59 protein-coding genes (1 of these 59 running past the window's edge) are annotated in these 57070 nt (G+C 47.2%); 24 read left to right on the top strand and 35 right to left on the bottom strand.

The window, feature by feature from the left end; genetic code table 11:
• From H735_RS12900 to H735_RS12890, 3 genes are all read right to left on the bottom strand, one after another.
• Nucleotides 1-180, bottom strand: partial view of an ABC transporter substrate-binding protein gene (locus tag H735_RS12900; RefSeq protein ID WP_020195083.1) — the 5' end (the start) only. The gene continues 1068 nt to the left of window position 1, outside the view; 180 of the gene's 1248 nt are visible here — the first part of the coding sequence; the start codon lies at nucleotides 178-180; the stop codon falls past the left edge of the window.
• A 22-nt stretch (nucleotides 181-202) separates the two neighbouring features.
• On the bottom strand, nucleotides 203-1207 hold the full coding sequence (locus H735_RS12895; RefSeq protein ID WP_020195082.1) for a LacI family DNA-binding transcriptional regulator: 1005 nt from the start codon (nucleotides 1205-1207) through the stop codon (nucleotides 203-205).
• A gap of 419 nt (nucleotides 1208-1626) precedes the next feature.
• Nucleotides 1627-2952 (bottom strand): carbohydrate porin, encoded by a 1326-nt coding sequence (locus H735_RS12890; RefSeq protein ID WP_020195081.1) that lies wholly within the window; start codon nucleotides 2950-2952, stop codon nucleotides 1627-1629.
• Nucleotides 2953-3399: 447 nt separating this feature from the next.
• Here H735_RS12890 and H735_RS12885 point away from each other — a divergent pair, with 447 nt between their 5' ends.
• Entirely contained in the window at nucleotides 3400-4590 is a 1191-nt protein-coding gene (locus tag H735_RS12885; protein ID WP_020195080.1) for a GGDEF domain-containing protein, read from the top strand.
• A gap of 72 nt (nucleotides 4591-4662) precedes the next feature.
• On the opposite strand, the gene H735_RS12880 is transcribed toward H735_RS12885, so the two are convergent.
• Nucleotides 4663-4944 (bottom strand): hypothetical protein, encoded by a 282-nt coding sequence (locus H735_RS12880; RefSeq protein WP_020195079.1) that lies wholly within the window; start codon nucleotides 4942-4944, stop codon nucleotides 4663-4665.
• Between the two features lie 139 nt (nucleotides 4945-5083).
• Complete coding sequence (ppnP, locus tag H735_RS12875; RefSeq protein ID WP_005434752.1) at nucleotides 5084-5368, bottom strand: pyrimidine/purine nucleoside phosphorylase; 285 nt, start codon at nucleotides 5366-5368, stop codon at nucleotides 5084-5086.
• A 220-nt stretch (nucleotides 5369-5588) separates the two neighbouring features.
• Here ppnP and H735_RS12870 point away from each other — a divergent pair, with 220 nt between their 5' ends.
• Both H735_RS12870 and H735_RS12865 read left to right on the top strand, forming a co-directional pair.
• The gene (locus H735_RS12870) at nucleotides 5589-6092 is read left to right on the top strand and encodes a DUF2850 domain-containing protein (RefSeq protein ID WP_005434722.1); all 504 of its coding nucleotides are present in this window, start codon (nucleotides 5589-5591) and stop codon (nucleotides 6090-6092) included.
• 405 nt (nucleotides 6093-6497) lie between these two features.
• A complete protein-coding gene (locus H735_RS12865) occupies nucleotides 6498-9038 on the top strand; it encodes a glycosyl hydrolase family 18 protein (protein ID WP_020195078.1) in 2541 nt (846 codons plus the stop codon).
• 118 nt (nucleotides 9039-9156) lie between these two features.
• Here the strand turns inward: H735_RS12865 and H735_RS12860 are convergent, their stop codons facing one another.
• Together H735_RS12860 and H735_RS12855 are read right to left on the bottom strand one after the other, a co-directional pair.
• Nucleotides 9157-10011: an alpha/beta fold hydrolase gene (locus H735_RS12860; RefSeq protein ID WP_020195077.1), complete on the bottom strand. Its 855-nt coding sequence runs from the start codon at nucleotides 10009-10011 to the stop codon at nucleotides 9157-9159.
• Nucleotides 10012-10133: 122 nt separating this feature from the next.
• Complete coding sequence (locus tag H735_RS12855; protein WP_009706743.1) at nucleotides 10134-10724, bottom strand: TetR/AcrR family transcriptional regulator; 591 nt, start codon at nucleotides 10722-10724, stop codon at nucleotides 10134-10136.
• Nucleotides 10725-10979: 255 nt separating this feature from the next.
• On the opposite strand from H735_RS12855, the gene H735_RS12850 reads away from it, so the two are divergent.
• Together H735_RS12850 and nhaD are read left to right on the top strand one after the other, a co-directional pair.
• The gene (locus H735_RS12850) at nucleotides 10980-12005 is read left to right on the top strand and encodes an acyltransferase (RefSeq protein ID WP_020195076.1); all 1026 of its coding nucleotides are present in this window, start codon (nucleotides 10980-10982) and stop codon (nucleotides 12003-12005) included.
• A 420-nt stretch (nucleotides 12006-12425) separates the two neighbouring features.
• Nucleotides 12426-13856: a sodium:proton antiporter NhaD gene (nhaD, locus tag H735_RS12840; RefSeq protein WP_020195075.1), complete on the top strand. Its 1431-nt coding sequence runs from the start codon at nucleotides 12426-12428 to the stop codon at nucleotides 13854-13856.
• A 26-nt stretch (nucleotides 13857-13882) separates the two neighbouring features.
• Here nhaD and H735_RS12835 read toward each other — a convergent pair whose 3' ends face one another.
• On the bottom strand, nucleotides 13883-14278 hold the full coding sequence (locus H735_RS12835) for a GFA family protein (RefSeq protein WP_020195074.1): 396 nt from the start codon (nucleotides 14276-14278) through the stop codon (nucleotides 13883-13885).
• A 218-nt stretch (nucleotides 14279-14496) separates the two neighbouring features.
• Here H735_RS12835 and H735_RS12830 point away from each other — a divergent pair, with 218 nt between their 5' ends.
• The gene (locus tag H735_RS12830) at nucleotides 14497-15105 is read left to right on the top strand and encodes a DUF6198 family protein (protein WP_020195073.1); all 609 of its coding nucleotides are present in this window, start codon (nucleotides 14497-14499) and stop codon (nucleotides 15103-15105) included.
• Between the two features lie 83 nt (nucleotides 15106-15188).
• On the opposite strand, the gene H735_RS12825 is transcribed toward H735_RS12830, so the two are convergent.
• The 3 genes from H735_RS12825 to H735_RS12815 all read right to left on the bottom strand — a co-directional run bounded on the left by H735_RS12825 (nucleotide 15189) and on the right by H735_RS12815 (nucleotide 17965).
• Entirely contained in the window at nucleotides 15189-16010 is an 822-nt protein-coding gene (locus H735_RS12825; protein ID WP_020195072.1) for a hypothetical protein, read from the bottom strand.
• A 108-nt stretch (nucleotides 16011-16118) separates the two neighbouring features.
• On the bottom strand, nucleotides 16119-16601 hold the full coding sequence (locus H735_RS12820; RefSeq protein ID WP_005434707.1) for a methylated-DNA--[protein]-cysteine S-methyltransferase: 483 nt from the start codon (nucleotides 16599-16601) through the stop codon (nucleotides 16119-16121).
• The gene (locus H735_RS12815; protein WP_020195071.1) at nucleotides 16598-17965 is read right to left on the bottom strand and encodes a DNA-3-methyladenine glycosylase 2 family protein; all 1368 of its coding nucleotides are present in this window, start codon (nucleotides 17963-17965) and stop codon (nucleotides 16598-16600) included. Before H735_RS12815 ends, H735_RS12820 begins: the two co-directional genes overlap by 4 nt.
• A gap of 203 nt (nucleotides 17966-18168) precedes the next feature.
• Here H735_RS12815 and H735_RS12810 point away from each other — a divergent pair, with 203 nt between their 5' ends.
• The 3 genes from H735_RS12810 (at nucleotide 18169) to H735_RS12800 (ending at nucleotide 19813) form a co-directional block, all read left to right on the top strand.
• Complete coding sequence (locus H735_RS12810) at nucleotides 18169-18372, top strand: hypothetical protein (protein WP_020195070.1); 204 nt, start codon at nucleotides 18169-18171, stop codon at nucleotides 18370-18372.
• A 349-nt stretch (nucleotides 18373-18721) separates the two neighbouring features.
• Nucleotides 18722-19165, top strand: coding sequence for a DoxX family protein (locus tag H735_RS12805; protein WP_005448907.1), 444 nt, complete (start codon nucleotides 18722-18724; stop codon nucleotides 19163-19165).
• Nucleotides 19166-19189: 24 nt separating this feature from the next.
• Nucleotides 19190-19813 (top strand): pirin family protein, encoded by a 624-nt coding sequence (locus H735_RS12800; RefSeq protein ID WP_020195069.1) that lies wholly within the window; start codon nucleotides 19190-19192, stop codon nucleotides 19811-19813.
• A 126-nt stretch (nucleotides 19814-19939) separates the two neighbouring features.
• On the opposite strand, the gene H735_RS12795 is transcribed toward H735_RS12800, so the two are convergent.
• Nucleotides 19940-20833 carry a LysR family transcriptional regulator gene (locus tag H735_RS12795; RefSeq protein ID WP_009696587.1) on the bottom strand — a complete coding sequence of 298 codons (894 nt, stop codon included), beginning with the start codon at nucleotides 20831-20833 and terminating at the stop codon, nucleotides 19940-19942.
• Nucleotides 20834-20981: 148 nt separating this feature from the next.
• Between H735_RS12795 and H735_RS12790 the strand changes: the two genes are divergently transcribed.
• Nucleotides 20982-21335 carry a MaoP family protein gene (locus tag H735_RS12790; RefSeq protein WP_009696586.1) on the top strand — a complete coding sequence of 118 codons (354 nt, stop codon included), beginning with the start codon at nucleotides 20982-20984 and terminating at the stop codon, nucleotides 21333-21335.
• 147 nt (nucleotides 21336-21482) lie between these two features.
• Here H735_RS12790 and H735_RS12785 read toward each other — a convergent pair whose 3' ends face one another.
• Nucleotides 21483-21734: a DUF3081 domain-containing protein gene (locus H735_RS12785; RefSeq protein WP_009706732.1), complete on the bottom strand. Its 252-nt coding sequence runs from the start codon at nucleotides 21732-21734 to the stop codon at nucleotides 21483-21485.
• 375 nt (nucleotides 21735-22109) lie between these two features.
• Here H735_RS12785 and nagB point away from each other — a divergent pair, with 375 nt between their 5' ends.
• Nucleotides 22110-22910: a glucosamine-6-phosphate deaminase gene (gene nagB, locus H735_RS12780; protein ID WP_005448902.1), complete on the top strand. Its 801-nt coding sequence runs from the start codon at nucleotides 22110-22112 to the stop codon at nucleotides 22908-22910.
• Nucleotides 22911-23036: 126 nt separating this feature from the next.
• Here the strand turns inward: nagB and H735_RS12775 are convergent, their stop codons facing one another.
• From H735_RS12775 to H735_RS12740, 8 genes are all read right to left on the bottom strand, one after another.
• Nucleotides 23037-23903, bottom strand: coding sequence for a phage antirepressor KilAC domain protein (locus tag H735_RS12775; protein ID WP_009706731.1), 867 nt, complete (start codon nucleotides 23901-23903; stop codon nucleotides 23037-23039).
• Between the two features lie 151 nt (nucleotides 23904-24054).
• Nucleotides 24055-24483 carry a hypothetical protein gene (locus H735_RS12770; RefSeq protein WP_027726607.1) on the bottom strand — a complete coding sequence of 143 codons (429 nt, stop codon included), beginning with the start codon at nucleotides 24481-24483 and terminating at the stop codon, nucleotides 24055-24057.
• Between the two features lie 182 nt (nucleotides 24484-24665).
• Nucleotides 24666-25547, bottom strand: coding sequence for an L-ribulose-5-phosphate 3-epimerase (locus H735_RS12765; RefSeq protein WP_020195067.1), 882 nt, complete (start codon nucleotides 25545-25547; stop codon nucleotides 24666-24668).
• Nucleotides 25548-25555: 8 nt separating this feature from the next.
• Nucleotides 25556-26203: a 3-keto-L-gulonate-6-phosphate decarboxylase UlaD gene (locus H735_RS12760; protein WP_020195066.1), complete on the bottom strand. Its 648-nt coding sequence runs from the start codon at nucleotides 26201-26203 to the stop codon at nucleotides 25556-25558.
• A gap of 5 nt (nucleotides 26204-26208) precedes the next feature.
• Entirely contained in the window at nucleotides 26209-27030 is an 822-nt protein-coding gene (locus tag H735_RS12755) for a Cof-type HAD-IIB family hydrolase (protein WP_005434688.1), read from the bottom strand.
• Between the two features lie 4 nt (nucleotides 27031-27034).
• On the bottom strand, nucleotides 27035-27727 hold the full coding sequence (locus H735_RS12750) for an L-ribulose-5-phosphate 4-epimerase (protein ID WP_009696581.1): 693 nt from the start codon (nucleotides 27725-27727) through the stop codon (nucleotides 27035-27037).
• Between the two features lie 9 nt (nucleotides 27728-27736).
• Complete coding sequence (locus H735_RS12745) at nucleotides 27737-28213, bottom strand: PTS sugar transporter subunit IIA (RefSeq protein ID WP_009702554.1); 477 nt, start codon at nucleotides 28211-28213, stop codon at nucleotides 27737-27739.
• Nucleotides 28214-28334: 121 nt separating this feature from the next.
• Nucleotides 28335-30095, bottom strand: a complete 1761-nt coding sequence (locus tag H735_RS12740) for a PTS ascorbate-specific subunit IIBC (RefSeq protein WP_005434683.1) — start codon at nucleotides 30093-30095, stop codon at nucleotides 28335-28337.
• A 386-nt stretch (nucleotides 30096-30481) separates the two neighbouring features.
• Between H735_RS12740 and ulaR the strand changes: the two genes are divergently transcribed.
• Both ulaR and ulaG read left to right on the top strand, forming a co-directional pair.
• Nucleotides 30482-31237, top strand: coding sequence for an HTH-type transcriptional regulator UlaR (gene ulaR / locus H735_RS12735; RefSeq protein WP_005448893.1), 756 nt, complete (start codon nucleotides 30482-30484; stop codon nucleotides 31235-31237).
• 124 nt (nucleotides 31238-31361) lie between these two features.
• Nucleotides 31362-32429, top strand: a complete 1068-nt coding sequence (gene ulaG, locus H735_RS12730; protein ID WP_005448892.1) for an L-ascorbate 6-phosphate lactonase — start codon at nucleotides 31362-31364, stop codon at nucleotides 32427-32429.
• Nucleotides 32430-32711: 282 nt separating this feature from the next.
• Here ulaG and gltS (H735_RS12725) read toward each other — a convergent pair whose 3' ends face one another.
• Nucleotides 32712-33938, bottom strand: coding sequence for a sodium/glutamate symporter (gene gltS, locus H735_RS12725; RefSeq protein ID WP_020195065.1), 1227 nt, complete (start codon nucleotides 33936-33938; stop codon nucleotides 32712-32714).
• A gap of 447 nt (nucleotides 33939-34385) precedes the next feature.
• On the opposite strand from gltS (H735_RS12725), the gene H735_RS12720 reads away from it, so the two are divergent.
• From H735_RS12720 to H735_RS12705, 4 genes are all read left to right on the top strand, one after another.
• Nucleotides 34386-34757, top strand: a complete 372-nt coding sequence (locus H735_RS12720; protein ID WP_005428840.1) for a GntR family transcriptional regulator — start codon at nucleotides 34386-34388, stop codon at nucleotides 34755-34757.
• Nucleotides 34754-35611 (top strand): ABC transporter ATP-binding protein, encoded by an 858-nt coding sequence (locus H735_RS12715; RefSeq protein ID WP_020195064.1) that lies wholly within the window; start codon nucleotides 34754-34756, stop codon nucleotides 35609-35611. The genes H735_RS12720 and H735_RS12715 overlap by 4 nt, the downstream gene beginning before the upstream one ends.
• A complete protein-coding gene (locus H735_RS12710) occupies nucleotides 35611-36441 on the top strand; it encodes a membrane protein (RefSeq protein WP_020195063.1) in 831 nt (276 codons plus the stop codon). The genes H735_RS12715 and H735_RS12710 overlap by 1 nt, the downstream gene beginning before the upstream one ends.
• A 202-nt stretch (nucleotides 36442-36643) precedes the next feature.
• A complete protein-coding gene (locus H735_RS12705; RefSeq protein ID WP_020195062.1) occupies nucleotides 36644-37162 on the top strand; it encodes an RNA methyltransferase in 519 nt (172 codons plus the stop codon).
• 90 nt (nucleotides 37163-37252) lie between these two features.
• On the opposite strand, the gene gltS (H735_RS12700) is transcribed toward H735_RS12705, so the two are convergent.
• Nucleotides 37253-38488: a sodium/glutamate symporter gene (gene gltS, locus H735_RS12700; RefSeq protein WP_005443440.1), complete on the bottom strand. Its 1236-nt coding sequence runs from the start codon at nucleotides 38486-38488 to the stop codon at nucleotides 37253-37255.
• A 561-nt stretch (nucleotides 38489-39049) separates the two neighbouring features.
• The gene (locus H735_RS12695; RefSeq protein ID WP_020195061.1) at nucleotides 39050-39682 is read right to left on the bottom strand and encodes a CatB-related O-acetyltransferase; all 633 of its coding nucleotides are present in this window, start codon (nucleotides 39680-39682) and stop codon (nucleotides 39050-39052) included.
• 198 nt (nucleotides 39683-39880) lie between these two features.
• On the opposite strand from H735_RS12695, the gene H735_RS12690 reads away from it, so the two are divergent.
• The 4 genes from H735_RS12690 (at nucleotide 39881) to H735_RS12675 (ending at nucleotide 43535) form a co-directional block, all read left to right on the top strand.
• Nucleotides 39881-40654, top strand: coding sequence for a DUF4344 domain-containing metallopeptidase (locus H735_RS12690; RefSeq protein WP_027726606.1), 774 nt, complete (start codon nucleotides 39881-39883; stop codon nucleotides 40652-40654).
• A gap of 41 nt (nucleotides 40655-40695) precedes the next feature.
• Nucleotides 40696-41082 (top strand): thiol-disulfide oxidoreductase DCC family protein, encoded by a 387-nt coding sequence (locus H735_RS12685; protein WP_020195059.1) that lies wholly within the window; start codon nucleotides 40696-40698, stop codon nucleotides 41080-41082.
• A gap of 175 nt (nucleotides 41083-41257) precedes the next feature.
• Nucleotides 41258-42919 (top strand): methyl-accepting chemotaxis protein, encoded by a 1662-nt coding sequence (locus H735_RS12680; RefSeq protein WP_027726605.1) that lies wholly within the window; start codon nucleotides 41258-41260, stop codon nucleotides 42917-42919.
• A gap of 121 nt (nucleotides 42920-43040) precedes the next feature.
• Complete coding sequence (locus H735_RS12675) at nucleotides 43041-43535, top strand: peptidylprolyl isomerase (protein ID WP_020195057.1); 495 nt, start codon at nucleotides 43041-43043, stop codon at nucleotides 43533-43535.
• A 382-nt stretch (nucleotides 43536-43917) separates the two neighbouring features.
• Here H735_RS12675 and H735_RS12670 read toward each other — a convergent pair whose 3' ends face one another.
• The 9 genes from H735_RS12670 to H735_RS12630 form a co-directional block, all read right to left on the bottom strand.
• Nucleotides 43918-44553 (bottom strand): DUF2268 domain-containing putative Zn-dependent protease, encoded by a 636-nt coding sequence (locus H735_RS12670; RefSeq protein ID WP_020197804.1) that lies wholly within the window; start codon nucleotides 44551-44553, stop codon nucleotides 43918-43920.
• Nucleotides 44554-44621: 68 nt separating this feature from the next.
• Nucleotides 44622-45413, bottom strand: coding sequence for a LytR/AlgR family response regulator transcription factor (locus H735_RS12665; protein ID WP_020197805.1), 792 nt, complete (start codon nucleotides 45411-45413; stop codon nucleotides 44622-44624).
• Nucleotides 45414-45428: 15 nt separating this feature from the next.
• The gene (locus H735_RS12660; RefSeq protein ID WP_020197806.1) at nucleotides 45429-46451 is read right to left on the bottom strand and encodes a sensor histidine kinase; all 1023 of its coding nucleotides are present in this window, start codon (nucleotides 46449-46451) and stop codon (nucleotides 45429-45431) included.
• Complete coding sequence (locus tag H735_RS12655; protein ID WP_020197807.1) at nucleotides 46452-47798, bottom strand: hypothetical protein; 1347 nt, start codon at nucleotides 47796-47798, stop codon at nucleotides 46452-46454.
• Nucleotides 47799-47843: 45 nt separating this feature from the next.
• Nucleotides 47844-48629 (bottom strand): outer membrane lipoprotein-sorting protein, encoded by a 786-nt coding sequence (locus H735_RS12650; protein WP_020197808.1) that lies wholly within the window; start codon nucleotides 48627-48629, stop codon nucleotides 47844-47846.
• Nucleotides 48622-49890 (bottom strand): ABC transporter permease, encoded by a 1269-nt coding sequence (locus tag H735_RS12645; protein WP_020197809.1) that lies wholly within the window; start codon nucleotides 49888-49890, stop codon nucleotides 48622-48624. Before H735_RS12645 ends, H735_RS12650 begins: the two co-directional genes overlap by 8 nt.
• Nucleotides 49878-50576: an ABC transporter ATP-binding protein gene (locus tag H735_RS12640; RefSeq protein ID WP_020197810.1), complete on the bottom strand. Its 699-nt coding sequence runs from the start codon at nucleotides 50574-50576 to the stop codon at nucleotides 49878-49880. Before H735_RS12640 ends, H735_RS12645 begins: the two co-directional genes overlap by 13 nt.
• 9 nt (nucleotides 50577-50585) lie before the next feature.
• Nucleotides 50586-51254, bottom strand: coding sequence for a hypothetical protein (locus H735_RS12635; RefSeq protein ID WP_017189795.1), 669 nt, complete (start codon nucleotides 51252-51254; stop codon nucleotides 50586-50588).
• 84 nt (nucleotides 51255-51338) lie between these two features.
• Nucleotides 51339-52259: a LysR family transcriptional regulator gene (locus tag H735_RS12630; RefSeq protein ID WP_010453678.1), complete on the bottom strand. Its 921-nt coding sequence runs from the start codon at nucleotides 52257-52259 to the stop codon at nucleotides 51339-51341.
• Nucleotides 52260-52378: 119 nt separating this feature from the next.
• Here H735_RS12630 and H735_RS12625 point away from each other — a divergent pair, with 119 nt between their 5' ends.
• The 3 genes from H735_RS12625 to rodA all read left to right on the top strand — a co-directional run bounded on the left by H735_RS12625 (nucleotide 52379) and on the right by rodA (nucleotide 55848).
• Entirely contained in the window at nucleotides 52379-53428 is a 1050-nt protein-coding gene (locus tag H735_RS12625) for an HlyD family secretion protein (RefSeq protein WP_020197811.1), read from the top strand.
• 10 nt (nucleotides 53429-53438) lie between these two features.
• Nucleotides 53439-54449, top strand: coding sequence for a DUF2955 domain-containing protein (locus H735_RS12620; RefSeq protein WP_020197812.1), 1011 nt, complete (start codon nucleotides 53439-53441; stop codon nucleotides 54447-54449).
• A 316-nt stretch (nucleotides 54450-54765) separates the two neighbouring features.
• Entirely contained in the window at nucleotides 54766-55848 is a 1083-nt protein-coding gene (rodA, locus tag H735_RS12615) for a rod shape-determining protein RodA (RefSeq protein ID WP_009706701.1), read from the top strand.
• Between the two features lie 83 nt (nucleotides 55849-55931).
• Here rodA and H735_RS12610 read toward each other — a convergent pair whose 3' ends face one another.
• Nucleotides 55932-56648, bottom strand: a complete 717-nt coding sequence (locus tag H735_RS12610; protein WP_005435878.1) for a YebC/PmpR family DNA-binding transcriptional regulator — start codon at nucleotides 56646-56648, stop codon at nucleotides 55932-55934.
• Nucleotides 56649-56781: 133 nt separating this feature from the next.
• Entirely contained in the window at nucleotides 56782-56991 is a 210-nt protein-coding gene (locus tag H735_RS12605; protein ID WP_005435877.1) for a DUF3283 family protein, read from the bottom strand.
• Between the last annotated feature and the right edge of the window lie 79 nt (nucleotides 56992-57070).

Raw genomic sequence — 57070 nt, 5'->3', positions numbered from 1 at the left:
ATTCATCAGGTAATCCACTTTAATGCCGGTTTCTTTCTCGAAATCCGGTAGCAGAACTTTCAAGCTGCTATCGAAATCAGGGAAACCATCGAAGCGAATTTTGGTTTCGTCAGCCGCGTTTACCGTTGCAGCAACACCCAAGGCAGCGGTCATCGCAAGCGTCAAAGTTTTCAGTTTCATGTTGTTGTCCTTAATTATCGTTTTATAGGGTATGCAGTTCCTTGACTGAACTTCTCGGCACCAAATTCGGCGACAGTTTGAAGTTCACATCTCGTTTGTTTTTATTGAGAATTTGAATCACGAGCTGGACAGCCTCAGCACTCATTTGCTCAATAGGGAAGTTAACTGTGGTTAGGGCTGGCGTGAGGTAACGCGCAAACAAAATGTCATCGAACCCCACAAGGGAGATTTGCTCTGGAACGTCAACACCATGAGCTTTCAGCACTTCGTAAGCACCGAAAGCCATGTGATCGTTACAGGCAAATACGGCAGTAAAATGACAATCGCGCTTCAACAGCTTGCGCATTGCGCTTTCCCCAGACTCTTCGGTAAAGCCGGCCTCGGACACCAACGCTTCGTCATACTCGATTCCCGCTTCTTCAAGAGCCTTGCGGTAACCTTGTAGACGCCCCCGTGCGTCAGATTTGTCCAGAGGACCGGTGATACACGCTATGTTGCGATGCCCCATTCGCAACAAGTATTCGGTCGCCAACTGGCCACCAAATTCGTTATCGATCTCAATACAGCTTTGCGCCATTTCAGGGATGAAGCGGTTAACTAACACCACTGGAATGCCCTTCTCTTTTAGATCGATGAGATAATCATCAGTCAGGTTTTGTGCGTGCAAAATCATGGCATCGACACGACGTCCAAGCAGGAACTCCACAGATTCACGCTGGCTTTGCTCCGAGTTAGAACCTGCCGTCACCACAACGTGATAACCAAAACGACGCAAACGTTCTTCCATGCTGTGCAAAATGCCAGAGTAAAAAGGACCACCAAGCTCTGGCACGATGATGCCAATGCTGCCGGTGCGGCTAGACGCTAATGCCTGAGCGATCGAGTTCGGACGATAGCCAAGTTCTTGAATCGCTTTCTCAACTTTCAGCTTCTTATCGTGACTCACTCGGCTGGTGCCGTTGATCACGCGAGAAACCGTCGCCTGAGAAACCCCTGCGTATTCAGATACATCTTTAATCGTCGCCACAAGAAACCTCTTCTACCTGAGCCTCAAGATTCAATTCTGCTTCGAGATAACTTGCTCGAAACCGCTTTCATGGCAGCTAGTATTTCTGATCCACCTAGGGGTTATCGTGAGAGAAATCACACCGAAATCCCTTTAAATACGGGCAATATCAGAAAGAATGAAGCGGTTGGCAGTTTCGTTTCATGCCATGAAACTGTTTCATGAGGTGGTTATTTCACGCTCAAATAAAACCAAGCAAAGGCATTGATTTCACAACTCTTTAATATCGATTCATGAACCAAAAACGGCGAGCGAGAAACAAAAAAAAGAGCCGCAAATGCGACTCAAAATAGGGTTAAGAATGGACAGTTTGGCGCTCAACTGGCTGCAATGAGCGCCATGACTAAATAGAGAGAGTTAAGAGTGTAGTTTGAGATGGCTTACCACCAAGCTTCCCACATCGCACCTAAGCTAACCGTATCTTGCTTAGGATCGTTGTTGGTCGCTTTGTTATCCACTTCACCCACTGTTGCGTAGAAGCGCAGCATCGGACGAGCACCCGCGCCCCAATCAAACGCGATGTTTTGAGATAACGTCACTTTCCAACCTGTGTTGTCGTCATCAGCACGTGCGTAGTCAACCATTTGGTAACCCGCTTCTAGCCACGTTGAGTGCACATCATTCCAGAAGTACATCGGACGTACGATCGCACTGTAGTTGGTACGCTCGTCTTCCAAAGCATTTGAGCCGTCAATTGAGTAATCGTGGTACGCCAATAGGTATTCAACCGCAGCACTTTCACCGATGTCTGCGTTACCTTCGAAACTCGCGTAGATGGTTGTTAAGTCTTCTGTTTTCCAGAATACGCCGTTGTCGGCATTGTCAGAGTAACGCAACACTAAGCGGTTTGAACCACTGTCATGTGCACGAGAAATCACCGCACCCAATTGGTATGCGTCAATGTGTTCAGAACTTTCAATGGCTTCAGAATCAAAACCATAGTTCGCGTAAAGTTCTAAATCAGCAAAGCCCATATCAATGCCGTGCAACTTAGAAGTGAATGCATACGCGCCGCTGTCACCCGTACCTGCACCACCCGTACATGAGATAGAAGGGTTCGCTCCCGGAGTGATTTCAGGACTACAACTGTCAACCGATCCCACCACACCGAAATCAAGCTTAGCCGAGCCAAGTTCAAGGTTGTTGACACCACCGCCTTGGCCATCATGCATCATCCAGAAGTAGTCATTGATGCCTTGTTGTGGACGTTGGTGGAAATCACGACCCGCCCAGATGTAAGCATTAGGTTGGCTTTCAAGCACATTGGTTACGCCTGCGTACGCTTTTTTCACGTTCACTTCGTCGCCCCAATGGTCGAACATCACCACCACATCCCAGATCGCGCCGCTGTCGCTCTTGAATGCCTTACCAAACTGGAATTCGCCGCCGTTGCCTTCGTTACCCAAACGACCAATTGCCGATGATCCGTTGAACGAACCATCCACCATTACGTACTTCTCGTCGCCAGCTTGGTAATGTGCGCCATAACGCGCATAACCGGAGAAAACAACGCCAAGTGGAATCTCGATTTCTGGAGTGAGAACAGCAGGTTGCTGGTTGTCCACATAAGTTGGGTCAATACGATTTTCCAACTCCTGAATTCGTTTTTCCAAAGCTTCTACATCAGAATCGGCAGCAAAAGTTGAGAGAGAAGCAAGCGAAGTGGCCACTGCAAGAGCGAGAGGTAAAACCTTTAAGTTTTTCATGTGATTTCCCTAAGTTTTTTGTAGGTGTAATTATTTCAATAGGGATCTTAAGGAATGAAACGTTTGAAAAGCCGCTACCGCTTCACATGGCAATCGCATTCAAAATGACATGAAACAACGCATGAAACTCAACATGATTTTTCTTTCTTAGAATCATGTACTTATAAAAAACCACTTTGTCGTTCACATTTTGAAATCGCTTTCATTTCACCGAATTGTTTAAGTGCTATCACGTAAATCTGTTCAAAATAAGCGCAATTTATGCCTGATCGTATGAAACATTTCATAATCCTGAAAATTTTCACACACCGTAAATTTCTTACAAATTCAATAACTCACACCAATAGTAAACATGACTCATATCACATTTAAACGCTTTGCTATTCCATGTAGCACTAAATTACCACCTAGAATAGGCACTAAGTAATTCTTAAGTAGGGAAACATAATGTCGAAATTGGCCGGAGCACGCCTAGAGGAAATGGCGGATATCCGATCGACAAGAAAGAAGAAGATCGTATTTCTCTGTTCTAGCATTGCCACCGCATTCTTAGCGTACGGGTCTATCGTGCACTATCTGCAAGGGAATTGGGGACTCAGCTTGTTAATCGGGCTGTGCTCTATTGCGTGTCTCACCATCGGTTATCTGATCAAGGTTCGAGGTCATCACCAATACGCCGACTTGTTGCTCACCGGCGTGTTGATGTTCGATGGTCTTCTGTTGCTGCTTTATAACGACGCGCCATCGGGTCGTTTGTTGTGGCTTTACCCCATTGTTGCCGCCATCATTCTGATTAACGAATTCAAAGTCGGCTTGCTGTTCAGTGTCACCTACACTCTCATCATCTTTTTCGGTTTAACCTTTTTAGAGAGTGTGCCAACTGCTAGCGAGATGACCGAACGCCGCTTTATGTTCACCCTTGTGGCGATTTGCTTTGTTTGTCATACCTTCTCTTACTACTACTCAAAAGTAGTGAACTACATTCAGACCCTTTATCGCGAAGGGATTGAAGAACTCGCCTATCTCGACCAATTAACGGGCCTTGCCAACCGTTGGAGCTTTGAAACTTGGGCACGCGCAAAACTGGAAGAATTAGATCAAACTCAAAGCAATACTGTCACTGCTCTGGTTTTCCTCGATATCGATAACTTCAAGCACATTAACGACAACTACGGACACGATGTCGGCGACCGCGTGTTAAAACACTTTGCGACACGCCTGAAAAACAACATTCGTAATAAAGACAGAAAGACGGATAAGCACGACTATTCGATTGCGCGCTTTGCTGGGGATGAGTTTGTGTTGATGCTTTACGATGTGCGCAGCAAAAAAGATTTAGACCGAATCATGGATCGCATCGTCAACTTGTTCCAAAAAGGCTACCACTCGGAAGACAACATCAACGAGTTGACCATGAGTATTGGGGTCGCGATTTACCATCAAGATGCCAATGACCTGTCTGAGCTAACACGTTGCGCAGATAAAGCCATGTACGCAGCCAAACACACAGGCAAAAACCAGTACGCATATTATGAGCACTGCTCACACGCAGAAGAGTTGCGCCATCAAAGGCATTCGTTGGTTGGAGCAATGGGCAGTGAAAACGTCACGTCTCTTCAACGTGACGCAAGCTTGTAAGAAATGTCGATTGGCACGTATTTGCGAACTGGCTTGTACTTGCCAATAGAGGAAAGGCAACGACCACTTACATTAAGCGAACATGTACATCGCCCACAAACCGCCAAGTAGAAAGGTGAGCAACCATATGACTTGGCGCGTTTTACTCGGTTTGTCTTCTTTTGGTGGAATAACAGGCTTGAGCGCTCGCTCTTTTAATTTACCGACCAAGCTGTTTTCGATCGCACGCTTATAGAAAGCACGGCGTTTTTGAGCTGCATTGGCCACTTTCGTAAAGCGGTGTCTCTGTTCTTTTGTAAATTCTGTCGCCTCATAGCGAGGAGGGAGATCAGAATGTTTAGGTTGTACTGCCATCACTTCCTCCTTGTTGATGGGTGCACCTATCTTAAGTATATACAAAGTTATCAGTTTGTTGCTAAAAACCTTTGCATCTGAACAAGATGCATGAAAAAAGCCACCCGAAGGTGGCTTTCATTTCAATTCTGTTTGTCGCTTATAGGTACTCACACAAGTACGCCGTTGCGTCTTTTACTTGCAGCTCAAATGATGAGTTGCCTTCTACCTCAAAGAACTCACCGCTGTTGTAAGTTACCCAATCAACGTCGCCGGCTTTCTTTACAATCAATGCACCTTTGACAACGCTCATGCGCTCTGGCGCTTGAGTGCCAAACGTATACTCACCTGGCAACATCACACCAACACTTACGTCCTGTCCTTGTTGGTTAAAACCCAGTGACTTTACGCCACCAGCAAAATAACTGTTTTCCTTAATACTCATTATTGGTTTCCTTATCAAAAATCAGCTCTTTTTTACCCTGTTTCGGTTTACGACTCAAGTCTCTACATTGACCTTTCGTTAAAGGCTAAATTCTCAATAACTGTGTTTCGGAATGTAAAAGTGGACATCAGATCATAATTTCACCGTCTCAAAGGCAAGATTGTTTGTTTTTGCGGCTTAAGCTTCTCACCATAATAAAAAAGGAAAGTAAGCAGGGATCATGACCACAACACCGCGCCGTAAACGCAATCAGAAGCCAGAACCGCAACCCTCATTTTGGGCTCGTCATCAGTTCAAAATCATCAAAGGGGGCTTTGCTCTGTTCGGCTGCGCATTGGCTGGTGTGATTAGCTATCAGCTTTATGCTTCTTATTTGGATTACATTGATCCGGATAAAGTCTATGGGGAGTGGATTGAGATTGGTGCGCCACCATATCAAACCGAGCAGCTTTCTTTTACACCCGACGGAGTTTTTCGTAACCATCGCCTCATCGCAACGCAATTCGAGTTTGACGGCAAAGTGGTCACCCTCAACACAGGATTGGGAATGACAGAGTACCAGCTGTCCGGCTCCCACCTCTCTCCACAAATTCGCCGCATCGAACCACGCTTGCCCGATCAACGTTTCATTCTCAAAGGCTATGAACACACTGTTCAAGGTTCAGAAACAGGAGCAGCGTCGAAACGTCGTGCCGCTCTGAGTGAACATTTCAGCCGCAAATAGCTTTTGGTCTATCAATTAGCCTTCGTCTACAAATCGCTTTTCCCAACAAAACATCTTCTGTATACGAAACAAGCACTTTTGCTCGTAACCTGCTCTATTGCATAATAAAAATTTAATTTCACTCGCAAAATAACGCATGCAAACTGAGTAAGCGATTAATTAAACACATGCAAAATATTTATAAAATCTTGGCTCGATATTGAATTTTCACTGCAAAAGTATGTTTCTTGTAGTGAGATTTAGGTAACACGGTCGAAACTTGATTTATTTTTTTTTGAAAAAAAATAAGCCTCTGAAATGCTCAAAGGGATGCTTTTGCACAGTGTGTGAATTGGTTGTCTTTTCTGTCGCAGGAGCAGCTTATGTTCGTCAATGAACATGAATTCAAGGATTGAGAGAGAAGTTATGATTCGATTTAACCTATGTGCAGCTGGGGTTGCCCTAGCATTATCTGGCGCTGCAAACGCGGCTCCTACCGCACCAAGTATCGATATGTACGGTTCCAACAACCTGCAATTTTCTAAAATTGAGTTGGCAATGGAAACCACATCTGGCTACAACGACATGGTTAAGTACCATGAACTAGCCAAGATCAACGTGAAATTCAACCAGTGGAGCGGCACATCTGGCGACACTTACAACATCTATTTTGATGGTGTTCAGGTTGCAACTGGCCCTATCACTGGTAGCCAAACCACAGCGTCGTTTGAGTACGGCCAAGGTGGTTTGTACCAAATGGAAATCGAAGCGTGTGATGCAACAGGCTGTGCTAAAAGTGCACCTGTAGAGATTACTATCGCAGATACCGATGGTTCTCACTTACCACCTCTAACCATGAATGTTGACCCGAACAACAAAACCTACAACACAGACCCAAGTGTCGTGATGGGTACGTACTTTGTTGAATGGGGCATCTACGGCCGTGATTACACTGTCGACAACATGCCAGTCGACAACCTAACGCACATCCTTTACGGCTTCATTCCAATTTGTGGTCCAAACGAATCTGTAAAATCGGTTGGCGGTAACAGCTTCAACGCACTGCAAACAGCGTGTCGCGGCGTGAACGACTACGAAGTGGTTATCCATGACCCATGGGCTGCGTACCAAAAGAGCTTCGCGCAAGCAGGCCATGAGTACAGCACGCCGATCAAGGGTAACTACGCAATGCTAATGGCGTTGAAACAACGTAACCCAGATCTAAAAATCATCCCATCTATCGGTGGTTGGACACTGTCTGACCCATTCTTCGATTTCGTTGATAAAGCCAACCGTGACACGTTTGTCGCGTCAGTTAAGAAATTCCTGAAAACGTGGAAGTTCTACGACGGTGTGGACATCGACTGGGAATTCCCAGGTGGCGGCGGCGCTGCAGCAGATAAAGGCGACCCAGTAAACGATGGCCCAGCATACATCGCATTGATGCGTGAGCTGCGTGCAATGCTCGATGAGCTAGAAGCAGAAACTGGCCGTACTTACGAGCTAACTTCAGCAATCGGTGTGGGTTACGACAAAATTGAAGACGTTGATTACGCAGACGCAGTTCAGTACATGGACTACATCTTCGCGATGACATACGACTTCTACGGCGGTTGGAACAACGTTCCTGGTCACCAAACCGCACTTTACTGTGGCTCATTTATGCGTCCTGGTCAGTGTGACGGCAGCGGTGTTGATGAAAACGGCGAACCGTACAAAGGCCCAGCTTACACGGCTGACAACGGCATCCAACTACTACTAGCGCAAGGCGTTCCTGCGAACAAACTTGTTCTAGGTACAGCAATGTACGGCCGTGGTTGGGAAGGCGTAACTCCGGATACGCTAACCGATCCAAATGACCCAATGACAGGTACTGCTACAGGCAAACTGAAAGGAAGCACAGCTCAAGGTGTTTGGGAAGATGGCGTGATTGACTACAAAGGCATTAAGTCATTCATGCTAGGTGCGAACAATACGGGTATCAACGGCTTTGAATATGGCTACGATGCGCAAGCAGAAGCACCTTGGGTGTGGAACCGTTCGACTGGTGAGCTGATCACATTTGATGACCACCGCTCTGTATTGGCAAAAGGTAGCTACGCGAAGTCTCTGGGTCTAGCAGGTCTATTCTCTTGGGAAATTGACGCAGATAACGGCGACATCCTGAATGCAATGCACGAAGGTATGGCAGGCAGTGTCGTTCCTCAACCAAACCGTAAACCAACGGCAGCAGCAGGTGCAGACCAAGCAGTAACAGGTCCTGCAAGTGTTGTACTTGATGGCAGCAATTCAACAGACTCTGATGGCACAATCGCAAGCTACGCTTGGGAACAAGTATCTGGTACTGCAGTGGCTCTATCTGGCGCGAACGAAGCGACAGCAAACTTCGATGTAGCAGAAGTGACCGTTGAAGAGCAGCTAACGTTCAAGCTAACTGTCACTGATAACGAAGGTGCAACCGCTTCTGATCTTGTTGTAGTAACGGTTAAGCCAGCGGGCGTGATTGATCCACCAAACACTGTGCCAGTTGCACAGGTTTCTGCACCAGCAACAGCAAACGCAGGTGATGTGGTTGTGATTGACGCTTCAGCTTCTAGCGATGCAGACAACGACACGCTAACGTTCGATTGGACGCTACCTCAAGGTCTAAACGCAACGGTTAACGGTGCAAAAGTCACATTCACAGCAGCAGAGTACCCACAAGACACTAGCCTAAGCTTCACTGTAAGCGTAAGCGACGGTCAAGCGGCATCTACAGCGACAGCAACCGTTGTGGTTGCGAAGCACACTACTGGCGGCGGTACATGTACTAACGCTTGGGATGCTGGCACAGTTTACAACGGCGGTGACCAAGTGACACATGCTGGTAAGACTTGGGAAGCGAAATGGTGGACTCAAGGCCAAGATCCTAGCCAATCTGGCGAATGGGGTGTTTGGAAAGAAGTTGGTCCAGCTAACTGTAACTAAGCACTGCTAAAAGCGTTGTGATTCAACATCACTCGCTTTCAATAGAGTTATAAAAGAAAAGGACAGCTTCGGCTGTCCTTTGTTGTTCTATCAGAATCTAGGGAATGCTTTTCAATAATCAGCTTGCTTCTATTAAACGAGCGAAGCTCTGGAATACCTCATCACACTTCATCACGCGTCCATGGCCTTGCCCTTGGGTCGTCACCAACTCCACTCGCTCAATCTCACTTGCCGCCTGTGCGGATACGCTGTGTTTAGTGAACTTGTCTTGCTCATCGTGAACAATGATGGTTTTCGCTTCACGTTCCGCTAAACGTCTCTCTGGGTCAATCGACTGCAATGGGTAGTTAAACTGATCTTCCACTTCCGAAACCACGGCTTTGAACAGCTTCATTGAATAACCCGAACGAGCAATGCTGCCAAACAGGTTTTCAACGTAATTCAATACTGGCGCAATCAATAACAAAGGCTTGTTTTCTAATTTGCTGTGGCGACACTCTAGCGCCGACGCCGTTCCCATACTGTGTCCAACCAAACCGGCCACGTCTTCCACCGAATCCAACACATCCTCTAGGCCACGAACAAACGCAGGGATGTGCCCATACTGACCATCACTCTCACCATGCGCAGGATGGTCATATGCGAGTGCGGTGTAACCCGATGCGGCAATGTGTTCCATCAGTGGGTAAAACTGGCTTGCTGTCCCCGACCAACCGTGAGTCAACACCCATACCGGACCACGACCAAGCTGATAGGTTTTAATTGCCCCAGCATGGCCTTGGATTTCACTTTTGATAAGCCCTTGTGGCTCGGCATTTTTTGGCTGCGTACGCGCAGGAGTAAGCAGCAATTTTCGCGCAGTCTTTTTTGCGTGTGACGGTGCTAGCGTGTGGTGCAAACGCGTGCTGATGTTGATTAAACTGCGCTTTACACTGAATTTCTGCGAAGTATTGAAGTAAATTTTCTCACTCATGATCGTTTCCTTAGCTATCAGCTTTGCACAAAATAGAACGGTCGTGCTTTTTAAGCTGATAAGAAAGAGCGCTCTCCGTCGCCCTTTGTTATGAATCTCTTACTATGCCCGTTACCGCGGGGCTAGCGCTTCCATCGAATAAACAAGTTATCGATGCCTTGCCAGAACAGTCTCTGGCTCTCTTCTTCCCCTTTGATCGAGTAAAATACGTGTGCACTTAAGTACTGCCCGTATAGATCAAAGGTCGCTTGTCGCGTATCTAAGTCCGCTACAAACTCTTGGTTTTCTTTGCCTTTCTTGATCTGAATTTCTAGGTAATTCAACCAAGTATCAATCGATTTGCGCAATGCTGCTTGCAACGCACAACCTTCTTCTGCGGTGTCGTTCCAAGCATCGAGGAACATGCAACTGCCTTGAAAAGAATGGTTCCACGTCATCCAAGCATCCAACAACCCACGAACTTTACGCTCAATGTTGCTATCACCCAACTCACGCGCGGGCGCAATTACGCGCTCAGCAAACACTTGGTTGGCAAACTCCAATACCGACAGCTGTAAGTTCAGCTTGGAATTGAAGTGAGCAAATAGGCCGCTTTTCGACATACCACACTGCTTTGCAAGCTCACCAATAGTGAGGCTCTCCAACCCGTTTTCACTCGCGAGTTGGAATGCACGCTGCAGTATCAGCTCTTTGGTTACTTTTCCTTTTTTCATAAGTACAGTTTTAGCACGGTCGTACTTTTTTGCAAATCACCAATTTACTGGTCAAACCATCCTATAGCCATCTGCACACTCTCGATCGCAATACATTGAGTAATCTTATGAATATGAATTTTCGAAATTTGAAATGGGTCTGAATTTCGAAAACTGGTCGCCGTCAATTGCACATGAGTTGATTTTTTACCGCGAGAACTGAGCCGTTACCTGCTAATTTCGCAGCGATTTTTTCACTTTTTTAGGTAAGCACTTATGGCAACCACAAAGAAAATTGCCAGTTTAGAATTTGCCCGCATCATCGCGATGTTTGCGATCGTAGGGCTTCACTGTCAGATGGCTCTCACCTATTGGCAATGGGACGGAGTGCCTTGGGTCGGGTATATGCTCAACCAATTGGCTCGCTTTGCCGTGCCGCTGTTTTTCCTCATCTCCGGCTATCTAATCCAACCAAAGCTCAGCACGAATCCCGTGGAGACACTCAAAAACTACACCAAGCCTTTGCTTAAAATATGGTTAGTTTGGAGCGCGATTTGTCTCTTGGTACCTTTTCGTTGGCCAGTGGTTGCAGAAGCGGGTTATCTCGCCGAACGACAAGGTTATTGGGGCTACCTAATGTCCAACCCAATTAACTCACTGTTGGAAGGTGGTTTGGTGCACTTGTGGTTTATCCCAGCCCTGATCATTGCTGTGGCCATCATTGCGTTTCTGGTTCGAGTTGGTATGGCTCAGTTGCTGCTACCAACGGCCGTATTGCTGTACATCTACGGAGTGTTCGCAGGCAGCTACATCACGCTTACAGAGCTACCAGCTCCCTTCTTCACTCGTAATGGTCCGTTCTTCAGTACCTTGTTAGTCGTACTTGGTTACTTAGCGCGACAACATCAGTGGCAATGGTCTCGCAATAACACCATTCGCTTGATTTTGATTGGTATGGCGCTGCACTTTGCCGAAGCCTATTACTTGATGAACTACGAGATCGCCTTTAATTCGCACGACTTCTTGTTCGGCACTGTGATCTGGTCTTTAGGCGTCTTCATGTGGCTTCTTGCCCATCCAAACTTCGGCAATATGCCGTGGGTGTTTAAGTGGTCTCCGAGTATTTTAGGTATCTACGTCAGCCACCTATTGGTGATCATCATGATGATGAACGTCGCAGGCATGTTGGGGTTAGAAAACTTGGCGAAAGACGCTTTCATTTACCCAGCAACCATTGTGGTTACCCTGCTGCTTGTGAAGGGCATTGAAGCCACTCCACTGAAAAAACTATTGCTGCGCTAAATCCATTCAGCACTATGTATGGCTTGCTCTAACACTTTGGGGTTACAGCAAGCCTCTCAAAAATGAGAGCTCACTCTCACTCATCAAAATTATCATTCCTAATACCACGTAATTTGCTTTCTCTCACAAAAAACATTGTTCATTTCCATTAGATTCATTCGACATCAACAAAATGCTCATTAAACGGAGGCGGTATGTGGGCAGGTCAAGGACTCGTTCCTTTTTTAGAAATTAGCCATTGGCTAACTTATGGTTTATACGCTGCAGTAATCCTATTTGGCGCAGCGAGCATTGCGTCACTCAGAAAGTAGTGGCGCAAGCTACATCAATTCAAAACTCCTACCGTTAATTCGAGCTTACTCACACTTAACCTATTAATATGTGGCTAAAATTTCTCCAGTCAGACAAGGAGAAATGTCTATGCCAATCTATCCAATTGTCGCGTTTTGCTGTTTGATATTTTCTAGCTCCGCACTTGCAGCTGCGACCAGTGAACTTAATCTCATCAATTCCACCGTCGGTTACGCCGCGCTGATCTTCTTCACCATTGCCTACATTCTGGTGATGTTGGAAGAATACCTGCACATGCGAAAATCCAAGCCTGTGCTGCTCGCCGCGGGATTAATCTGGATTTTGATTGGTTACACGTTTACCCAACACAACCAAGCTGACGTCGCGAAAGCCGCACTGGAACACAACCTTCTGGAATACGCCGAACTTTTATTGTTCCTACTGGTGGCGATGACTTACATCAATGCGATGGAAGAGCGCAGATTGTTTGATGCTTTGCAGGCGTGGATGGTCGGTAAAGGCTTTGACTTCAAGAAGCTATTTTGGCTCACAGGTGGCTTAGCCTTCGTAATTTCACCCATCGCCGACAACTTAACCACGGCGTTGTTGATGTGTGCAGTGGTGATGAAAGTCTCGGGCGACAACCCAAGGTTTGTAAACCTAGCTTGTATCAACATCGTCATAGCGGCCAACGCGGGCGGTGCATTCAGTCCGTTTGGCGATATTACGACTCTGATGGTTTGGCAGGCAGGACACATCAGTTTTGCTGAGTTTATGCCGCTATTTGTGCCTTCACTGATCAACTATATTATTCCGGCGTTCATCATGTCGTTGTTTGTGCCAAACACCAAGCCAGATATGGTTCATGAGCACATCGAACTTAAGCGTGGCGCAAGACGCATCGTGGGTTTGTTTATCCTAACCATTGCTACTGCGGTGTCTTTCCACGCCTTGCTGCACTTCCCACCTGTAATTGGCATGATGATGGGTCTCGCTTATCTGCAATTTTTCGGCTATTTCTTGCGCAGAACCCTTCGACACTCCCTCGCCAAAAAAGCCGCGCGCGCGATTGCCAATGGCGACGATTACGCATTAAAACGCTTAGGTTCTGTCGTGCCATTTGATGTTTTCCACCGTGTGTCCCGCGCCGAGTGGGACACCTTACTGTTCTTCTACGGCGTGGTTATGTGTGTTGGCGGCTTGAGTTTGCTTGGCTATCTCGAACTGGTTTCCAACGTGATGTACACCGAGTGGAACCCAATTTGGGCGAACGTCATGGTCGGGATACTTTCTGCCATCGTCGATAACATTCCAGTGATGTTTGCAGTGCTCACCATGGATCCAAGCATGTCGATGGGTAACTGGTTATTGGTGACACTAACTGCCGGTGTGGGTGGTAGCTTACTATCGATTGGTTCTGCCGCGGGAGTGGCTCTCATGGGGGCTGCGAGGGGACAATACACCTTCTTTGGACACCTCAAATGGGCACCGGTGATTGCGCTGGGTTACGCAGCGAGTATTGCCGCGCACCTATGGATGAATGGCAGCTTGTTTACTTAAACTGCCTCAATCCATGCTACGTATTTTTATCGGTCTGATGGGTGGTTGACGCCATCCATCACCTCTATCTCTCCCAATTCATACGGATTTACGCCTTCTAAGCAGCCAACGTTATAACCATATTCACTCGGGTTAGAGCGACGTTGATGGTGGGTATAGATGCCACATTCACTACAGAAGAAATGCTTAGCCGTGTTGGTATTAAACTGGTACAGCTTGAGTACATCCTCACCTTGGATGATGCGAATCCCATTCAAAGGCACCGATGCCACAATCGCGCCACGACGTCGGCACATAGAACAATCACAACGTCTAGGCTTCTCGATTCCATTTGGTAATGACAGTTCAATTTGCACTTTTCCGCAGTGACAAGAAAGCTTATGCAAAGGCTGAATTATCGTACTACCTACTTGTTTAATCATGACATTTCCTCGCTCCTTCCGTGTTTGCCTAGCTTAATGTGTAAAGTCTGTTAAACAGTTAACATCCGCGCAATCTAGGTCAAAAACTCGACATCAATCACTTTTCACGACATTTTATTCAGCGATTTATCACTATTTGGTTGGCGTTTTGCTAACCGCGTCCGTTTTGGTTGCGCGCTCGCAGTTAAAACGGTTTTAAAACCAAGGAAAATACTTTTATGGATAAAGATCATAGTCTTAGAGAGAACCTCTTGGCTCTGACGCTCGGTAGTGCGTTGGTGTCACTTGGGGTTATCTTCTTCAACAAAGTGGGATTGCTCACTGGCGGAACAGCGGGTTTAGCAATCTTCCTCACTAAGATCAGCGACTTCAGTTTTGGTCAGGTGTTCTTCGTACTTAACCTGCCTTTCTACATTTTGTCTGTGATGCGCATGGGTTGGCGTTTTACCATCAACACTTTTATTGCGGTTTCGATCGTGTCCTTTGCGGTAGACCACCTGCACCATGTGATTGAAATTTCTCGCATTGAACCCGTTTATGCCGCACTGCTCGGTGGTGGTTTGATTGGTATGGGAATGCTGGTGATTTTCCGCCACAAAATGAGTTTAGGTGGCTTTAACATCTTGGCGCTTTACCTTCAGGAACGCTTTGGCATTCGTGCAGGTAAAGTACAAATGGCGCTCGACTGCACCATCGTTGTGATGTCGCTATTTATCGTCGATGTTTACTTGATTGCCCTTTCTGTACTGGGCGCTGTGGCGACCAACTTAATCTTGACCATGAACCACAAACCTGGGCGTTATCAGCCCAAACCACAAGCTGCGTAATAGCACAGAGTCACGATGAAAAAACAAAGCCCCGAGCCATTAACTCGGGGCTTTTTGTTTATTCTAATTCGCTCATGGAAACATTACACCAATGGCGAACTCTCACAGTATTTCTGGTCATCTGCCGTCAGTTTTTGCTTGTTCGCTTGGCTTAAGTGATAGTGCACCAGCATCAGCAAATCATGCGCGTAGAAAAGCTCGAAAGCGTCCTCACCATTTTGTCGACAGATAGCCTCACAGCGTTCAGCGTGCACTTTGGCTTTGAGCGGGTCACCAGCTTTAAGTAAACTCATCGCTAAGCGATATTCTGCGCGCTCTTCTTGCATCCAACCACCAGCAACTTTCCAGTATTCAAGCGCCAGTGTCGCGGCCTCTAGCATGTGTTTTACTTGCACTTCAGAGCGTGTTTCAAGCTCTTCATATTGGCAGGCAAGGTTGTTACCCGTAATGGCAATTGAGCGCGCTAAAGGCTCGGCAGCTTGGTCTGAATCTATATCGTTGGCTGCTTTTGCCAACCACGTGCTGGCTTGCTCTAGCTCATTCATTGCTGACAGCTCATTAGCAATTTGAGCAAACACGCGGCGCTGATCGACATCCTCCAAATCAGCGATATGGTTTGTGTTTAGGTCAACGAAGTACTGAGCGACAGCTTCGGCTCTCTGACGTGCCAAACACTGATTCGCAACGATATTTTCGAGCTTATCTAAACTGGTGAGAAACAGCTTCGGGTCGTGCAGATGACCGATGGAAGTGTGCAGCATTAAGGGTAAGATGCGCTCAGCATGGTTAGTGTCTTCCACCTCGCTAAGCGCTTGTTCTAATTGAGTGTATGTTTGTTGTGGCTGCGCTTCATGCTGCTGCCAACTTTGGTTTATGAATGCATCAAAATCCGTTTTGAAAGACATATCCTTATTATCCTTTTTCATTGCTCTGGATTGTTCATTAGCTCAACAACCCTACACAAAATCGAAGCAAATAAGGTAAACCTTGCCGGATTCTGAGAATGGCCTCACTTAAAGTGGTGAACCCTTCTCCAATGCCAATAATCGCTGTTTGCGCTCGACACCGCCAGCATAGCCAGTAAGCTTGCCACTTTTGCCGATGACACGATGGCAAGGCACTACAATCGAGATTGGGTTTTTACCATTCGCCAGTCCCACCGCACGTACCGCTTTCGGATTGCCGATGGCGTTCGCCAGATCTTGGTAACTCCATGTTTCACCATAAGGAATGGTCGTTAGTGCATGCCATACTTGAGTTTGGAAATCCGTACCTGTCGCAGCAAGGGGCAAGTCAAATTCGTTACGCAGCCCAGCAAAGTATTCTTCCAATTGAGTAACGGTTTGGCTGAGCACGGCATGTTGATCATCACGCTCACCCAAATCGTCTGGTTTGGTGGTACACGTTTCAAACCAAATTCCCAGCAAACCTTGATCGTTAGCTTGAATGGTCACAGCGCCTAACGGACTTGGCATTACCGTATAAAGTGATTTCATGATTGATTCCATAAGTGAAAAGTCGCGTAACTACCCCAAGGCGACGCAGTATGAGCATTCAATGACGGATAGTTTGGCATGGCTTTCTTCACCACCAAGTCTTTATCTAAAAAACAATCGGGCTGAGATTGGCCACGCAATTGCGCATAGCTCACCGTCCACGGACCAATGCCTTTTAATTCCAGCCATTGCTGCGGATCGGCTTCTGGGTTTTGCTGCATGTACTGAGCAAATCGCACAAGCGTGTCTTTACGGCTTTGCGGCATACGCAAGCAGCTAACATCAGCATTCGCAATGGCTTCTGGCGTCGGAAAGTGACGCGCTTGCTGATCGCTACTGAGCGTTGCTACCAACAAGTTAAGTTGCCCGATAGCCGCTTTGACCGACACTTGCTGCCCTAGCACAGCACGTACACCGGCCTCCCACGCACTCCAGACGCCCGGAATACGAATCCCGTGGGTTTTCACCAATCCCGGCGCGATGTATTCAAGGTGCTGCTCCACCGTGCAAACATCCGCATCAAGGTCGAACATACGACGCACACCAGACACCAAATTCTGCAATTTGGTGACGTCTTCAATGTCGAACTCCATCTCAAAGTAACCCTCCCCTTGAGTGACCTTAAATCGTGCATGGCGATCATCGAGTAAAACATTGCGCTGGTAAGCGTCTTGTGTGACTTGCTCCATTCCTTCAATCGCACGTAGACGATAAAAATCGAGCATGTGTTGCCAGTTCAGAGCACCGCGATAAGGGAGCACGATTCGATTCGTCCCCACGCCATCAAACTCCTTTCTGCGCACTTGAGAAGGCGTTAGCTGAAGGATCTTTTGGAACGCATCATTGAAACGTCGAGTGCTGTTAAAACCTGCGGCAAAACCGACTTCAGTGACTGACATCGAACTCGAATGCAAAAGCTGCTTGGCAAACATCAGCTGCTGATACTGTGCATACTGCTTAGGTGACATCCCCAAATATTGTTCGAACAGCATGCGCAAGTAACGATCCGAGATCCCGAGACGCTCAGAGAGATCCGCAAGAGACTGATGATGCAATGCACCTTGATCGATCATATTGATCGCACGTTGAAATGTGGTTTCAACCCCTTTCCAAGCCCATGATCCTGGTGCACTGTCTGGGCGACAACGCAAGCACGGACGGTAACCCGCCTTCAAGGCTTGCGTCTTGTCAGTGAAATACTCGACGTTTTCTTCTTTGGGCAAATTAGCTGGGCAGATCGGGCGGCAGAAGATCCCTGTGGTTTTCACCGCAATGTAAAAGCGCCCATCAAAGCGGCTGTCACGTGCCATGCGTGCTTTTTGACATTGTTCGAAGGTCAACGATGTGTGTGGGTGGATGAGCATAGTGCTGTCCTTGCGTACACAGTGGGTGTTTAACGAGTGGGTAACTTGCTCGCCACTCGATCGGTATAACTTCATTGTAGAACGGGGAGTTACTGTAGATTAGCCATCTTCGGAACTCAATATTGAGAAATTTTGGCATTAGTAAATTTGTGCACTAAAGTTAGATCAGAACAACACAACAACGTCGGCTAAAGGGAATTGGCATGGACTTACATACGTGCGTGATTGTACTTAGAAATCACAAGGTTATTACCAGTAAATCAGTCGAGCACTCGATAGGGATTATCGAACGCGACTCTGATAACGAGATTTCAGAAATTCAAATCAATGCGACTGATGGTGTGAATATTCGCACTTATCACTACCGTAGTGTGGAAGACTCGCTTGAAAGCTTAATGAATCTATAAAAACTCCTTTCTCCCTTGTTAATCGTAAAAGCAAAAGAGCACTGGTTACTGTGCTCTTTTTTTTGCTCTGCATTTACGGAATTCTTGTTTCAAAATACAAAACACGCTCGAAAAGTTATTCGAAATTTTGCGATTTCCATAATCAAAACCACCACAGCAACAGCCAATAAACAACGCCTAACAGCAACCTAACTGTCTGTATTTATTCAGTTAAAAGCGTTCCATCGAATTTATCGAACGAGAACATCAAATTGCCCCAATTTTTTCTTTCTCTCCTCCTACCTACACTGATTTCAACGGCAAGGGAGTCACCACTCCGCATCAGAAAAATTCGAGAAAGGATAAAGTAATGAAAGCACTACTACAGAAAATCACCACTTCAAACGCAGGTTACAGCGCACTCGCACTTCGCATTCCAGTCGGCATCATCTTTATGGCGCACGGCGCACAAAAACTTTTTGGCTGGTTTGGCGGTTATGGTCTTGAAGGTACAGGTCAATGGATGGCATCGATTGGTTTGGGCCCTGGCATGCTGATGGCATTTTTAGCAGGTAGTGCAGAGTTTTTTGGCGGCTTGTTCATCTTGCTTGGTCTGCTTACCCGCCCAGCAGCAGTGGCTTTAGCATTCACTATGGTGATCGCCATTTTCTCGGTTCACTTTGAAAACGGTTTATTTATGTCGAACAACGGTTACGAGTTTGGTTTAGCACTACTGGCAGCAAGCGTTTCTCTCGCTTTCTCTGGCGCAGGCAAAGCCGCATTGGATGAAACGCTACGTCAAAAACTGGCGTAAGACGATCACTAGGAGGAGATGATTATGATTACCGTAAGACATGCAAATGACCGTGGTCGCGCGAATTTTGGTTGGCTCGACAGTAAGCACAGTTTCTCTTTCGGCAGCTACTACGATCCGCAACACATGGGCTTTTCAGAGCTACGCGTGATTAACGATGACGTTGTAGAACCTAATGCAGGGTTTGATACACATGGTCACCGCGACATGGAGATCATCAGTTATGTTTTGCAAGGCGTTATCGCTCACAAAGACAGTGAAGGCAACGCCTCAGACAGTGAAACACTGCGCTTTCTACAAATCTGGATTCAACCAAACACGTTTGGCAATAAACCAGGTTACCAACAAAAAGACTTTGGTCAGGAAAAAGGCTTAACCACCATTGCGACACCAACCGGTGAGAATGGCACGCTGCACATCAAGCAAGATGCCACACTGCATCAGTTGATTCTCGACGCTAACTCCGAGTTAAGCTTTGCTATTGAATCAGGTCGCAACGTGTATGTTCATCAAGTGGAAGGTGTACTCAAAGTTGACAACACCACATTGACCGGTGGTGATGGAGCGAAAGTTGAACAGCAGAGCACCATAGTGTTCCGCAATGATTCGGACAAACCAACAACCGCATTGGTGTTCGATCTGCCATAACTCTCGGTTCAGCCATTACTTAGGTTTATAAATACTTCAAGATTTATGTAGCCTCATATAAAAAACCCCTTGGCATCACACCAAGGGGTTTTCGTTTAAGTTTGCTCTGGATCGCAAAAGCAGAAATTACTCATCTGCAGGAATGTCCGCAATTTGCTGCAAGCTGTAGGCCGTTAACGGGTCAATCTCTTTTACGATTTCTTCAACCTGCTTAATCGCTTCTACAGACGTGCTGGCTTTGCGATAGCTCAAATAGATAGGGCGGTACCAATCTTCTACGCCAGACACCTTGTGGAGCTGTCCGCTTGCAATAAACGGCTCTACCAGAGACGCTGGTAGGTATGCGCTGCCACCTTTCTCTAAAACGAAGTCTAACGCGATACGAGCGGTAGAAGTACGAAGGTAAGGCGCTGGGATTTTCGGGTGACGTTCCGCGTGTTCTGAAGCGAAGCGCGTACCCCAATCAACGTAAACGTATTTCTTGTTAAACACCGTATCAAGAGAATCTTGTTCGGTAGACACCAGCACCAACACCACGTCAGCAACTTTTTTGCAGTTAAGCTCATCCGCTTTGATTTGATCGAAGGCGAAAGCCATATCGAGTGTACGTTCCAACAGGCTGCGGCTTAGCATCTCACGTCCCATGACTTCCGCCATAAAACCGTAACCACCAAACGAGTCCGTTACGACACTCAAACAGTTTTGCAGGTAAGCATCCCAAATGTTCGGCGTACCACCCATGGTGAGCTGTAACGCTTTGCCATCTTCGAGGGATAATTCGAGTTTGGCTTGCTGCAAAGTGGTGACCATCACCTCTGCATAGCCTATTAAACGCTCACCTGCGGAGGTCAACTTTATGTTATTTCGATCACGAATAAACAACTGCGTATCGAAATAACTTTCGAGTTGTTTGATGCGTGCGCTCACTGCGGCTTGAGTAATGTACAAGTTCTCAGCAGCTCGTCCGAAGTGACGAACCTTTGCCAGCTCTAAAAATGTTCGAAAGACCTTTACATCCATAAACCATCTCCTGGTCAATATAAAACCAGATTAACAACTAATTAAAATTTTGACGACAAAAAAGTTTTGTTTTTCTTTTGTTAGCTTTGCGCCTAATTTTCGCCGTAATTCATCACATTCATCAATAACGGTTACAGAGGCTGTTGATATGTCTGACACTGAATTTCGTCATGGCAAAAAACGTTTTTACGACAACGTAAAATTCCCACGCGGCTTTGCAAAGTCTGGCGATTTTACTCTTTCAGAAGAGGAAATCCTAACAATTTATGGGGATACTATGCTTGGCCTAGAGTCAGGCGAGTTGACACCTGAGAACAGCGAAGAGAAACACTTCGTAAAAGTTCTGGAAAACCCAGGCAAAGCGAAAACTAAGATCGAGCGCACTTGGTTAAAATACACACAATTAGCTCGTGGTCGCAAACGCTTCCACACGCTAAATGGTCGTAACAAACCAGAGGCGACAGATGACTACGCAGAAGAGAGCCTAGCAGAAGACGATTAACCGACTCTGCCAAGCCTTAATGCTTGGTTAATCCTCAGAGTGTTTCATTCTGTGGAGTTGCAAAAATTTTTCTTTTCCAAAAGCCCAGAGGTGTTTCACCAAAGGGCTTTTTCATTTTTTTAGTAAACCTATTTATCCGGCAAGCACTCATTTCGCCAACATAGCGACCTTCTTCAAGAAGCTGTCTTTAAGATGCTCTTGGTCGTACTCCAGCTGATAGGTGTTGTGGAAACCCACTTTAAGCTCCACGCCATTGCCTCTCAGAAACACGTTATAGCCGTCGTAATCAGAAAAGGCTTCTACCCCTTCATACATCTTGCCAAACTCGGTAGGCGTACCGTTGTTCATCACACATTCGTATGCTTGCAGCACTTTGGTTGCGTCTAAGTCGTTTTTCATTGCGATTCCCTCAGCAATAAACACACTTTAAGTATGGTTAAGGAAGAAACGCCGTGCCACACCATAGATTGCGTGAGATCATAACTTCGGCATTTTTCTTCCCTTTCTCCTACGCAACTCGGTTCAATTTGGCTCGCTCATTCAGCCAAAAAACTTTTTTTCAGTCATAAATTTTAAACGCTAATCAACTAGTCTAACGCCCTCTATATAAGAGGGTAATCGCAACAAGCAAACGTGAAAACTGTTGAGAAAAGCAACATTGGTTAAAGAAAAAGCAAAATTTTGACCTAAAACAATAGCAGATCGCCATTACTTATTTTATAATGCGAATTAATGTTTCAGGACATCTTAAATTCCAATAACTAGGGGCACAAAATGAGACTTATCCCGTTAGCTCAAGCAGCACAAGTAGGCAAGTGGGCAGCAGCACACATCGCTAAGCGCATCAACGACTTCAAACCAACTGCTGAGCGTCCGTTCGTTCTGGGTCTACCTACTGGTGGCACTCCTCTAGCAACTTACAAAGCATTGATCGAACTTTACCAAGCAGGTGAAGTGAGCTTCGAACACGTTGTGACTTTCAACATGGACGAGTACATCGGTATCCCTGCGGATCACCCAGAATCATACCGTTCATTCATGTACAACAACTTCTTCAACCACGTAAACATTCAAGAAGCGAACATCAACCTTCTTAACGGTAACGCGGAAGATCACGAAGCGGAATGCCAACGCTACGAAGACAAAATCAAGTCTTACGGCAAGATCAACCTATTCATGGGCGGCGTAGGTAACGACGGTCACATCGCATTTAACGAGCCAGCATCTTCTCTGTCTTCTCGCACTCGCATCAAGACACTCACTGAAGACACTCGTATCGCGAACTCTCGTTTCTTCGATGGCGACATCAACCAAGTTCCTAAATACGCACTAACTATCGGTGTTGGTACGCTGCTAGACGCTGAAGAAGTGATGATCCTAGTAACTGGTCACAACAAAGCACTTGCTCTACAAGCAGCAGTAGAAGGCAGCGTAAACCACCTATGGACGGTTTCTGCACTTCAACTACACCCTAAAGCAGTGATCGTTTGTGATGAGCCTTCACAACAAGAGCTTAAAGTGAAGACAGTTAAGTACTTCTCTGAGCTAGAAGCGGAAAACATCAAAGGTTTCTAATCCCTCGGGTAACAACCAAAGATAAACGCTGAATACACAAAACCCGTGATGACTCACGGGTTTTTTCGTTTTTAAAGACTGGCAGGTTTGAAGGTTTAGGAATTTAAACAACCGCTAGCGGAACGTCTAATAAGCTTGAATGCCAAACTGGCGCAGACGTTTCGGCAATACCTCATCGAGCTTATCTAACTCACTCGGTTCGACCTCAATGAGGTTGAAGTTATGCTGCTCGTACACCGCACGAATCTTCTCTCGTTCCGCTTCTAGCATCTCACCGGTGTCGCTACCCCAAAACTGCAAATAGACTTTGCCACCTGGCAGGTAGAAATCGCTAGTCACGTCTTGGTCGATCGGCAATTGGCGCTCATAAGCGTGCACTACTCCTGCCAGATACAGCCAATTATCGATCAACAGTTCTCCTTTAGAACGAACATAATGCCCGTCTAAAGTGCGATGCTTAGCTTCAAACTTCTGGCGAAAACTAGAAAACGACTTATCTGTGGAATGGGACTCGGCATCTTGACCTAAAAACTCAATCACAGACTGCTTAAGACGCTTGTTACGTAGCACTACGTCGTGCCACACCACAAAGGTATTCTGCGATTCTTTATCGGTTCTCTGCTGCCCACCAGCGCGGATTCCGGCTTCAGTTAAGCTCCAACCTTCTTCAGATTTACTGATCCAACCTAATTCACTTAACAGCTGGTTCATGCGCTTGGCATTGAGCTTAAGCTTCTCACCCAACTGGGTTGCGCTGTAAGTTTTGCCAGATGTTGCGGCAAGCTCGATGTGCAAGTTGGTCGGCCATACGATGAACTGCCCAAATTTAGGGTGATCGACATACTCACCACCAAATTTGGCGCCCTCTTCGGTCAAAATCCATTTCTCGTCTTGGCGAACGATGTAACCTGCGCGTTTGAGATCCGCAAACAGCAGCTTAGCTTCTATCTGACGCATTTTTGCCAGCGCCGACGTCGATATTTTTTCAGACACGATTCATGCCTCCTGCTACTGTTCGAAATAAGGTAATGACTTGGATATTAACGCATTGATTTCATTGCTTGAAGTAAGAATAGTTGGGATTTTCTATTCGCAACAAAAAAGGAGCACTTTGGCTCCTTTCTCTACATCGAATTGAATCAGCTTAATTATTCGCGAGTTTGGCAAATTTACTGTAGGTGCTGATTTTGCCGTTGATGTACTCGATACCACTGTGCACATTGTTTTCAGTGTGACCAACAATTTGATATTCAACGATGAATTCACCGCTGATGACTTTAATAAACAAAAAGCCGTCGCTGACCTTCCATAAGCCCTGCAAACCACGCTCACTGAACAAGTCTTTTTCCACCAGCGTACCATTTGGTTTGAGCTCTAAAATCGATGAGAAACCGTCGACGTTCACTTTTACCCAAGGCTGTTGGTGCACTTCGTAGCTGAGGATTTTGCGGCGTGTTTTCGCCCACTTACGCAGTTCTTGCTCTTGCGCTGGGGTGAGAATTGGCAGGTCTTCCATCTCCAATAGGGTGTGATGTTTTTCGTACCAGAAAAGTTGCAGATGGAGTAATTTCATTCAGATTAACGGGGTTTCATAACGACAAAGCGCAACTTTGCGCCAACCCTGATGGTAAGTCAACCAATGAAACGAAAGAGTGCAGTTTTCACGAGGGTTAAAAACTGCACGTTCCCACGATGGGAAAACGGTGCTCATAACGAGCACCGGAGCATGTAAGTGTTTATACGACCCAGAAAGAATTATGCGGCAAACAACCTAGGTAATTCCGCATGATCACACGCTTGATTTAAGCGCTTTTGAGCGGTTTGAATGTGCGCGCGCCAATGTTCATCGTGCGCCCACATCTCAATCACCAATGGCACGACGCAGTCTGTCTCTTTAAGTGTGCGGAAAATGGCATCGAAGTTCACTTCACCATCGCCAATCACGAGATCGCGGAACTGACCTTTGTATTCCGGCGTCACGCGATAAGTGTCTTTAAGGTGGATTTGGGTAATGTGCGGCTTACTCAATTTAAGCTCGGTACACACGTCGTAATTCCAACCCGAGATGTTGCCTACGTCTGGATAAGCAGTGAAATACGGCGAATTCACTTCGCGATTGAGCACCTCGAACTTACTCAATGAATTGAGGTAATCGGTGTCCATGATTTCAACAGCAAGCATCACGCCTGCGCGCTCAGCCAGTTTTGCCGCTTCCTTCATACCTTCAATAAAGCGCAAATGCGTGGCACGGTTTGCTGGCTCGTAATACACATCGTAGCCAGCCAATTGAATAGTACGGACGCCAAGTTTGTACGCCAATGCAATCGCCTTTTCCATGTGCAGCACGGCTTGCTCGCGAATCTTCGGATCAGCCGAGCCAAACGGGAACTTGCGGTGTGCGCTCAAACACATCGACTGCAATGGCATGCCATAACGTTCGCACTGGTGACGCAGGGCATAAATCGTCTCGTCGTCCCAATCTAAACGGCTACGGCGCTCGTCTGATTCGTCAACCGAGATCTCTAGAAAGTCGAAGCCTAATTCTTTGGTCACGCTAAGCTTTTCTTCCCAACTCAACTCGTTCGGCAACGCTTTTTCATACAAGCCAACACGATGGCGTTGTAGGTTCTGATACATGTCGCCCCCTAGTTCCAGTAACGGTCGATTTGCGCTTTCAGTGCTTCTGCGGTCTCTTGCCCTTTGTCACCCGCCAATGCACGACCTGCGATAAAGGTTTTCGCTTTGATACCTTCAAACAGGTAAATGTCTTCTGGCACGATACCGCCCGTGATAGAGAGCTCGATACCTAGCTCAGAGAGTTGACGCATCTTGCTGATGTCAGCATCTGTCCAACCAATACCGGCCAACTCTGCGTCGCGAGAACGATGGTAAATCGCTTGAGTGATGCCAAGATCCACCCACGCTTGCGCATCTTCCATCGTCCAGTTGCCGTAGATTTCGATTTGGATTTCGCCACTAAATTCATCCGCGACTTTTTTACACGCTTCAATGGTCGCAATGTGCGCTGCGGCTGAAACCGTAATCCAGTCAGCGCCTGCTTCAAACGCCATGCGAGACAAAATCGCGCCGCCGTCAGTGGTCTTCATATCACACACCAGAATGTGGTCTGGGTGGTTCTTACGTAGCGTCGAGACCGCATTCATCCCTTCTGCGAACGCTAAGATAGTGCCCACTTCAATCACATCGACGTAGCTGTATACATTGCTTGCAACCGCCACGGCGTCAGTTAGGTTAGTTTGGTCTAGAGCGATTTGAATCATTGGTTTGGTCATGATGCTTATCCTTGAATTTTTTCACGTATCAGACGAGCTAAGCCGTCGTTATTGTTATCGGTTTCGCACACCAAACGGGCGCTTGAACGTACCGTCTCGTCTGCGTTATTCATGGCAACGCCTAATCCAGCGTAACGGAGCATGGAAATATCATTGTGGTTATCGCCCACGGCAATGACATGATTCGGGTGATAACCCAGCTCAGAAACGTATTCCGCCAGTCTTAAGCCTTTGCTGTTGCCTTTTGCTGCGAAGTCTATGCGATTCGACCACGAGCGTTCGCCGTTGAATTTCTCTTTCACCCATGGGTTTTCAATCAAGCGTTCTACCGAGCTTGGTAAACCTTCCACTACGAATTTCCACACGAACTCGGTATTGCGCACTTCTTCGCTGAACGAGTCGATTTTGTAGATCTTCGGTTGAAGGTGCTCAGGCGCGGTTTTCGCCCACTTTTCCAACGCTTCCATGTAGTGAATTGGGTTGTAGTTTGAGTACGTCATGGCATCGGTTACGTACATCACCATCTTGACCTGAAACTCCTTCGCTAAGGCGATGAACGTCAGCGCGTCTTCCTTATCAATGGAGTTGTGCTTGAGCACTCGATCATTGTGGTAGTCATAAACATAAGTGCCGTTGCAGCAGATGATAGGCGTGGTAAGACCCAACTCATCGTAATACGGGCGTGCCGCGGTGTGATGGCGTCCGGTGACAATCACCACGTGACACTTCTGCTGCGCTTCTTGAATCGCTTTTTTCACCTCTGGGTGAATGCTGTGGTCATCGGTGAGGACGGTTCCGTCTAAATCTAAAGCAAGCACTTTGTACATGTCGTTACCTCTGCCCGTAGTAGGCGTTTTCACCGTGCTTACGCAGGTAGTGTTTGTCTGAAAGCTCAGGCTGGATCTTGATGCCGCTGTTGAGTGAACGCGTTGCTAATGCCATGGCAGAAATCTCTTCCAATACCACTGCGTTGTGCACGGCATCGTCAGCGTTGGTTCCCCAAGAGAAAGGCGCATGCCCTGCTACAATCACGCTTGGCACAGCCATTGGGTCGATGCGACGTTGACGAAACTCTTCCACTATCACTAAGCCAGTGTTCTTTTCATACTCTTCCGCAATTTCACGTTGTGAGAGCTTGCGAGTACACGGAATGTCGCCGTAGAAGTAATCGGCATGAGTCGTGCCCAGTGCAGGAATATCAATCCCTGCTTGTGCCCAAATCGTTGCGCTGCGTGAGTGGGTGTGCACCACGCCGCCTACTTGTGGGAACGCTTTGTAGATCTCAATGTGGGTCGCGGTATCGCTGGATGGATTCATATTGCCTTCCACCACATTGCCGTCTAAATCGACCACCACAATGTGCTCAGCGCGCATGCCATCGTATTCCACCCCCGACGGTTTAATCGCAATCACGCCGCGCTCGCGGTCAATCTCAGACACGTTGCCCCAGGTGAAGGTCACCAAGCCGTATTTCGGCAGTTTGAGGTTGGCTTCGAGCACACGTTGTTTCAGTTCGCTGTACATGATTTCTCCTTAGGCAGTAACAGCCAGAGCTTCATCAATCACGTTGAATACATCGGTTTTGCTGCGGCAACGGCGAAGCTTGTCCAAATCCACGCCCGTTTCGCTGTCTTCATCATCCAACACTTGGGTCACTTCCATCAGACCTTCCATGTGCTCGTCTGAAGAACTGCCCGCTAGCGTGATCAACACATCAACTGGCTCGTCTTCGCCTTCAAAGTAGATTGGCTCTTCTAGCGTAACCAGTGCGAAAGCAGTACGAATTACGCCGTTTTCTGGTCTTGCGTGTGGCAGTGCCAAGTTAGGCGCGATGCAGATGTAAGGACCCAACTCTTCCACGCTGCTGATGATGGCATCGTGGTAAGAAGGCTGAATCGCACCAGAGGCAATCAACATGTCCGTACCAATCTTGATTGCTTCACGCCAGTTAGACGCTTTTGCTTGCAGTTTGATTGAGTTGTTGTCGATCAGTGATTGTTTTAATCCCATTGTTCTATCTCCAGTTTGGGTGCCGTGACTTTGGCTTTCCGAAACCCGGCACCACTGTTGTTATTCGCTGTTTGTTATTGGTTTCTCATCTCTTCATTGAGAGATATTTGGTCATGCTGTTTTATTTTGCTGGTACAAAGTTTTTATTGATGATGTCGAGTAGCTCGTCACCGAAGGAGTTAGGGTTAAGCATGTTTTGCACCCCGAGTACAAACTTGCCTTCGCCTGGTTCCATCTCCGCAGACAGGTGCTTCGACGATACGATGATGTCTGTGCTCGCAAGCTTCGACTTGTAGTCAGACACTGCGCATGAGTCCATCACGTGAGGAATGCCTTTCTTCTCTAGGTATTTGCCGATCTTCATTTTCATCATCATCGATGAACCTTGACCGTTACCACATACTGCTAGGATGCTTACTGGGCGCAGACCGTCACTCGCTTTGATTGCTTGCTCTACCGCTTCAATCACTTCTGGCTCTTCACTGATTTCTACTGTGCCTTGCGCGTCTTCTTCAGCACGTAGCTTGCGAGAAGCGAAGAACATGTAAACCAGAGACAGACCAACAAGAACGAAGAAGAACATTTTCGATGCAGACAGACCTTGCATGATTGGTGGGAATACAAGCGCCCAGTCCGCCATGCCCATCCAGCCGTTGAATTCTGTGCCGTGTTGACTAAATAGGTGGATAGCCCAAGCGGAACCTAGCACCTCTATGATGCCCATCACGAAACAGATCTTCATCACCGCTTTCCAGCCACCGAAGTGGTTAGCAAATACGCCGATGGTCGCGTTAGAGAAGAACATTGGAATGAAGCCAGGGATGATCATGATTGGCGCATCGAATGCCAACATCGCCAGTACTGCAGCGAACTGACCCAGCGCACCCCACATGAAACCAAATACCATTGCGTTTGGAGAGAATGCGTAGATAGCCGCACAGTCAATCGCCAATACTGCATTTGGAATCACGCGCTCAGAGATGCCTTTGAACGCTTCAGACAGCTCAGCAACGAACATACGTACACCCGCAACAATCACCTGAATCGCTACAGCGAATTTCAGACCCGTTTCTAGGATGTAGATAGTCCAGTGTGTGGTGCCCGCCATTTCTTGAAGGTTATCAAGACCGAATGAAAGCAGAATGATGCCGAAGAACACCGTCATCACGATCGCCGTTGCTGCGATGCTGTCGTGGAAGATGTGTAGCCATTTAGGCAGTTCTAGGTGGTCAACGCTGTCGTTCTTATCACCCAGTTTTGGCGCTACTTTTGTTGCAATCCAAGACGCCACCTGTTGTTGGTGACCAATAGAGAAACCCGCCCCGCCGGTGACTTCTTCGGTTGGCTTGAACATGATGTTGGAGGAGATACCCCAGTACAGCGCCATTAACACCGCAGAGTAAATGATGGTTTCCCACATGCTTGCGCCAAGCACAAAGTAGAACACGGCGATCAGACCCGCTTGCTGGAACATGATGTGACCAGTCAGCATGATGGTGCGGATACCCGTGTAGCGGCGGAACAGTACCAAGAGGATGTTAATACCTAATGCCAATAGAACGGCGTAACCTACCCAAGAGTAGTTATCGCCCATCGCTTCCATGGTAGACATCATGGAGGTGTAAGGGTCAATGACCGAGCCGGTTAGCCCGTGGTATTCAGAAAGTTTGGAAATCACAGGTTTGAAGCCAGCAACTAGGGTGCCTGCACCCACTTGAACCAGCATGAAACCCACGATCGTTTTGATGGAACCTTTAATGATGGTGGTGGCGTCTCTTCTCAGCAACCAATAGCCAATGCATGTTACCAAACCCAGTAGTAGTGGGGCTTTGGTCATAACTTGGCTGTAAAAAATATAGAAGATGTCGTACAAGAACTCCATATCTTTACCCCTAGAGTGTTTTTTATTTGTAATCGTATGTAGGTCAGAGTGATTCCATCTGATGTCGTAGAATCTACTCAGTTTTTGCTCACGAAATAAACTCTAACAATCAAAAGTAATCACGCAATGCTCATTTGTGATTATTTTGATATTTATCAATTTTGCCCTCCAAAAAACCCTACAAATGGTAAGCGGATCACACACAAAAACTAAATTATCAACAAATACAACAACTTATAAAATCCTGTGATGAAGTTCAGATTTTCATCAGTCTTGAATTTGACAATCAAGAGTGTGATTAATAGAATCAAAACAAATCACAAGCAATCACCAAATAATCACTAGATACACATTTCGGTGAATTTGAATCAAATAGGGTGATGGGTATGAATGAAGTACAAAGACACAATGGCATTCTGTCTTTATTAGAAGAAAATCAGACGATTAACGTCTCACACATTATTGAGAGCTTTAACGTCTCTCCAGCGACGGCTCGCCGTGATATCTCTAAGCTGGATGAACTAGGCAAACTACGCAAAGTACGCAACGGCGCAGAACGCGTCGAAGCAGAAAAGAAAAAATGGTCACCGCTGAACATCAACAGCACTGAGCATTACGAAGAAAAATCCTTGATTGCGATGCAAGCCGCTGAGCTTTGTCAGCCTGGCGACAGCGTGGTCATCAACTGCGGTTCGACCGCTTTCCTACTTGGGCAGAAGCTATGTGGGCAAGACGTGCAGATCGTCACCAACTACTTCCCATTGGCAAGCTACCTGATCAATGAAGACCATGACGATGTGATCATCATTGGCGGTCAATACAACCGTTCGCAAAAACTGTTCTTAAATCCGGCACCCAACTCGCTTGGCAGTTACGCAGGCAATTGGATGTTCACCTCGGGTAAAGGGTTAACCGAAGCCGGACTCTACAAAGCCGACATGTTAACCGCGGTGGCTGAGCAGCAAATGCTTGAGCAAATCGACAAACTTGTCGTCGTGGTAGACAGCTCCAAAGTGGGTCACAGAACGGGCATGTTGTTCTGTCCTACCGAGAAAATCGACATTCTGATCACTGGCAAAAACGCCAACCCAGAGGTCATCAAAGCGATAGAAGCAAAAGGGACACAAGTCATTCTGGTCTAACGCGCCCTAGCCTCTTTCTCAAATAAATAAAAATAATTCAGCTCAGTGCCTTAACCACAAATTAAGGCGCTCGGCTCCCTACATCCCAAATTTAATAAAAATTGTGAAACAAAAAGGTGTTGCTATGAGTAAAGTAAATGAAATCACTCGTGAATCTTGGATCCTAAATACATTCCCTGAGTGGGGTACCTGGTTAAACGAAGAGATCGAAAATACGGTGGTAGAACCAAATACATTCTCGATGTGGTGGCTAGGTTGTACAGGTATCTGGTTGAAGAGTGAGGGCAACACCAATATCTCTATCGACTTCTGGTGTGGTACGGGCAAAAAGACGCAAAAAAATGCCTTCATGAAGAACCAGCACCAAATGATGCGTATGGGCGGTGTCGAAGCGCTGCAACCAAACCTACGTACTGCTATCTTCCCGCTTGACCCATTTGCTATCAAAGAGATCGACGCTGTGATGGCATCCCATGACCATGCTGACCATATCGACGTGAACGTCGCGGCAGCGGTACTGCAAAACTGTGGTGACCACGTGAAGTTCATCGGTCCACAAGCATGTGTCGATTTATGGATGGGCTGGGGCGTGCCAGAAGAGCGTTGTGTGGTCGCGAAAGTGGGCGATGTACTTGAGGTCGGCGACATGAAGATCCGCGTACTGGATTCTTTCGACCGTACTGCTCTTGTCACGCTGCCAGAGGGCACTTCATCTTACGATAAAGAAATCCTCGACGGCATGGACAAACGCGCAGTGAACTACCTGATTGAAACTTCAGGCGGCTCGGTTTACCACTCTGGTGACTCACACTACTCAAACTACTACGCCGCACACGGCAACGAATACCAAATTGACGTGGCACTGTTGTCATTCGGTGAGAACCCACGCGGCGTGACTGACAAGATGACGTCTTCTGACATCCTACGCGCAGCAGAATCATTGAATTGTGATGTCGTGATGCCATTCCACCACGATATTTGGGCGAACTTCCAAAACGACCCACGCGAAATCGAAGTGTTGTGGAACATGAAGAAAGACCGTCTGCAATACAAGTTCGCACCGTTCTTCTGGCAAGTTGGGGGCAAATACACCTTCCCTACCGATAAAGGTCGCATGCACTACCAACACTTCCGTGGCTTTAGCGACATCTTCAAAAACGAACCAGAACTGCCATACAAAGCGTTCTTGTAATTCCGTCGCAACGTCCGTTTGGCAGGAATAAAAAAAGCCCGTCGCGATGATGGATGCGACGGGCAATTAGCTAGAGTCTTATAAGGAGAAAAGGAAATTACTGATGATAAATGTCCGACGATTTCGCATCAGTAACGTCCTCAACAAACCGAATATTAGTCATTGATAAATTTAAAGGACATGGCTCATTCCAGTAATCTAAATTGTTGATGCCTATTGCTCTAAGCCGATCAAAAAAGCCAGTCTCTCGGGACTGGCTTTTGCTTTGTGGAGCGTGGCTAGTCACTTAATAAAAGAAATACAGCCCTGTAGAATCACTAGGTTAACGATGTCGATAAAGAACGCGCCAACAATAGGCACCACCATGAAGGCTTGTGGTGATGGACCGAAGCGGTTAACGATAGAGCCCATGTTCATCACTGCTGTTGGCGTTGCGCCCAGACCAAAGCCACAGTGACCACTTGCGATGACTGCAGCATCGTAGTTGCTGCCCATCACACGGAACGTTACGTAGTACGCGAAGACTGCCAAAATCACCGATTGCACCGCAAGAATGATAAGGAACGGGATTGCTAGGTCGAAGATGTTCCACAGTTTTAGGCTCATTAGCGCCATCGCTAGGAACAGAGACAGCGAAACCGTACCAAGAATATCGACCGTCTCAACATCCACTTTGCGTACTTTGGTCACTTCCATGATGTTGGTGATCACCACACCGATAAACAGCGCGTAAACGAAGTCTGGAATCATCAACCATTTGATACCAAAGCTGCTCACCCAACCTTCTAAGTAACCAGCACCTGTGACACACAGCAGGATGATCGACAAGCTCTCGACCACTTTTTTCGCGGTTACGCGGTCTTCTTCGTGCTCGTTGTAGGTCACCAATTCAGGGAAACGCTCGTGAGTCTGATTGGTGCGTCCGTATTCAGATTCAAGGTTACGTTTATCGATCAAGCGCTGCGCTACTGGGCTGCCGATGATGCCACCAATCACCAAACCAAAGGTAGCGGATGCCATTGCCACTTCTAAAACGTTGTGCAAGCCGTACATGTCTTGGAAGGTTTGCGACCATGCTGCGCCTGTACCGTGACCGCCAGACAGCGTAATCGAACCTGCAATCAAGCCCATAAGCGGGTCTAAGCCAAGCGCGGTTGCCAAAGAGACACCTACCGCGTTTTGAATAAGAATGTACACCGATGCCACGGCTAAGAAGATAAACACCTTAGCGCCGCCTTTAATCAATTGGGTGTAGTTCGCAGCCAAACCAACAGTGGCGAAGAACATCAACATGAAAGTATTTTGCAGCGGTAAATCGAAAACTAAATCCACTCCATTGAAGTGCATCGCGGTGATCGCACACGCGACAATCAAACCACCCACGATTGGCTCGGGAATATTGAATTTCTTTAAGATCGGTAATTTAGCGTTAACGAATTGTCCCAAGAACAACACACAAATAGCGACGAGAAACGACTCTTGTGGACCGACAGAAATAACCTGATTCATAAAACCTCTTTGCCTCCTTTTTCTCATCCTTTGAGTAACAACTCGCAGGTTGAGCGGTATTTAGGCAGGTCAGAGTGCCTACTGAACGTGTGGTTTTCTAGGGTCCAAACCCACTAAATTCTCATTAAATAAGAAAGCAACAACTCGGATATTCACCCAATTCTCACTCAGTGAAAAAACACACTTTTTCACCAAGTTTTGTGGCGCAATTTTCTCGTTTTTTTAGCTCTTCTCAACTTATGAGAAGTGAACAATTTTTTACCAGTTTTTGAAGGCAAAAACGTATGCGATTGCGTACAAATTTTGCGTGAAACTCTGGTGCAAACTTTGTCGAAATTTCATCGGCAAAAGTGATTGAGAAAACAGCGCAAGAAGATTGGTGCTTTCTATCGCACTGCCAAGGTGTTATACATATATATAACACCAACTCAGCCAAGGAAACCAATCATGACGCATTGGCATGATCGCCAACCGATTTTCCGTCAGTTGGCTGACCAGATCACCCAGCAAATATTGCAAGGCATCTGGCAAGAGGGCGAAGCTTTGCCTTCGGTACGCAGTGTCTCTGCGGATATGAAGATCAACCACCTGACGGTCATGAAGGGCTATCAGTTATTGGTTGATGAAGGATTGGTAGAAAAGAAACGTGGGCAAGGCATGTTTGTCGCCCAAGGTGCAAAAAAACAGCTGCTTGCTGATGAAAAAGCACGTTTCCTTGAGCAACAAATTCCGCAGATCGCCGACACACTACAACGTCTGGATATGTCTCTTGATGAATTTATCCAACAAATCCAAACACATATTGAAGGTGACCAATGAGCGCATTAGTCAGTGTAAAACACGTCTCCAAGCAATATCGTCAGCAGGGTGAAGCGCTGCATGACGTGAGCTTTGATCTACAAGCAGGTCAAGTGCTTGGCTTGCTAGGTCATAACGGTGCGGGTAAATCGACTCTCATTAACGCCCTACTCGGTGCACACGAATATCAGGGCACCATTCGCATCAACGGCTTTGAGCCAATCATGCAACGCGACAAAATCATGCAGAGCTTGTCTTACATCTCGGATGTGAACGTTCTGCCAAACTGGATGACGGTTGCTCAGCTGCTCGATTACACCGAGGGCGTACACCCAGGTTTTAATCGCAGCAAAGCCGATGCCATGCTTCGTCAAACCGACATCAAGCCGCGTGCACGCATCAAATCCCTATCGAAAGGCATGAAGGTGCAATTGCACTTAGCTGTCGTCATCGCGACCAATACGCAGATTCTAATTCTGGACGAGCCGACGCTTGGCTTGGATTTGGTTTATCGCGATACCTTCTACCGTCATTTGCTGGAATGGTTCCACGATGGCGAGCGTGTGCTGATCATAGCAAGCCATGAAGTATCGGAAATCGAACACCTACTGACGGACGTGCTTATCCTTAAACACGGTCGACCTGTTCTGCAAACTTCAATGGACAGCATCAGCGAAGATTACTTCATTCTTGATGCCAGTGATGAACATCGCGCACAAATCGAAGCACTGAAACCACTGTCATCGCAAAAAGGCTTGGGCACAACTAAATGGTTGCTGTCATCACAATACGCAGAACAAGCGGCAGGGCTGGGTGATGTGTATGGCGTCAAGCTCGCGGATCTGTTCTTAGCATTGCAGAAGGAGGCAGCATAATGAAATCGATTGTCGCGATGTTGCGTAAAGAATGGTTAGAGAACCCATTGGTTACACGCGTGCCATTATTTATGTTTGCCTGTGGCGTGCTGCTGTTTGTCAGCTTAATGAGCAGCTCGACACTGCAACACAATATGTTCTTCCAAATGAGCTTTGGCGGTGATGTCAGTGACATCCACAAAGAGCTCGGCGATGACGTCAACATGCTGCTCACAGGTGGCATTGGTTTGTTGTCTATCCTGCTTGGCACTCAATACTTCCCAAGAACGCTGCGTAAAGAGCGCTCAGAGGGCAGTATCATGTTTTGGCGCAGTATGCCTGTCAGTGACGTGAAAACCCACCTGGTGAAGCTGACGTTTGGTTTATTGGTGATTCCGTTAGTGTGTTCGGTATTGGTTTTCGCTGCGGACTTTATGCTGTGGATGTTGAATGTTTCAACTGACCACCAGCTGGCGTTGTTGTATCGCCAAGCCTCATTAGGTTTTGTGCTGCTGAACTGGATTGAATTCTTGCTTCGAATGGTGGTGGCAGGCGTGTTGTTATTGCCGCTCGCACTAACCGCAATGGCAATCTCACAGAAAGTGAACTCACCACTATTGGTGATCTTGATTGGTATTTACGCGCTACGTTGGATGCCAATTGCGATGTTCAACTTCTATGGTCTGGATGATTTCTTCTCAGCAATTTTCTATCTACCACTGCACGCGATTCTTGCGCCAAACCCGTTCAGCGCGATTCCAGATGCAGGTTGGATGAACGTTGGGATTTACGCTTTCATCGGTGTGCTTGCTTGGACGGCTAGCATCAAGTTCAGCCGCACCGTGAACTAACAAGCACAAGCGAAACCACACAAAAAGCGAGGTACTGTCCTCGCTTTTTTCATTTTCAGCACCAACCATCTTCACTCTGTTTGCTCCAACGCAAAAATAATCAGCCTATAGCGATAGCGCTTCGGCGTGGTTAAGTTCATAATCCCCCGCTTAATGCGCTCAGCGCTGTTATCTAGAATTTTTGAAAAGCAGAACACCAACCATGACCACCAAGCCAACAGCCATTATTGGACTGTACAACCCAAAGAGTCCAACCAACGTTGGCGCTGTGTTGCGAGCCGCTGGCTGCTACGACGCTGCGCAAGTTCGTTACAACGGCACACGCTACAGCCGCGCAGTAAAGTTCCAGACCGACACCCAGAACTCACAAGAACGTATTCAATTAGTAGAGATGGAAGACCTCACTGCTAATGTTGCCGACGATGTGGAAATTGTTTGTGTTGAGTTAGTGGTCGGTGCAACAGCACTGCCGCAATTCACTCACCCAGAGAACGCGATTTATGTGTTTGGACCAGAGGATGGCTCATTGCCGCAAGAGATGGTCGATAAGGCGCATCACGTGGTGTACGTGCCGACTCACGGTTGTATGAACCTAGCCGCGACGGTGAACGTTGTGCTTTACGATCGTATGGCGAAAACACTGGGGACGATTGATGACCACCAGCAAGTGCTTGCTAATCGCGACAATAAGAACCGCTTGAAAATGAAAGCGTGCGTTTAGACAAACGCAACTCGTCGTTGGCAAACGCCAGATACAAAAAAGGTCACAGCAATACTGTGACCTTTTGTTTTATTTGGCGTCTTAATCTATCTAGCCAAGGAACGAGATGTAGCCTTGTAGAATGATCAAGTTAACGATGTCGATGAAGAAGGCACCAACAATCGGCACAACCATGAACGCTTGTGGTGACGGACCAAAGCGGTTAACGATTGAACCCATGTTCATTACCGCCGTTGGGGTTGCACCCAAACCAAAGCCACAGTGACCACCAGAGATAACCGCAGCATCATAGTTGCTACCCATCACCTTGAACGTTACGTAATAGGTGAAGATAGCCAGAATCACCGACTGCACGCCCAGAATCACCAAGAATGGGATTGCTAGGTCGAAAATGTTCCACAGTTTTAGGCTCATCAATGCCATTGCTAAGAATAGAGACAGTGATACCGTACCTAGCATATCGACCGTTTCTGTATCTAACTTACGAACTTTAGTCACTTCCAAGAAGTTAGTGATGATCACACCAATGAACAACGCGTAAACGAAGTCTGGAATCATCAGCCATTTAATCTCGTAAGTGCTCACCCATTGTTCTACGTACTTCGCACCTGTTACACAGATCAATAGGAAGAACAGTTTCTCAACCACTTTTTTCGCGGTTACTTTGTCTTCTTCGTACTCGTTGTACGTCACCAATTCTGGGAATTTTTCGTGAGTTTTGGCATCTCGGCCACCAGGACCATACTCAGATTCGATCTTGTTCTTTTCGATCAATCGCTGAGCAACCGGACTACCGATGATACCACCGATGATCAAACCGAATGTTGCTGACGCCATCGCGATTTCCAATACGTTATTCAAACCGTAAACGTCTTGGAAAGTTTGTGACCACGCCGCCCCCGTGCCGTGACCACCTGATAGAGTAATCGAACCCGCAATAAGCCCCATCAGTGGATCTAACCCTAGTGCCGCCGCTAATGAGACACCGACACCGTTTTGTATGATGATGTAGAACGACGCGACTGCTAAGAAGATGAATACCTTCGCGCCCCCTTTCATCAACTGAGTGTAGTTTGCTGCCAAACCAACAGTAGCAAAGAACATCAGCATAAATGTGTTCTGCAACGGTAAATCGAATTCCAGATCGATACCGTTAAAATGAAGAGCAGTAATGATGCAGGCGACGATTAAGCCTCCCACAATCGGCTCAGGTATGTTGAATTTCTTTAAGATCGGTAGCTTAGCATTAATAAAATGCCCCAGGAAAAGCACACTGATCGCAACCAAAAAGGACTCCAGTGCACCTACAGATATTAAATGATTCATATCGCCTCTTATTATTGTTCTCTTCATCCTCCGTAATGATTGAGTGTTAGTTTAACCTTCGCTCAATAGCAAATTTTCTCGCTATATTTTTTCGAAAATACTCAAAAGGTTGTGTTAAATGCGCCTTAGGCTAGTTTAAGGGACGGTCGTTAAGCGATGTTCTGATTTACGCGCTATTCGCAAGCCCTAAAATGTAAAAGGAGCCTGTTAAGCTCCTTCTTATCCTCTTCATAGACAACCAGAAATGACTGCTTGCAGGAGATGGATATAATGTTGTGAGTATTGTCCGAGTGACACTTTCTGAACCGCTATCGGGCTCCCTTACTTAAACAGAAAGTGATCATTACTATCGAGCAAAGTTCCTTCCCGTCATAACGAATAGAGCGCCGAGGTGGCGCTCTAACATCTGGGTTTGCTTGTATCCCATCGTAGTTCAAAAACTCTGACTCATGGTGTTTGAAACGAGCCGAATCCCGGGAAATTCTCAAGCTTGCAACAAGTGTTCTCGTTACAACGGAGCGAGATTATAACATATCGCTGAAAATTTTCCTCATTTCAGTGCTATTCGCCACTTTCATAGTTTGCTTCTGCAATGATCAACTGTTCAATATCATTACTGCAGATGAAAGCGCGAAGCGCCTCGAACTTGGCTTCATCCCACGTGTAGATTTGCAGGGCGAGCAGCTTATCAATGATGTCTTGCTCGAAGCGAAGCTTAACGGGCTTTGCCGGAGATCCTGCCACCACGGTGTAAGGTGGAACATCTTTGGTCACGACGCTGTTTGCGGCAATCACTGCGCCTTCCCCAATGGTGACGCCGGGCATGATCATCGCGCGCATGCCAATCCAAGCCGAATCACCAATCACAGTATCGCCTTTGCCTTGGTAAGATTGTTCGATGTCATCAAGGAACGGATACAGACAGAACCAGTCCGTCCTGTGATTGTGGTTGCCGCCCATCAAAATCACCGCTTCAGCCGCAATACAAACGTAATCACCGATATAGAGCTGATCGACTTCCCACCTCGGCTGCCACGCTTTACTCACTTCATCACCATGCAGATAACGCACGACAGAATCTTCGAAGCCATTATCCCAACAATCGCTGTAATAACTGTGGGTGCCTTTGATATGGATGTTTTGGTTTTGCACCACTTGGTGCAGGTACTGAAATTTGGACCAATGTTTTTTCATGGCAATTACCTCAATAGAGTAAATGTATGCCACGGAACGATTTCTCGTGGCGTTGTTGCTGCGTTCTCAGTCAACGACGCCTATTGGATGCGGGGTTGCAGTAGTAATGGATTATTCATGAATGTGTCCTCCAGCGCGCACACTATAAAAAGCATGTATAATTTTCAAGCAAACCAAACAAATAACAAGATTCCGAAAATGAAAAGTCACTCTGCCTTTGCCTCTCTGCTGCTGTTTGCTGCCACAGCGTCTGCGAGCGAAAACATTAAAATCGAATACCGCCCAGCGGAAACTGCCGACGATCGCTTTGCTGCGCAAGTGATTGAAAGCAGTGAAGTGAACGACATCTTTGTCCAGCTTTCTGATGATTACTTCCCGTTTGATAATCCACTAACACTGACCTACGGTGGCGAAGACGGTCCACTTTACGATCCAGAAACCCACACCATCCATATTCCCTACACCTTCTATCTGGAATCATTCAACTACTTCACCAACAACAAATACCAAGAACGTTACGGTAAATCACCGAAAACGGGCGCGCTCGATACTTTGCTGCACACACTATTGCACGAAGCCGGACACGCTTACATTGCCGATCAAAACATTCCTGTACTGGGTAAAGAGGAAGATGCGGTCGACAACTTCGCCACCATTTTGTTGATTGATTACGTCGATGACGGTGCCGATGTGGCGATCAGTGCTGCAGACATGTTCGCATTCGAATCCGACGACAGACCGGACTACTACGATTTTGGCGAATACATTGACGAGCACAGTTTCGATCTGCAGCGTTACTTCTCTACCCTGTGTCTGGTCTACGGCAGCGATCCAGAGCAATACAAAGCCTTGTTAGATGAAGTAGAAAAAGATTACTTACGCGATCGTAAAGAGTTCTGCCAATTCAATTACGGCAACATTCGCGATAATTGGCTGCATTACTTGCAAAACAATGAACTAAAAGAAAAATAATCGCGTAAAAGGGATAAGAACCTCCAATAATGAGCTCAATCATGACCAAACTGACCGTATTTTACGATGGCACTTGTCCCTTGTGCGCCAAGGAGATGAAGGCGCTAAAACAACGCGATGCCAAGCAGCAAATAAAAACCGTCGATATCTACAGCGAGGCGTTCGCCGCTTATCCGCAGATCGATCCGGAGCAAGCCAACACCATTTTGCATGCCCTCAACGATAAGGGAGAGCTGCTGCTTGGGTTGGATGTGACTCATCGAGCATGGCAACTGGTCGGTCGCGGTTGGTTGTATGCACCGCTACGTTGGCGCGTTGTCAAACCTGTTGCGGATTGGCTTTACCTCAAATTTGCCAAAAACCGCTACCGCGTCTCCTACTGGTTAACGGGCACTTCTCGCTGCAATAACGGTTCGTGTTCACGTTAATTGTGATCCTGCTTAAAAATGCTACGACCTTAGTCTAAATTTATAAACTTCCAGTACTTCTGATTGATTAACTCGGTTAATCTCTAAGCATTACAACAATAAGTATTAATAATTTTATCAGGCAAGCTTATTCAGCTTGTCACTTGTAACGCTGCGCCGAGAGAAGGACGTCTCTATGAATCTGACGATCAGAAAACGACTATATATCCTTTCAATAATTCCAATTCTAACCATGGCAATAGGCATGATGTGGTTCACCTATCTACAAACCACAGCCTACAACGAACACGAGATTGAGCAGACTCGAAGTCAAATGATGGAGATGAAAAAAGCCGAGCTCAAAAACTACGTCCAAATGGCGCGCTCCGCCGTCGAGCCACTACTCGCTCAAAATGCCCCACTTGAAGAAGCACTGCCTATCTTGAAACAGTTGGAGTTCGGTCAATCCGGCTACATCTTTGGCTACGATTCAAAAGGCGTGCGTGTCGTGGTGGGTAAAAACACCAAAGGCATCGGAGAGAACTTCTATAACTTGCAGGACAAGAAAGGCAATTACCTGATTCAGGATTTGATCAAAAATTCCAAAACAGGCGAGTTCACGACTTATTACTTCCCGAAACTCGGTCAGAACGAAGCACTACCGAAACTGAGCTACTCGGTCTTTATTCCTGAATGGGATTTGATGTTGGGTACGGGCTTCTACACTGACGATATCGACGCCATTGTGGCAAACATGGAAGAAGCCGCGCATCAGGCCCTCAACACCACACTGACGGCAATTGCTCTGTTCTGTGTCTCGATTGCAGCCATCGTCGCGGTCTTCGCGGTGTTTGTTAACCGCAGCATCATGAAGCCTATTGAGCAGTTTGATGCTTCAATTCACTCTTTCGCGCAAGGCGATGCAGACTTAACTGCGCGCATGGAAGAATCAAGCGTGCCGGAGTTCACTCAGCTTAGCCGTAACTTCAATATCTTCGTTGAAAGCCTGCAAGGCATAATCAAGAGCGTTAGCCACGTAGGGCAAGAAGTGGTTTCAGAGACCAACGACATGTCACAGCGAGCATTGCAAGTGGATGAATTGGCTTCAGGTCAACGTGAAGAAACCGAACAAGTCGCTGCGGCAATGACCGAGATGACAGCAACGGCGCACGAGATTTCCAGCAACGCTAACCAAGCGGCGCAATCCGCCAAAGACGCCGATGAAAATTCACAGCAAGCGAAACACATTGTTGATTCGGCAGCGAACTCCGTCGAAGCGCTCGCTTTAGAAGTGTCAGAAGCCAGCACGGTGATTTCTCGTTTAGAGAGCGATGTACAAAACATTTCTTCTTCGCTAGAAGTGATTCAAGACATCGCTGAGCAAACCAACCTATTGGCACTGAACGCAGCCATTGAAGCAGCCCGTGCAGGCGAACAAGGCCGCGGCTTCGCAGTCGTTGCCGATGAGGTTCGTAAACTGGCGAGTCGCACTCAAGACAGCACAGGCGAAATTCACCAAATGATTGAGCAATTGAAGTCTGGCTCGGATGCGGCAGTGAAAGCCATGGGTTCGAGCCAAGCGCGCGGTGAAGCAACGGTTGAAGAAGCACGAGCAGCCTCTGCCGCACTGCAAGAAATCCAAGCCGCAATTGCTAACATCATGGACATGAACACCCTGATCGCAACGGCAACCGAAGAGCAAAGCCAAGTTGGGCAAGAGATTTCACAACGCATCGAAGTCATCTCTCAACAAAGCAGCCAATCGGCGCACCTTGCCAACCAAAACCGCGCAGGCAGTGGCAACCTTAACCACAAAGCTAACGAGCTGTACGACTTGGTCGGTCGCTTTACGGTTTAACGCTTTCCTCCCCCTTACATCTTGCAAACAGCGACGCCAAAACGTCGCTGTTTTTATTTCTGCTATCCTCATACGACTTAGCTATAATGCCGCCAACTTAGCACCTACAAGGGCAAACCAGATGATTATTATGACCACCAATTTCGGTGACATCGAGATTGAACTGAACCTAGAACGAGCACCAGTTAGCTCAAAGAACTTCAAAAAATACTGTGAAGATGGCTTCTACAACGGCACTATTTTCCACCGCGTTATCGACGGCTTTATGATCCAAGGTGGCGGTCATACCGAAGACATGGCAGAAAAGCCAACACGCGCCCCTATCGCGAACGAAGCAAACCGTGGTCTAAAGAACCTTGTTGGCACTATCGCAATGGCGCGTACCGATGCACCGCACTCTGCAACGGCACAGTTCTTCATTAACTTGGAAGACAATGATTTCCTAGACCACACCGCAACCACCAACCTAGGCTGGGGCTACGCTGTGTTTGGTAAAGTGACCGCGGGTATGGATGTCGTAAATCGCATCGCGAAAGTGAAAACGACCTCTAAACTTGGTCACGATGATGTGCCATGCGATCCAATCATTATCGAGAAAGTGACGATCAGCGAATAAGCCCATTCGCCTCTTCGGAGAAATCGTCGCTATAAAACGACAAAAGCGCCTAATGTCTTCTGACCTAGGCGCTTTTTGTTTTTATGACTCAGCCGATTATACCCAAGTGACTTCAAGATGCAGGATTCAGAGCGTTGTCATTGATTCGAGGTCAAGGAAAACAACGCAGCGTAATAGCCAGCTCTTTCCAAGTTGTTTGACGCAGAAGTCGAGTCAATGACACGCTCCCAAAGGGCGAGTTGTCTTGGCTTGTATACTTTGTTGTCGATTCTCGAATTGGGCCCACCAAACCTTTAAATCGCCGCCGCGTCTACAAACCAAGTCATTCTCGCTGAACCTAGCATCTCGAGGTTACTTGGGTATAGTTTGGCTTGTGCCGGAGTTATTGATAGAAAAGCTCAGCTTTGGCTCCAACCAAATCCAGTTCAGAGCCTTGAAAGTCAGCCAGATATTCAGCAACAAGGTTGTACCCAACCCAATACCCCATGTATTTCGGCCAGCGGCTTTCATCGCAGCCAAGAAAGTAAGCGTCGAAGTTGTAATCTAAGCTGGTCAACTTGTCTTTCACCTCAGCGTAGAAAGGGCGCCAATCTTGATCTTTGATTTGCTCAAACAAGCTCGGAGTGATGCCTCCATTCACCTTACGTTCGAAATGACAAGCTAACCCTTCCATAATCAGCACATCACCAAGTGCAACGCCATTCTCTCCGGCTCGCATACGGAACAGGTGATGCAACTCATGCGCTAACACCGCAGCTAGTTCTTTCTCAATAACGTTTTTAATATCAGCACGTTGAGTATCAAGCAGAATCTCTACACGATAGGCACTTAAGCAATAGCCGCCAATCCCCGTCTGCGGTACGTCATTGCGATCAAACGGGCTAACGGTGAGGTCAATGTTACTTAAATCAAAGTAACTAGAAAGCTGTGAGCTCAGATCATCAAGTTTCTGATGTAAATACTCAGAGATTGGAGACAACTCTCCTGTCGCATTTAACAGGGTTACGCGATAACTCATTTATCTTCCTTGATAATGTGGGTTAAGAGCAGCGAGTTTACAGTGTAAAGAGTGAGCAGTTCTAGCAATTACATCCCTTTGAACAAACTTTGAGATGCACGGCTCACAGGGAGCTTACTTTCTCCAACATGCACAAACATTCTGCCAGCAAAGTCTTTGTTTACTTTGTTAATTTTGCACACTTGCACCACGCTTGAACGGTGCACTTGCCAGAACTGTTCTGGATTAAGCTGCCCTATCAACTCTTTCAACGATGTGCGAATCAAATACTCCTGCACTTTGCCTTGTCCTTGTTGGGCATATACAGAAACGTATTTTTCTTCCGCTTTGAAATACAGCACATCAGACGTGGCGATCAGATGAATATCTTCCCCTTGCGTCGCTTTGATCCACTGAAGATATTGCGGCGTTTGTGGAGCAGATAATTGCTGCAGTTGCTCTAACAGGCTGCTCATCTGCACATTACTGCTCTCTTGCTCTCGCTTAGCAAGGCGTGTTTTCACTCTTTCACACGTCGTCAGTAGGCGCTCATCCGAGATAGGCTTGAGCAAATAATCGGCGGCATTTTGCTCAAAAGCTTTGATGGCGTAATCATCGTACGCGGTGACAAACACAATCAAAGGTGGATTGGAGAGTTGATTGAGTTTTTGCGCTAGTGTCATGCCATCCAGAACTGGCATACGAATATCAAGAAACGCAATGTCAGGTTGGCTTTGCTCAATGGCTTGCAACGCTTGTTCACCATCGGCGACTTTGGCTATTACCTCTAGCTCTGGCCACACTTCAGCTAGGCTTTTATCAAGATGACGCCTCAATAGCGGTTCATCATCAGCAATAATGGCTGTAAACCCTGTATTCATTCCTTTCTTCCTTGATTACGATTCCATTGGCCAACTCAGGTGAACACAAACGCCACCCTGAGCAGACTCACTGATAGAGACCTCTCCTTGCCCTGCGAACAAAGCTTCAACTCGCTGCTTGAGATTACTTAAACCCACGCCAGAGCCCATGTGCCCACTAACGTGATTCAAGCCAACACCCGTGTCTCTGACTTCGATCTTCAAGTTCTGTTGTTCGCGCTTGATGAGCAAACTGACTTCGCCACCTTCTTGCTTCGGCTCAATACCATGGATGATAGCGTTTTCGATTAAAGGTTGGAGCATCATCGGCGGTAACTCGGTTCTGCCTAGTCCCTCTTCCACCTCAATCTTGTAGCTGAGTCGGTCACCTAAACGGGTTTGCTGGATGCCTAAGTAAGCCTCAAGTAACGCCGTTTCATTGTCTATGGTGGTGTGTTCTTCGCGTGAGCTTTTTAGCGTTGCACGGAGTAACGCGGTTAACTGTTCTAGCATCAGCTTGGCTTTATCAACATCTTGCGACATGAGCGCACTGATATTTGCCAAAGTATTGAATAAGAAATGCGGTTCAATCTGGCTTTGCATCTGCTTAAGCTGGCTCAGCAACAGCGCACGATCTTGCTCTGCTTTCTCGCGTTTGATGGCTTCCAACTCTCGTTGAGCGATCGCATGTTGCTCGCGTGAGTAGAAATAGAAAAAGCACATTGCACTGAATAACAACCCCATGAGACCAACCGACAGCATACTTGAGATACCGAAGTATTCCCCAAGCCAAAGCTGAGCGTTCACCACACCAAACAATAAGCATGCCGTCAGCGAGATAGCCACTTCCGCCAAACGAGGAATGGTAGGAAACAAGCGGTCGACAAGCCATGAGAAGAAGATAGCCGAATAGCCAAATCCAAAGCTAACCGCCACATGAATGTAAAATGGACCGCCCCAAACCGAGAGCGTCATTGCTGCGATAAAGAGACAAAATGCCGTGGTCACTAATAAGCTACGCGGCCATCCACTTTTCACCACTGATTTTGCTGAACACATTTAGAATTTCCCTTTGATGTTAAATACAATCATATGCTTATCATTGATTTGTGCGTAAGCAGATTGGTCGTCTCCGGTTAAAAAGCGTGCGGCAACTTCCACTTCTACACTTTGATCGCCGGTATCAATCCATTGGTAGTTAAGCCACTGCGTGACGATCACACCACCATCTTGTGGCGACAGCATCACATCCAACGTAGGGGTTACATCACTTAGCCAGCCCATATCCGCTTTACCGTTCCATGCAGCCCACGCTTCCAAATCCCAACTCCAGTGCAGCATTACGTTATGCTGAACGATATTGGCGTGCTGAAACCCTTGGGCGTAACTTGTCGCAAGTAGAGCGCTGCTAGCCAACAGAGAGTTGTTAGGTTCAGGGAGCTGAGAGAGTAATTCGCCACGCTCTATTGCTTGTTGCCATTCGCTTTTCGACCATGCACGGCTGTCGTACCAATATTCAGCAATCACGTTGTGTCCGGCTTGGTTTGCCCAGTTCAATCCAATTAAGGCTTGGAATGCACTGCCCTGCTCCTCAACCGAAACGGGTCGGTAAAGATCATCCTGCTGAAACTGATAGCCAACACTTTGCTTTTGCCACAGCATGGATCCGTGCATGGCGATAGATTCATCCCACACAGCAATGGCACTGGCGCCAAGTAAACCTCGGCGCACATCATCGTAATAACCAATAAGTTGATACTCGGTATCACCCACCAGCGCATAACGACGAATACCAACACCTTGCTGCTCTGCGGCTTGATCCAGTGCACTTTGGTCTTGTTGCCCCCAGCTTGAATCCGTCGCAATCACCGTCCACTCGCCTTCCATATCGTAGTGTGAAAGTGAAAACACACCCGCACCTTCTTCTGCTACTAAGCCAACAGGATTTTGTCGATAAGGCTTAAACAGATCCAAAGGTCGGTAGCCATAACCCACGCCCCAATCCACGCGTAACTTACCCAAACTCACATCCAGAGTGGTATCACCGACTTGCCACTCCCCTAGCCAAGCCAGCTCACGAATCAGCAACTGGCTATCAGCTTCACTCCACCAGTCACTCTCACCTTGTTGATTGAGGTACAAACCTTGGCTGTACAGAGCGAACAAGCCACTGAAGTTTTGATAGTTCACTTGCACATCCAACAGTGCATTAAGTGAATCACGAGAACTGCCCTGCGCCTGCATAAATGCGCTGTCACGCTGCTTGGCAGTTTCGTAACTGACAGCCCAATCCCACTCAAAACTCAGTTCGTCATTGGCAAAAGCAGGGGCTGACGCGCCCACACACAATGAGGCAGCAATCAACAAACTGGTGCTTTTGTTAAGGTTAGGCTGGTGCGATTTCATGTAACTTCCTTGCTCGTTTTTATGGTTCTATTTTCGGAGTTCAGGCTAAAGCTGAGTCGTATTGGCTTTAGGCAGATAGCTTGGGTTGTAGAACTTGTTATCCAGTTGCCAAGGCACGATTTCTTGGTACTCGATAACGGTCTTTTTGCTCGGCTGAATGCTATCAAGCAAGGTCATCTCACTGACGTAGTCTTCACCGTTGTCGGTTGCACGTCCGTATTGCGCTTGCTTGGCGAGTTTGCCAGAGCGCAAGTAAAGATCGGCTTTGATAGGAAACGCATCTTGCTCAGACAACCACAAGTCGATCTTCTGATAGCTCGCCCCTTTGGTCTTCGCGGTTAGAACAAGATGATAAGCCGCGACACTTTCTCCGTTCACCGAAACGGTTTCTGTCGCTTTCCATTCACCTTGATAATCTTGGCTCCACGTCAGGGTTGAGATGTCGCCGATAGACGCTTCCCCAAGCAGCTTTTGCATCGGCGTAATGCGAATCGGACGGCGGCTCTTAGGCATTTGCAGCCAGTAGTTGTCGCCCATCATCAGCATCTTTTGCCCAGCTTCGACTGCTGATTTGAACACCACCAGCGATTCACGATTTGGACGCGTGTACACGTGGTAAAGGCGGGTTTTATCTAACTCTTGGTCTTGATATAAGCGCACCAGTGACACCACTTTGGAGGAATCATCTTGCAAGCGGTAGCTGTCCGCTTTTTCAATCAATTGCGCAACTTGCTGTGCATCTAGTGCTGTTTCATTCGCACTGACATTCATGCTTGCAACGCCAGTTACCGTCAGCAATGCAATTGGTAATAGTGATTTGAAATTAAACATAAATCAGTGCCTCCGTAATTGGCTTGTTCACCCCTTTGCGCGCCGAGAAAAACGCCGCAATCAAACAAATCATCAATACTGCGAATCCTGCGACAGCCACCAGCTCCCAAGAGAAGTAAATCGTCAATGGGTAACCTTCTGTGCGTCCTGGCGGTGGCGGCATTTGCACATCCACGACCATCAGTAAAATGGTGACTAGTGCAGTGAACAAAGCGCCGATTAAGCTGCCAATCACCGCAAGTAAGCCTGCTTCGCGCAAGAACCCAGCAATAATTTCGCGAGGGTAGCTACCAAGTGCTGACAAGGTGCCAATTTCACGGGTGCGTTCAGTCACCGACATGGTCATGGTGTTGAACAGCGCAACAAAGACCACCAGCGCCATCACTGCACCCATGATGCCGAAGATACGGTCGTACAAATCTTTCACCTTGAGATAAAAGAACGCACGTTCTTGCCAAGGCGTAATTTCAATATCTTGATCACCAAAGTTCTGTTTTTGCTTACTCAGAACCGAAGCCACTTGTTGCTCGACTTGGTTAGTTAAACTGGTATCGAACAGAAAGACAGATAACGCGCTGACTTTGTCTGAACCGAGCAGCGATTGCGCGCTGTTGATGTGCACATACAACTGGCGTTTATCAAGCTCAGGTACGCCGGTTGAGTAGATGCCACGTACTTTGAAGTCATACGCGTTCAATGCACCGTCGGTTGTGGTCGCCAGCAAGGTAATCCAATCGCCAACGTGTACGCTTAAGTTGTTCGCCAAATCAACGCCAAGCATCACTTCTGGCTCTGCTGGGTCATAACGCGATGCATGAATGTTGGACAGCGTCTGCCCTTCACGTACGTCTAAAAACGGTCCTTTCATATCGAATTCGCGTTCGTTAACGCCAATACCGATAAAGATCGACGACTTGTTGCCGTTGGAAATCAAGCCACTGAACTCAACTCGAGGCTGCACACCTCGCACTTCATTCAACCCAATCAATTGCTTGGTGATGTCGTCGGCATGAGTTAAACCGTTACTCAGCGGCATCTCTTCTTCTTTGGCGAAATAACCCGGCGTGGTTAACGTCAGATGCCCCGTGTCACGTGCTGTCGATTCTTTCAAACTGTCGTAGGTGTAAAGACCAAAACCACCCGCACTGGTTAACGCAAACACCGCAATGGCGATGATCAGCATCGACAATAAACTGCGGCGGCGATTGCGTTGCAGATTCAACCAAGCAAGGCGAACCGAAACAGGAATTAGCTTGCCCATGAAACCTCCTCCACACTCGCGTGCGTTTGGGTGATTTTGCCATCCACCAACTCAATGGTTCGATCGCAGCGAGATGCCATACGAGGGTCGTGTGTAGCGACGATAAAAGTGGTGCCAAGCTCGTGTCCGAGCCCTTTCATAATGTCGATGACCTTGTTGGCAGTTTGGCTATCAAGACTTGCGGTTGGCTCATCAGCAATCACCAGCGCCGGTTTGTGCACTAAGGCGCGCGCAATTGCCACGCGTTGTTGCTGACCGCCCGACAAGTTATCGGGCATGTGATGAATAAACTCGCACAAGCCAACGTGTTCTAACATTTGTGTGGCGAGCTCGATTTGTTCTGCTTTTGAAAAGCCGTTGAGATGCAGCGGATACGCCACGTTCTCTAGCGCCGTCATCACGGGGACAAGGTTGAATTTTTGGAACACAAAGCCAAGCTTTTCGCGGCGCATTTTCGCCGCCTGCATTTGCCCGGTTGGGTATGGGCTACCGGCAAATGTCACCTGACCTTGGTATTGAGTATCCAGCATGCCAAGCACGTTAAGTAAGGTGCTTTTGCCTGAGCCAGACGGTCCACACAGAGCCACCATTTCGCCGGCAAACACTTCACCAGACACGTCTCGCAATGCACGTACGGTTTGGTTGCCAAGGGCGTAATCGCGACTAAGTTGATTAAAAACGATCATGACGCCTCCCTAATATTTCGCTAGCAGCGCTTTTGCGGTTTGCGTTTCTAAATTGCTGTCACCCAACTGCTCCATTTGCGCTAACCATGTTTTGGCTTGTTGAACGTCTTCAGCGCGCAGCGCTGCTTCAATGGCATAACGGTAAATCCATGAAGTAGCCGCAAAAGGTTGCTGACTAAAACTCGGTTCATCGAGCAGAGAAAGGTACAGCTCGTAGCCGCGCTCAAAGTGATTGAACATATCTGGCAGAGAGGTAAAGGTAGTGGCTGCCATGGCGGTGGCCAGTTGGTATTCAGGTAAGCCTTGTAAGCGTTGTTGCTCTTGCAGTGGTACTGGCTGATTCGCCATTAGGTCCAAACCTTTTTGGATTGTGGCAAGACCGCGCTCGGTGAACTTCATCTTGTTCCAAGGCATAAACGCCTCACGACCTTGCAACGTCTCCGCACTGCCTAAGTAAACCAAGGTCACCGGCGTTGCGCCCTGCTCTTCGAGTTGTTTGGATAATTCGCCGTAAACGGTATCAACTAAGCCAGAGTCACCCTGCGCAGCTTGGTTGAATTGACTGAGTGTGCGCTCGCTTGGATTAGCCAGAGCCAGATTGCTGCTAAGTGCAAATGCGGCGATAAACGTACTTGCCAGTTTAAGAGCTTTAATTGAGCGAGATTGAGAAACCATCATGTACTGTCCTTAGTTGAACGTGATTTGATGGTTTCAGATTAAGGGAGAAGATCGCACGCTGCTTTTGCATGCGACCAATGGCAGTTATGCGGAGTGAATGGTATTGAGAGAGGATGAATGGTTTTGTGTTTCGGCAGCCTGCAATATCGCCTCAATCATTAAGCTGAGAGCCTTAGGCTGGTAGTTGCGTTGGCGATAAACCAGATAAGCTTGACGATCCCCACGACTGTAGGACTGCGCGACCTGCACCAAATTCAGCTCAGGTTTCACATGACGAATGGGAATCGAGGCGATCCCCAAGCCGTTTTCTACTGCTTTGATCACTGCGGTTATATCATTGACCACTAAGCGCGGCTTGCAGTTGAGCATGTCCACCAACTTGTCTTGTTGGTAAATAGGCACTTGCGTGGTGTGCGTGCTGGCGACCCAATCTTGCTTAGCTAAATCCTCTAAGCTTTCAATGCTGCCGCCCGCTTGCGCTAAGTACTCAGGGCTAACAAAAAAGGCATGTTCCGCTTTAAACAACGGACGAGCGATCATGTCATCTAACCCGTCCAATTCAAATGTCACCACCAGATCACGATCGGTTTCTGGAATCGAATTCACTTGGCTAAGCAGCAGATCAATGGTCACTTTTGGGTAGGTTTTGATGTAGTCCTCAACCACCTTGTCGACCAAGTCATTGTAGAAGCGGCTTGGCATCACCAATCGAATTCGCCCTTCGACTTGTTGGCTTTGCTGGTTGAGCTGCAAGATGCCGGATTCAATCTGCGCCATCGCACTGCTGAGCTGATCAAACGCCTGTAAGCCTGTCTCGGTTGCCACCAACTCACGGCCTTTCTTCTCCAGCAATCTCAATCCTAGACGTGCTTCCAGCGCCGATAAACGACGAGACATAGTAGAGACCGGCAGTTCGAGCTTTTTCGCTGCCGCGAGCAGAGAACCTTGCTCAACCACTGAGCAAAACAGGTACAGATCATCAACGTTTCCAAATATGGAATTCATACTTCTTCCATTGGTTATTTTTTCCAATTTTAGATGAGTATAACCTAGCCCACGTAGAAAAGAGACCCGAATATGCCGTGAACGCGGCGCTTAATAACGAATGAATACTAGGTACAGACGTGAAAGAAAATTTTTATAAATACGCGATATACACTGTTTTTTCAGCGGCAGCTTTGTTCTCCGTTTTTTTAGTCACCTCAGATAATGTTTCCCCTTTCACCACCCAAGCGACACTGCATCGTAATGTCGCAACCATTGCGCCTGAGGTATCTGGCGTGATCACAGATGTGATGGTGAACAACGGTGAATTGGTTGAAAAAGGTCAGCCACTGTTTGCTATCGATGCCAGCAGTTACCAATTGAAAGTGGCACAAGCCAAAGCCGAACTGCGCCAAGCACGTGAATCAGATTCCGCGAAATGGCAACAATTGGCAGCAGCGAAGCAAACCCAAAGCCAACGCGAATTCGAATATCACAACGCGAAGCAAAAACTGGCGCGTAACCAGAAACTGCGCAACAAAGGGCTGGCTACTGAGCAAGAGCTGGATGACGCGATCACCAATACACAAGTCGCCAGCAGCGCGGTTGAAGCAGCGAACGCGGAAGTGAAACGCATTGAGGCAGAGCTTTCTACTCAAGACCGCACGGCGGCTATTGAATTGGCAGAAGCAAAACTTGCCAGTGCAGAGCTCGACCTAAGCCACACCCAAATCGTGGCGCAAACCGAAGGCGTGGTAACGAATTTGCAACTGCAATCAGGCAGCTACATCACACAAGGCACAGCTTCGTTGTTGCTAGTGGACGAAGCCCATGCGTGGATCAGTGCAGACTTCAACGAAAAAGGCATTGATAAGCTAACTAATGGTCGCGAAGTGTTGGTGTCCTTCGATGCGCTACCGGGCAAAGTATTTAGTGGTGAAGTCAGCAGCCAAGAACGTGCGATTTACGATACCAACAATGCTAATGGACAGCTTTCTAGCGTGACCAATGATACTCGTTGGATCCGTGAGCAACAGAAAGTGCGTACTCGCATTACCGTTAACGAGTTAGATCCTTCAATGATTTCTGGTTCACGAGCGAGTGTGATCGTTGAAAGCGGCAATCCTGTTATGGACGTAATTGGCTCGGCTTGGATTCACTTGGTGGCGATGTTCCGCTACATCTACTAGGGGGTGAACCATGTGGACCTTCGAAAGCCTGTTTCAAAGTCGTTCTGAGCGCAATGAAGCACTGCGCGTTGCCCTTACTGTGACGATTTGTATGGTGCTGGGCAAACTGCTGAACCTTGATTCTCCAGTTTATCTGGCGCTGTACCCAACCATCATCATGACCAAGAACAAAGACTACTCTTGGCTTGGTCTGCTTCGCACCTTGCTACCTACGTTATTAGCAGCAAGTGCAGCGTTGGTGGTGACCGAAGTGTTTTCGCAACATCCATTTGTAGTGTGGACCATTAGCTTGTTCTTCTTCGATTTTATGCGCCGCAGAGCGACCACACCGCCGAAGAAAGGTCAGATGCTAATGCCAACCTTCAACTGGATTCTGATTGTGGTGTTTGCTCAGCACACCACCATGGACATGCCAATGCGCATTCATGAAATCCTGCTATCAATGCTGATTACCATGGTCGTTGCAAAAACCATGGTGACTCTGTTCCCTGTTGAACGTGGCGGCAAACCACCAGCATTTGAAGAAGAGCCTATTACGTTTGAGAACCGAGCGATTTCACTCGCATTGATTGGTCTTGGTGTGGCGTTCTTGATGATTGTCGACATCATTTCAGCAACGTTTTGTTTGGTGCCTGTGATTGCCGCCGCAACACAAACCACACACAAAAGCTTTATCGACGTGGTTGACCGCCGTTTTCAAACTCAAGTGGGCGGCTGTGCATTAGCCGTAGTGTTCACTTTACTGATGGCAGGACATCAATCCACGTTCGGTTATTACACCATAGTATTGGGTCTGCTTGCTTTTATGATCACCGCATCAATGGCAAAAGCGAAAGGCCCAGCCAAAGACGTCCATGCCGACGCGTTATTGGCGACCATGTTGCCAATTCAGCTGTACATGACCAGCAATGAACTGGGCTTGGAGAGCACCTTCCTCCGAGCTTGGGAGCTTACCGTGACTTTGTTTGTGCTGTGGGCGTTGTACCATTTCACGCACAAACCAGAAAAAGCCCGAGCCTAATCGTGCCATCGCCTTAAGTACCCAATACTTAAGGCGATTCCCTTTCCTATTTTGCTCATTTCATTGCGTTGTCTGTACCAATTTCCATTTCAATCTTATAAAAAATGTGGCGCAAAACCTCAGCCTGGTGTATTTATCCATCCCACGACTTTCCAAGTCAGCTTACCCATAACAGGCGGCGTCGCACACTCCTCTCTTGCACACCTTTGCGTGGTGTCTGTTATTTCCAAATTGGATTCTTAGCATCGGAATAGTTTGAGCTCGCAGAGTTCTGGTTGTTTTCGCCCCGCGTTGGGGCGTTTTTAGGTTGTAGAAGATGAACAAGCGTTTCTTCCCTAGGATTGATTTGCCATTGCTGATGGCGATCATTCCGATCATGCTATTGAGTTCACTCACTCTCTGGAGTGCCAGTGGATTTAATGAAGCTATGCTATTTAAGCACCTCGCTCGATGCGGTTTGACGCTGGTGTGTATTTTGGTCATGTCGTCGATTCCTGCGTCCAGTTATCAACGTTCAGCGCCTTATTTGTATCTGGTTGCGGTTTCGCTCTTGGCTGCCGTTGCCTTATTTGGCGATAGCACCAATGGCTCACAGCGTTGGCTCGATATCGGCTTCTTCCGCTTTCAACCCTCTGAGCTAATCAAGCTCTCCATTCCCATTATGATCGCGTGGATGCTGCATCTAGAAGGTGGGCGACCAGACATTCGAAAAATTGCTTTCTGTTTGCTGATCACCTTTATTCCTGCAGGCTTAATTGCCTTACAACCTGACTTAGACGGCGCTATCTTCACCGTGATTTACGCGTTGTTTGTGCTGTTCTTTGCTGGCATGAGCTGGAAGATCATTGGCGGCTTTTTGGTGAGTATTCTTACGCTGGCACCAATACTCTGGTTCTTTGTGATGGAAGCGTATCAAAAGAGCCGTGTAACGCAGTTCTTGCACCCTGAATCGGATCCACTGGGTTCGGGCTACCAAATCATCCAATCGTTGATTGCGATTGGTTCTGGCGGCATGAAAGGCAAAGGCTGGATGAATGCCACTCAAGGTACGCTAGGCTTTATCCCTGAAAGCCATACTGACTTTATCTTCTCGACCTACGCAGAAGAATGGGGCTTTATCGGTTGTGTGGTGTTGTTAGCGCTGTATTTGTTCATTACGGCGCGAGTGATGCTGCTGGCGTGCCAATCTGAGCACTTCTTCAGTCGTCTGGTAAGTGGTGCATTGGCGATGAGCTTCTTCCTTTACGCCTTCATCAACACCGGCATGGTAAGTGGCTTGTTGCCAGTAATGGGTAGCCCATTGCCGTTCTTTAGCTACGGTGGTACGGCGATGCTAACCCAAGGCATCTGTTTTGGTGTGATCATGTCGCTGTGTTATTCCAAGTACCGAAACACCTAAACGCTAGTCACAATAAAAAAGACAAACAACACGATCAAAAAAGGCTTCCCTCGGGAAGCCTTTTTTACAACTGGAGAACCGAATTATAGTTCGCCGTTGTGGTATACCTGTTGAACGTCGTCACAGTCATCTAGAAGGTCTAGGAACTTCTGGAATTTCTCTGCGTCTTCGCCTGTTACTGGCGTGTTCGTTTGCGGTACGAATGTGATTTCTTCAACATCGATCGTTAGATCTGGGAATGCAGCGTTAAGCGCAGTTTTTGTTTTGAAGAACTCAGTGTGAGGTGCGAATACAGTGATAACACCGTCTTCTAGCTCAACGTCAGTAACGTCTACGTCTTCCATCATTAGCGTTTCTAGGATGATTTCATCATCTTCGCCTTTGAACTGGAATACCGCTTGGTGATCGAACATGTGAGAAACAGAACCTTCAACACCAATTTTCGCACCTACTTTAACAAAGCATTGGCGAACGTCTTGGAATGTACGGTTACCGTTGTCTGTTAGACAGTCTACGATCACGCTTGTACCACCAGGGCCAAAGCCTTCGTAACGTGCTGGAGTGTAGTCTTCACCACCGCCGCCGTTCGCTTTGTCGATCGCTTTATCGATAACGTGTGCAGGAACTTGGTCTTTTTTCGCTTTTGCGATCAGGTGCTTCAGAGACAAGTTCATGTCTGGATCACCACCACCGTTTTTCGCGCACATGTAAATTTCTTTACCGTATTTGGAATAAACTTTAATTTTTGCGCCTGCAGTTTTCGCCATTGAGGCTTTGCGCACTTCAAAACTTCTTCCCATCGGGATGTCTCTCTAAATTCAAATTTAATGCGAAGGATTTTAGCAAAGAGTGAAGATTTTACCTTTCACCTTGCAAAGGAATGGGGAGGAAACCTCATTCGCCGCTACGGTTTACACCAGAGCCACGCTCGCTTTATGCGACACCCATTACTCGTTTGTACTTATCGATTGCCTGTTGAAAAAACACTTTCTCATCAGCGTCGTTAATCTTAGACAACTCTTCTTCTATCGCTTCAGGACCAGATTTCGCTTCTTTAAGCTTCCAAACCAAAAACGATGCTTGCTTATCAAGTTCGATTTTGTTTTTCTCGTCAGGCGGCAACAGGGATAGATTGAACGACATTCACAGCCTCAAGGTACTTTAATAAATACTAGCCGCGCACTATAGCACACAGATTTGACTTTTAAGAAGTGAAACGCAC

The organism is Vibrio owensii CAIM 1854 = LMG 25443 (genome assembly GCF_000817815.1).
GTDB classification, from domain to species: domain Bacteria; phylum Pseudomonadota; class Gammaproteobacteria; order Enterobacterales; family Vibrionaceae; genus Vibrio; species Vibrio owensii.
Note: the sequence above shows the minus strand (reverse complement) of the source record. Positions and strands in the feature narration are given on the sequence as shown.

Coding starts and splice junctions, on each gene's coding strand:
- H735_RS12890 (WP_020195081.1), bottom strand. CDS start 2,952: ATGAAAAACTTAAAGGTTTTACCTCTCGCTCTTGCAGTGGCCACTTCG.
- H735_RS12885 (WP_020195080.1), top strand. CDS start 3,400: ATGTCGAAATTGGCCGGAGCACGCCTAGAGGAAATGGCGGATATCCGA.
- H735_RS12880 (WP_020195079.1), bottom strand. CDS start 4,944: ATGGCAGTACAACCTAAACATTCTGATCTCCCTCCTCGCTATGAGGCG.
- ppnP (WP_005434752.1), bottom strand. CDS start 5,368: ATGAGTATTAAGGAAAACAGTTATTTTGCTGGTGGCGTAAAGTCACTG.
- H735_RS12870 (WP_005434722.1), top strand. CDS start 5,589: ATGACCACAACACCGCGCCGTAAACGCAATCAGAAGCCAGAACCGCAA.
- H735_RS12865 (WP_020195078.1), top strand. CDS start 6,498: ATGATTCGATTTAACCTATGTGCAGCTGGGGTTGCCCTAGCATTATCT.
- H735_RS12860 (WP_020195077.1), bottom strand. CDS start 10,011: ATGAGTGAGAAAATTTACTTCAATACTTCGCAGAAATTCAGTGTAAAG.
- H735_RS12855 (WP_009706743.1), bottom strand. CDS start 10,724: ATGAAAAAAGGAAAAGTAACCAAAGAGCTGATACTGCAGCGTGCATTC.
- H735_RS12850 (WP_020195076.1), top strand. CDS start 10,980: ATGGCAACCACAAAGAAAATTGCCAGTTTAGAATTTGCCCGCATCATC.
- nhaD (WP_020195075.1), top strand. CDS start 12,426: ATGCCAATCTATCCAATTGTCGCGTTTTGCTGTTTGATATTTTCTAGC.
- H735_RS12835 (WP_020195074.1), bottom strand. CDS start 14,278: ATGATTAAACAAGTAGGTAGTACGATAATTCAGCCTTTGCATAAGCTT.
- H735_RS12830 (WP_020195073.1), top strand. CDS start 14,497: ATGGATAAAGATCATAGTCTTAGAGAGAACCTCTTGGCTCTGACGCTC.
- H735_RS12825 (WP_020195072.1), bottom strand. CDS start 16,010: ATGTCTTTCAAAACGGATTTTGATGCATTCATAAACCAAAGTTGGCAG.
- H735_RS12820 (WP_005434707.1), bottom strand. CDS start 16,601: ATGAAATCACTTTATACGGTAATGCCAAGTCCGTTAGGCGCTGTGACC.
- H735_RS12815 (WP_020195071.1), bottom strand. CDS start 17,965: ATGCTCATCCACCCACACACATCGTTGACCTTCGAACAATGTCAAAAA.
- H735_RS12810 (WP_020195070.1), top strand. CDS start 18,169: ATGGACTTACATACGTGCGTGATTGTACTTAGAAATCACAAGGTTATT.
- H735_RS12805 (WP_005448907.1), top strand. CDS start 18,722: ATGAAAGCACTACTACAGAAAATCACCACTTCAAACGCAGGTTACAGC.
- H735_RS12800 (WP_020195069.1), top strand. CDS start 19,190: ATGATTACCGTAAGACATGCAAATGACCGTGGTCGCGCGAATTTTGGT.
- H735_RS12795 (WP_009696587.1), bottom strand. CDS start 20,833: ATGGATGTAAAGGTCTTTCGAACATTTTTAGAGCTGGCAAAGGTTCGT.
- H735_RS12790 (WP_009696586.1), top strand. CDS start 20,982: ATGTCTGACACTGAATTTCGTCATGGCAAAAAACGTTTTTACGACAAC.
- H735_RS12785 (WP_009706732.1), bottom strand. CDS start 21,734: ATGAAAAACGACTTAGACGCAACCAAAGTGCTGCAAGCATACGAATGT.
- nagB (WP_005448902.1), top strand. CDS start 22,110: ATGAGACTTATCCCGTTAGCTCAAGCAGCACAAGTAGGCAAGTGGGCA.
- H735_RS12770 (WP_027726607.1), bottom strand. CDS start 24,483: ATGAAATTACTCCATCTGCAACTTTTCTGGTACGAAAAACATCACACC.
- H735_RS12765 (WP_020195067.1), bottom strand. CDS start 25,547: ATGTATCAGAACCTACAACGCCATCGTGTTGGCTTGTATGAAAAAGCG.
- H735_RS12760 (WP_020195066.1), bottom strand. CDS start 26,203: ATGACCAAACCAATGATTCAAATCGCTCTAGACCAAACTAACCTAACT.
- H735_RS12755 (WP_005434688.1), bottom strand. CDS start 27,030: ATGTACAAAGTGCTTGCTTTAGATTTAGACGGAACCGTCCTCACCGAT.
- H735_RS12750 (WP_009696581.1), bottom strand. CDS start 27,727: ATGTACAGCGAACTGAAACAACGTGTGCTCGAAGCCAACCTCAAACTG.
- H735_RS12745 (WP_009702554.1), bottom strand. CDS start 28,213: ATGGGATTAAAACAATCACTGATCGACAACAACTCAATCAAACTGCAA.
- H735_RS12740 (WP_005434683.1), bottom strand. CDS start 30,095: ATGGAGTTCTTGTACGACATCTTCTATATTTTTTACAGCCAAGTTATG.
- ulaR (WP_005448893.1), top strand. CDS start 30,482: ATGAATGAAGTACAAAGACACAATGGCATTCTGTCTTTATTAGAAGAA.
- ulaG (WP_005448892.1), top strand. CDS start 31,362: ATGAGTAAAGTAAATGAAATCACTCGTGAATCTTGGATCCTAAATACA.
- gltS (WP_020195065.1), bottom strand. CDS start 33,938: ATGAATCAGGTTATTTCTGTCGGTCCACAAGAGTCGTTTCTCGTCGCT.
- H735_RS12720 (WP_005428840.1), top strand. CDS start 34,386: ATGACGCATTGGCATGATCGCCAACCGATTTTCCGTCAGTTGGCTGAC.
- H735_RS12715 (WP_020195064.1), top strand. CDS start 34,754: ATGAGCGCATTAGTCAGTGTAAAACACGTCTCCAAGCAATATCGTCAG.
- H735_RS12710 (WP_020195063.1), top strand. CDS start 35,611: ATGAAATCGATTGTCGCGATGTTGCGTAAAGAATGGTTAGAGAACCCA.
- H735_RS12705 (WP_020195062.1), top strand. CDS start 36,644: ATGACCACCAAGCCAACAGCCATTATTGGACTGTACAACCCAAAGAGT.
- gltS (WP_005443440.1), bottom strand. CDS start 38,488: ATGAATCATTTAATATCTGTAGGTGCACTGGAGTCCTTTTTGGTTGCG.
- H735_RS12695 (WP_020195061.1), bottom strand. CDS start 39,682: ATGAAAAAACATTGGTCCAAATTTCAGTACCTGCACCAAGTGGTGCAA.
- H735_RS12690 (WP_027726606.1), top strand. CDS start 39,881: ATGAAAAGTCACTCTGCCTTTGCCTCTCTGCTGCTGTTTGCTGCCACA.
- H735_RS12685 (WP_020195059.1), top strand. CDS start 40,696: ATGACCAAACTGACCGTATTTTACGATGGCACTTGTCCCTTGTGCGCC.
- H735_RS12680 (WP_027726605.1), top strand. CDS start 41,258: ATGAATCTGACGATCAGAAAACGACTATATATCCTTTCAATAATTCCA.
- H735_RS12675 (WP_020195057.1), top strand. CDS start 43,041: ATGATTATTATGACCACCAATTTCGGTGACATCGAGATTGAACTGAAC.
- H735_RS12670 (WP_020197804.1), bottom strand. CDS start 44,553: ATGAGTTATCGCGTAACCCTGTTAAATGCGACAGGAGAGTTGTCTCCA.
- H735_RS12665 (WP_020197805.1), bottom strand. CDS start 45,413: ATGAATACAGGGTTTACAGCCATTATTGCTGATGATGAACCGCTATTG.
- H735_RS12660 (WP_020197806.1), bottom strand. CDS start 46,451: ATGTGTTCAGCAAAATCAGTGGTGAAAAGTGGATGGCCGCGTAGCTTA.
- H735_RS12655 (WP_020197807.1), bottom strand. CDS start 47,798: ATGAAATCGCACCAGCCTAACCTTAACAAAAGCACCAGTTTGTTGATT.
- H735_RS12650 (WP_020197808.1), bottom strand. CDS start 48,629: ATGTTTAATTTCAAATCACTATTACCAATTGCATTGCTGACGGTAACT.
- H735_RS12645 (WP_020197809.1), bottom strand. CDS start 49,890: ATGGGCAAGCTAATTCCTGTTTCGGTTCGCCTTGCTTGGTTGAATCTG.
- H735_RS12640 (WP_020197810.1), bottom strand. CDS start 50,576: ATGATCGTTTTTAATCAACTTAGTCGCGATTACGCCCTTGGCAACCAA.
- H735_RS12635 (WP_017189795.1), bottom strand. CDS start 51,254: ATGATGGTTTCTCAATCTCGCTCAATTAAAGCTCTTAAACTGGCAAGT.
- H735_RS12630 (WP_010453678.1), bottom strand. CDS start 52,259: ATGAATTCCATATTTGGAAACGTTGATGATCTGTACCTGTTTTGCTCA.
- H735_RS12620 (WP_020197812.1), top strand. CDS start 53,439: ATGTGGACCTTCGAAAGCCTGTTTCAAAGTCGTTCTGAGCGCAATGAA.
- rodA (WP_009706701.1), top strand. CDS start 54,766: ATGAACAAGCGTTTCTTCCCTAGGATTGATTTGCCATTGCTGATGGCG.
- H735_RS12610 (WP_005435878.1), bottom strand. CDS start 56,648: ATGGGAAGAAGTTTTGAAGTGCGCAAAGCCTCAATGGCGAAAACTGCA.
- H735_RS12605 (WP_005435877.1), bottom strand. CDS start 56,991: ATGTCGTTCAATCTATCCCTGTTGCCGCCTGACGAGAAAAACAAAATC.